Source organism: Streptomyces sp. NPDC092952 (assembly GCF_044754785.1).
Taxonomy (GTDB): domain Bacteria; phylum Actinomycetota; class Actinomycetes; order Streptomycetales; family Streptomycetaceae; genus Streptomyces.
The window spans coordinates 989-57,468 of the sequence record NZ_JBIVPT010000007.1 but is presented as its reverse complement, the minus strand read 5'-3'; the positions used below and the strand labels follow the sequence as shown (position 1 = coordinate 57,468).

Sequence of the window (56,480 nt, the reverse complement as noted above, 5' to 3'; positions counted from 1 at the left end):
GCGGGTTGCCGTCGGTGCAGTGACCGGCGGTCAGGAAGTAGTAGGTGCTGCCGCTGCGGACGTTGAAGCCGAGGGAGCAGCGCCAGCTGGGGGCGTAGATCGCGTCGCCGCCGGAGATCAGCTTTCTGATCTTGCCGGACGTGCGCTCGATCTTCAGGGCGCCCGCGTTGGCTCCGGCGATCTCCTTGATCCGCGCGATGTCGGCCTTGGAGACCGTGCTGTCGGCGGTGACCACGAGCTTCTTGGTCGCCGGGTCGACGCTCCAGGCGGTGCCCGCCACGTCGGCGCCGAGCACGGCGTCGCTCGCGGCGGAGAGCTGCTGGGCGCTGAAGGTGGTGGGGGAATCGGCCTGGGCGCTGGGGACGGCCAGGGCGGCGACGGCGACGAGGCCCGCCGCGATGGCGACGGCCCTGGTGCGTCCGGCGGTGGATCCGAGGGGGGCGGTGCGCTTGATCCTCACTTTTCATCCTCCCGAGGGGAAGTCGGGGGTCCGCCTGTGGGGTGGTCGGACCCGTGAGGCGCAGTCGTCGGCACGGCGGGAACCCGCGCTGCGGTCCTGCCGTGCTCCTGACAAGCGCTGCGAGGGAGTATTCAAGGCGTCAACTTGTCACGCAAGAGGGCCCGTTGGCCCCGGGTCGCCCTTCGGACGGCGAACGGCCCCCGCCGCGCAGGTGGCGCCGGGGGCCGTCGTTCCGGATTCCCGTGACGAGCGGTCAGCCGTCGATGCGGTTGCGCTCACCGGCCTCGACGGCGAGGGAGAGGGTGTTGCCGGGCGGCGGGAAGGGGCAGATGAAGTGGTCCGCGAAGGCGCACGGCGGCAGCAGCGCGCGGTTGAGGTCGACCGTCACGCTGCCGTCCCCGGCGGGCGCCGCGGGCCGCAGGAAGCGGAAGCGGTAGCTGCTGTTCCCGCTGGTGGCGTCGGCGAAGACGGCCCAGAGCGAGCCGTCCGGCTCGACCGCGACCCGCAGTGTGTGCTCCGCGCCGTCCGCCTCGAAGGCGATCTCCCCGGCGAGCCCGAGACCGCGCTCCACCCCGTCGGCGTTCTCGACCCGGACCGTGCGGGCGTCCTCGTACGGGCGGAAGGTGCCCGTGAGCACCCAGCGCGGGTCGTACGGGGTGGCCTCGATGGCCCGGAAGGCGCGCCGCGCGGGGGCGTCCGGGTCGAAGTCGCGTACCGCCCAGAGCCCTTCCCGGCTCAGTACGACCAGCCGGCGGTGGCCGTGGGCGACGCGGGAGGTCTCGATCGGGCCCCGGTCGGCGGTGAGGCGGACCCGGCCGGCGAAGGGGTCGCCGTCGACGGTCAGCCCGTCCTCGGCCGAGGCGCTGAGCAGGACCGCCCCGTCGTCCTCCCGCCACTGTCCGGGTACCCCGGGGATGCTGCCCTCCGGGTGGTCGGAGAGCCAGTGGGTGCCGGTGAGGGAGAGCGGTCCGTAGGGGCCGGCGACCGTGGCGGTGCGCTCCTCGTGCCAGTGCTTCCAGTCCTGTGCCGCCTGCGCGGCTCCGTGCGGCTGCGGTGCGTCCGTGCTCATGGGGTCAACCCTTCCACACCGGCTCGGCGAGTCGCAGGTGCGACCGCAGCGTGGAGCCGGTGTACGCGGTGCGGAACGCCCCGCGCTCCCGCAGGAGCGGGACGACCCGGTCGACGAATCCGTCCAGGCCGCCGGGGGTGAGGTGGGGTACGAGGATGAATCCGTCGGCGGCCCCGGCGGAGACGAACCGGATGAGCTGCTCGGCGACGGTGCGGGGGCTGCCGACGAAGGACTGACGGCTCGTCGTCTCGATGACGGTCTGCCGGATCGACAGCCCCTTCTCCTCGGCCAGCGCCCGCCAGCGCGCCGCGACGACGAGCGGGTCGCCGTGCCTGACCCTGCCCCGGGCGAGCGCCGCCGCGGGGTCCGGTTCGATGTCCGGCAGCGGCCCGTCGGGGTCGTAGGCGGAGAGGTCGCGGCCCCAGACCTGTTCCAGGGCCAGCACCGCGTTCTGCGGGGAGACCTGGAGGCGGCGGATCTCGGCCGCCTCCTCCTGGGCGTCGGCGTCGCTGTCGCCGACCACGAAGGTGACCCCGGGCATGATCTTCAGCTCGTCCGGCGCCCGGCCGTACTTCGCCAGCCGTGCCTTGACGTCGGCGTAGAAGGCGCGGCCCTCCTCCAGGGTGCCGTGGCGGGTGAAGACGACGTCGGCGGCGGAGGCGGCGAACTCCCGGCCCTCCGGGGAGTCCCCTGCCTGGATCACGACCGGGTGGCCCTGCGGGGAGCGGGGGACGGTGAACTCGCCCTCGACGGCGAAGTGCCGTCCGTGGTGGCGGAAGGGGCGCGGGGTGCCCTCGGGGGTCCAGCTGTCCCACAGCTCCCGGGCGGTGGCCACGAACTCGGCGGCCCGGCCGTAGCGGTCGGCCGGGTCGAGGTAGCCGCCGCGCCGGAAGTTCTCGCCGGTGAAGGCGTCCGGCGAGGTGACGACGTTCCAGGCGGCCCGGCCCTCGCTGAGGTGGTCGAGGGTGGCGAGGCGGCGGGCCAGTTCGTAGGGCTCGTTGAAGGTGGCGTTGAGGGTGGCGGCGAGGCCGATCCGGTCGGTGACGGCCGCCAGCGCGCAGAGCACGGTGAGGGAGTCGGGGCGGCCGACCACGTCCAGGTCGTGGACGCGTCCCTTGTGCTCGCGCAGCCGCAGCCCCTCGGCGAGGAAGAAGAAGTCGAACGTGCCCCGTTCCGCGGTGCGGGCCAGGTGCTCGAAGGAGGCGAAGTCGATCTGGCTCCCGGCGCGGGGGTCCGACCAGACGGTGGTGTTGTTGACGCCCGGGAAGTGGGCGGCGAGATGCATCTGCGGGGGCGCGGTGGTCATGCCCGGTCTCCTCGGGTGGCGTACCGGTTGGCGGGGCGGGCCAGCCCGAGGTGCTCGCGCAGGGTGCCGCCGGGGTAGAAGGTGCGGAAGAGGCCGCGGTGCTGGAGCAGGGCCACGGTTCCGTTGACGATCCGTTCGAGGTCGCGGCCGGGGGTGATGGGGGTGAGGTGGAAGCCGTCGGCCGCTTCGGCGCGGTGCCACCGGGTGATCAGTTCGGCGAGGTCCACCGGGCCGCCCCGGTAGTACGAGCCGCCCGCGGCCAGCGGCGGGCCGCTCGCCAGACCGGGCTCCGGGGCGCTCTCTGCGTCACCCAGGTCGACGGTGAGCGCGACCAGGACCCGGAGCGTTCCGGGGTCGCGTCCGTACGCGGCGGCGCGGCGGCGCAGTTCGGCGCGGGCCTCGGCCGCCCGTTCGGGGGTGGTGGCCCGGACCAGGGCCACGTCGGCGTGGCGGGCCGCGGTCCCGCGGGCCGGGCCGCCCGTCGCGTCCATCACAATCACCGGACGGCCCTGCGGGGGCCGGGGGACGATCGCCGGGCCCCGGACGGAGAAGAACTCGCCCGCGAAGTCGATGTGGTGGACCTTGTCCCGGTCGATGAAGCGTCCGGTGGCGACGTCCCGGATCTCGGCGCCGTCCTCCCAGCTGTCCCAGAGCCGGGCGCCGGCGTCGGCGCACTCCCCCGCCTCGCGCCACAGCTCCTCGGCGGGTGGAGCCGGGCGGCGGCCGAACAGCCGGGCCTCGGCCTCCGTCGCCGACACGTCCGCCTGCCAGCCGGCCCGGCCCCGGCTCACCCAGTCCAGGGTGGCCACGGCGGACGACACGTGGAAGGGCTCGGTGTGGGTGGTGGTGACGGTGGGCACCAGTCCGATCCGGCGGGTGGCGGGGGCGACCCGGGCGAGTACGGCGAGCGCGTCGGGTCCCGGCCGGGCGAAGGAGTCGCCGAGCGTGACGAAGTCGAGGGCGCCGCGCTCGGCGAGCCGGGCGAGGCCGGTGTGGTGCCCCGGGTCGTAGCGGGGCGGGCCGCCGATCTCGGCGGCGAGGTGCAGGGGCGCGGTCGGGGGCATGGGCGTACCTCTCGGGGTCGGTGGGAGCGGCGGCCCGGGGCGTTTCGGGCCCCCGGGCCACGGGGTGGCGTGGCTCGCCTCAGGCGAGGTCCCTCAGGAAGGTGAGTGCCGCGCGGGCGGTCGCGTCGTTCTGCCGGAAGGCCGGTCCGCCGGTGCGCGGCCGGGTGAACACCGCGCCGGTGCGGGCGCTGGTGTACGGGCCGAGGGCGAAGCGGCGCCGGTGCGGCCGGCCGTCGCTCCACAGCACGTGGCCGGTGTCGGGGTCGACCGCGAGCAGTCCGCCGGCGGTGACGGCGGCCCCCTCCGCGTACAGCTCCTGGAGCAGTGGGCTGCGGGTGCGTTCCAGGGCGGGGCCGGGCAGCCGGGCCTCGATCAGGGTGCGGGCCGCCGTCCGAGGGCCGGGGACGGTGGTGGAGCCCGCCAGGAAGAGGCCGCGCCGTTCGTCGGTGTCGACGGTCGTCCCGGCGCCGAGGAACCGTACGATTCCGGCCCGGGAGAGCGCGAGGAGCTGGTGCAGCCGGGGCCCGGGCGGGCCCGAGGCGAGGAAGCCGAAGAATCCGTGCCACCAGTCCCCGACGTCGCCGAGGCGGGTCAGCTGCCCGTGGACGGAGAGCAGTCCGAGGAAGACCGCGAGGTCCGGGCTGTGCGCGGGGTCGTGACGGCGCGCCAGGTCGGCGGTGACGTAGCCGCGCATCGCCTTCTGGAGGGCCTCGTGGGACGGGTGGCGCACACCGCGCAGCGGGCGGTCGATCGCGTCGAGGTCGAGCCGGTCCGCGGGGTCGGGGACGGCGGCGGCGACGAGTGCGGCCAGTTCGGCCCCGCCCGGTTCGGCGGCGGCGTACCGCTCCTCGAAGTCCGCCCGGCGGCCCGTGGTGCGTTCGGGGTGGGCGGTGAAGAGCCGGTGGTAGTGGGCGTGCCCGAGCTCTTTGTCGATATGTGGCCACACGTCGCGCCGGAAGTCGAGCGGCTTGTCCGCCTTCAGCAGCGCCTCGATCCGGTCCGGGCCGAAGAAGCGCGGCAGCGGCGGCTTCTCGCCGTGCCAGCCGTACCCGAGCTTGGAGTGGTACGGGACGCCCCGCCGCGATCCGACGTACAGCACCGGCTCCCGGCCGGACGGCAGGTACGCGCCGTCCGCATGGCGTCCGCCGCGCCCTTCGGTGAGCAGCACCATCAGGTCGACGAAGGCGAGCCCGAAGCCGCGGACGAGGACCGGTTCGCCGGCGGGCACCGCGTCCAGATCGGTGTCGGCGGTGAAGTCGGGCGGCAGGTGGAGGAGCCCGTGCCGCCGCGCGAAATCGGCCAACTCCACATGCTCCGGCTCGGGTTCGGCCTCCAGGTGGCCGACGGCGAGGACGACGGCGTCGGCGAGGAGCGGGGTGCCGTGCCCGGCCAGCCAGACCCGCTGGCGCCCCTCGCGCGAACCGGAGACCCGGACCGCGCTGCCCCGGTGCCAGTGGACGGTGACGCGCTGCGGGAGGGCGGCCACGGCCCGCTCGTACACCCAGCGCAGATAGGCGCCCTGCACCCGACGGCCCGGGAAGCCGTCGTCCGCCAGGGTGCCGATCCCGTCGCGGAGGCCGGTGTCGGCCCGCGCCCCCTCCGGGAGCGCCGCGCGGCCGCTCCGGACCTCGGCGGCCCAGGTGTTCAGCGCGGGCCCGGGGCGGACCGGCCCCGCCATGCGGACCGTGTCGTCGGTGAACATGGTGACGTCCTCGGCCCGGGAGTTCATCCAGAGCAGCGGCGACTGGCCGTGCCGCCAGATCCGTCCGCCGCCGGGCGGGTGCGGGTCGACGAGGTGGATGGTCAGCGGGTGGTCGCCGTACAGGTCGGGGGCGTTGGCGGCGATGCGCTCGATCAGTCCGGTACCGCTCGGTCCGGCGCCTATGACGACGAGTGCCGGTGTCCCGCTCACCGGGCACCGGCCGGGAGGCGGGCGGGACGGGTGGGGGCAGGGGTGTGCGCGGGCATGGGGAGGCTCCGTGGATGCAGAGATCGGACACGGGGTGCCTTCGGCCGTCACACAACGCGGACCGGGCCCCTCAGCGCCGGTCCGGCTCCGAGAAAAGCGCCGACGACGGGGTGTTGTCAACGCCCGTCCACACTGTGGTCCCCTCGTCCGGGCGTGGTTGACGGCTCATCGGATGCCTGTTCCACTGGGTCCATGCATGCGCAGCAGTGGCTGGTCAAGCGCTCCCACATCGACCTCGGTCGTGTGTGGTCCGCCTCCTGTTGAGCCGACCCCCTGCGCCTTCGCGCCTCCTGGCCCCGGACCTCGTACGGCGTCCGGGTGCCGCTCCCCCCGTGCCTTCGGCACACGACGCAGCTCTCCCCTCCCCTCGCCGCGCCATGCCGCACCGTCCGGTCCGGTTCCGTCAACCGCAGTCGCAGCCACAATCGCAGCAGTCGCATCCGTCACAGCACTCACCGCAGTTGCAGCAGCAGTCGCATCCTTCGCAGCAGTCCCCGCAGTCGCATTGACTGCACAGGCCCTCGCGGCGCCGGCGGGTCCACGGGTCCTCGAACGTGCCGCAGCACATCTGGCAGGTGCAGGCCAGCCCCGCCCAGACCAGGCATCCGGCGACCAGGCCGCGCCGGTCGCGCGGCGGCTCCGGCGGGGGCTGCGGCGGGTTCACGGGCGCGCCGGGCGCGTACGGGTTGCCCGGCGGCGGCCCGAAGGAACCGTCCGGCCGGCCTCCCACCGGCGCGCCGCTCCCGTCCAGGAGTACGCCGCCCGCCCGGTGCGAGCACGCCTCGGTGCCGAAGGCCCGGTCCACCGACCGGCGCAGCTCGTGCGCGAGCAGGACGTGGACCAGCTTTCCGTCGGTGAACTCGGCGTCGCGCAGCGCCAGGCGCACCCCGTGCACGGCGTCGTCGCAGAGCCGTCGTACCTCGGCGCGCGAGGTGCCGGTCGCGGTGAGCGGGTTCCAGGCGCCGGACGCGGCGTCGGCCGACTGGTCCTCCACGGCGTCCAGCAGATGGGCCAGGCGTCCGAAGAGGCGCCCCGCCTCGGCGAGCGGGACGGCGTTGCCCGGCCTCCCGGCGAGTACCGCGGTGTGGGCGAAGGCGGCCGCAGTGGCGGTCTCGGTGGGTTCGGTGACGGTGAGCAGCGGGGTGCCGGGGCCGGCGGCCAGCTCGATGCCGGTCTGCCGGTCGACGGCGTCCACCAGCAGCGCCGTGTCGAAGCCGAGCCGGGCGCCGGCGCGCGCACCGGCGCGGTCCCAGCCCGCGGCGACCCGGCGGGCGGCGGCCGCGACCGGACGGCGCCTCAGCAGGCCGTCCCCGTCCGCGACATGGTCCCGGACCTTCGCCGAGGCGAGGACCAGGGAGACGGCTGCGGCCAGCCGGGCCCCCTCGCCCCGGGCCACCGGGGCGGTGCGCATGGCGCGCAGCGGGCAGGGGCCCGCCGTACGCCGCCAGCCGGTGGTGCGCTCGGACTGGGCCTCCGTCAGGACGGAGACGATCAGCCCGTCGTAGTTCGTCACGATCCGGGCGAACTGGCCGTGGTCGGAGCGGAGTGCGAGGCAGAGCCCGCAGAGGTGTGCCATCCACTCGGTCCTGAGCCCTTCGGACAAGCGGTGGGTACAGGGCCTGACGATTCCGAACACGACGTTCCCCCGAGAGTCGTTCACCTGTGCGCCGGGCTCGTGCGGCCGGGCGACAGGCATCGTATTCGAGCGTTCCCCCACCCGTACGCCCCCGGCATCACCCGTCCGGCCCGAAGCATCATATTTTCTTTCCTTCGGACTCCTGATGCGGGAGAAACCCTGACGAATCGACAGATCTTCTGCACCAGTACCGTCACGAAACCCCTGCGCGCCGACTATCCACTTGGCGCACGATCCGCATCATGGACGACCATAGGGAGACGAAAGAGATGCGGAACATCACGGAACCGCGGTGAGAGGAGGCGTCCATGGGATCGGTGCGCAAGGCAAGTGCCTGGCTGGGCCTCGTGGAGGACAACGACGAGCGGTACTACGACGACGAGTACGCCGAGGGCGAGCGGACCGGGACCGGTCCGGCCTGGGTGACGGACCCCCGGGTCCAGGTCGCGGCGGAGGCCGCCGAGGAGACGGACCGCCGGATCGCCACCGTCACCCCGGACAGCTTCCGGGACGCGCGGGCCATCGGTGAGCTGTTCCGGGACGGCGTTCCCGTGATCGTCAACCTCACGACCATGGACCCCACGGACGCGAAGCGGGTCGTCGACTTCGCCGCCGGACTGATCTTCGGGCTGCGCGGTTCGATCGAGCGCGTGGCCACCCGGGTCTTCCTGCTGACCCCGGCGGACACCCAGATCGTCACCGAGACCGCCGGCCGCCGGGCCGACGGCTTCTTCAACCAGAGCTGAGCAGGGTGCTCGCCGGACGGCCCGGGGCGGACGGGGCGCCGCCTCCTACCGGAAGGCGTCCAGGCCGGTGAGCGCCTTGCCCAGCACCAGCTGGTGCATCTCCACGGTCCCCTCGTACGTGAGCACCGACTCCAGATTCGTCGCGTGGCGCATCACGGGGTACTCCAGCGAGATCCCGTTGGCGCCGAGGACCGTGCGCGCGGTACGGCAGATCTCGATCGCCTCCCGCACGTTGTTGAGCTTCCCGAAGCTGACCTGCTCCGGGCGGAGCCTTCCCGCGTCCATCCGCCGCCCCAGGTGGTGGGCGAGGAGGATGCCCTTGTGCAGTTCCACGGCCATGTCCGCGAGCTTGGCCTGGGTGAGCTGGAAGCCCCCGATCGGCCGGCCGAACTGCTCCCTGGTGCGCGCGTAGTCCACCGCCGCCTCGAAGCTGGCGCGGGCCGCGCCCATGGCGCCCCAGACGATTCCGTACCGGGCGTGGCTGAGGCAGCTGAGCGGACCCCGCAGACCGGTGACGCCCGGGAGCACCGCGTCGGCGGGCAGCCGCACCCCGTCGAGGACCAGCTCGCTGGTGACCGAGGCGCGCAGGGACCACTTGTGCTTGATCTCCGGCGCCGAGAAGCCCGGGGTGCCGGTCGGTACGGCGAAGCCGCGGATCCCCTCGTCGGTCTGCGCCCAGACCACCGCGACCCCGGCGACCGAGCCGTTGGTGATCCACATCTTGCGGCCGTCGAGCACCCAGTCCCCGCCGTCGCGCCGGGCGCGGGTCCGCATCCCGGCCGGGTCGGAGCCGTGGTCCGGCTCGGTGAGCCCGAAGCAGCCGATGATCTCGCCGGCGGCCATGCCCGGCAGCCAGCGCTGCCGCTGCTCCTCGGAGCCGTAGCGGTGGATGGCGTACATGGCGAGCGAGCCCTGCACGGAGACCAGGGAGCGGATCCCCGAGTCGGCGGCCTCCAGCTCCAGGCAGGCCAGCCCGTACTGGACGGCGGTGGCGCCCGCGCAGCCGTACCCCTGGAGGGACATCCCGAGCGCGCCGAGCGAGCCCAGTTCGCGGGCCAGCTCGCGGATGCCGGGCAGTTCGCCGTTCTCGTACCACTCGGCGATGTGCGGCAGGACCCGGTCGGCGGCCCAGCCCCGGACGGTGTCGCGGATCGCGAGGTCCTCCGCGCCGAGCAGATCGGCGATGCCGAGCGGGTCGGCAGGGTCGAAGGGGGGGAGCTTCGAGGGCTCGGTGGTGGACATGTGACTGCCTCCGGCGGCTCGCGCGACGCTAAAACTAGCAGTGGTAGTTACGAACTCGCCCCGACGTTACGGCTCAGTGCGCCGCCCGTCCAGGGCCGGTCGCCCCGGCGGGTCGGCCCCGGCCGGGGCGCGGCAGGGAGCGCTGGGGGCGGTCGGTCCCGGGGCTCTCGCACGGGGTTTCGCGCCCCTCGCACGCCGCCTTCGCGCCGGCCGCCTCCTCCGCCTCCCCGGGCACCGGCGGGGAGTCCATCCGCCTCGGCAGCCGCAGCGCGGCGAACGCCCCGGCCAGCAGCAGGGCGGCGCTGACCAGCAGCGTGACATGGAGTCCCGTGACGAAGGAGGCCCGGGCGGTGGAGCGCAGCACCGTGCCCAGCGGCCCGCCCAGCCGGTCCGCCACCTGGTAGGCCTCGCCCAGCGAGTGGGCGGCCGCACCCCGGGCCCCGGCCGGGACACCGTCGTCGGCGAGCTTCGAGAGACCGGGCGCGTAGGCGGCGTTCATGACACTGCCGAGCAGGGCTATCCCCATCCCCGCGCCCAACTGGTACGAGGTCTCGCCGATCGCCGCCGCTCCGCCCGCCCGGTCGGCGGGGGCCTCGCTGAGCATGGACTCGTACGCCCCGAAGAGGGTGGTCTGGAGCCCGAAGCCGAGGAAGACGAAGGCCACCGCGAGCAGGAGCGGCCGGTCGTGCTGGCCCATCGCGGTCAGCACCAGCACCGAGACGGCGGTGATCACGAAGCCCCAGCCGACCATCCGGCGCGGCCCGACGAGACGCAGGGTGTACGAGCCGGTGGCGCCCGCGGCCATCGCGGCGAAGGTGAGCGGCAGCAGCCGCAGGCCGGTCTCCAGCGGGCTCAGGCCGAGGACGAGCTGGAGGTACTGCACGGCTATGAGTTCCAGGCCGACCAGGGCCAGCATGGCGAGGACGATGCAGCCCACCGCGGTGGAGAAGGCGGGCCGGGTGAACAGCCCGATGTCGATGAGCGGGTTCGCGCGCCGCTTCTGACGGCGTACGAACACGACGAGCAGCACCGCACCGGCCAGCAGCGGGACGAGCGCGGCCAGGGTCAGCGCCCCCTCGCCGGTGCCCACCCGCTTCACCCCGAGGACCACCCCGAGCACCCCGGCCGCCGCCATCAGCGCGCCGAGCACGTCCCAGGGGCCGTCGTGGCTGCCGCGCGACTCGGGCAGGAGCAGCCGTCCGACCGGCAGGACCAGCGCCATCAGCGGAACGTTGATCAGGAAGACCGAGCCCCACCAGAAGTGCTCGACGAGGAAGCCCCCGACGACGGGGCCGGCGGCGGCGCCCACCGCCGCGACCGCGCTCCAGACGCCGATCGCCACCGCCCGTTCGCGCCGGTCGGGGAAGACCTGACGGAGGATCGACAGCGTAGCGGGCATGATCATCGCGCCGCCGACCCCGAGCAGGGCGCGCGCCGCGATGAGGACGCCGGGGCTGTCCGCCATCGCGGCGAGCGCGGAGGCGGCCCCGAAGAGGGCGTAGCCGAGCAGCAGCACCCGGCGGCGGCCGACCCGGTCGCCGAGGGTGCCGAAGAGGACCAGGAGCGAGGCGCAGACCAGCGGATAGGCGTCGACGATCCAGAGCAGGGCGGCCGCGTTCGGCCGGAGGTCCTCGGTGACGGCGGGTACAGCGACGTGGAGCACGGTCGAGTCGAGCGCCACCAGCAGGAGGCTGAGGCAGAGGACGATGAGGACGACCCATCGATGGGCACCGTCGGCCGCCGGGCGCAGCCGGAATCGGGCTCTGGTCGTCCCGGACATGCATGTACCTCCAAAGGTCCCTCGCGCGCGGCGGGCCATCCGGGAGCGCGGCCGTTCGCCGCCCCTCACGGCCCGGCATCGGCGGGCGAGTGATCCGTCAGCGTACGCGAGTTCGGACCCCCCACACGTGGCCCATCTCATACCCGTTCCGGCCCGGAGATGTGGCATGGGCCACGCCGGGACCTGCGCGGACACCCCCGGCGCCCGGCACAGGACGGTACTCGGCCGCCCGCGCGGAGCGTCCGCCGGGCCCGCACCGGGAGCGGCGGGTGACCGGACCGGCACGTTCCGTTCCACCGTCCCGAAGGGCCGGATAAATTCATACCGGCACCTCCTGCGCTTTTCTGCACGCGGCCAAACACCCTTCCGAAATGCGTGCGAAATCAATAGCGCGCTCTCCCGCCGGGAGGCGTTTGCGGGTCAGGAATAAAGACCCCGCTGAGACATACTCCACATCACATCGTCATCACGAAGAGACCGGAACGCCCTGGTCCTGCACTAACTCGCTGTAACGTCGATTGGGTGCGTACCGACATCTTTGCCCGGCTGGACCGGGAGCCGGAGCCGCCGAAGATAGAGCCGCCGCGGATGAGCCGTCACCGCATCGCACTCTTCGGCGGGACGTTGGCGTTCTATATCGCCATCGTCGTGGCCGTGCTGGTCTCGTCCTGGCTGGTGACCCTGGACTGGAAGGTCATGCTGTTCCGGCCGTACCAGCAGTGGCCGGAGATCCACGCGTTCCTCGACTACTACGTCGTGCTCGGCCAGCGCGGGCCCACCGCCACGATGGTGGCCTGCTGGCTCGGCTGGCGCTCCTGGCGGCAGCACACGCTGCGGCCGCTGCTGACGCTGGCCGCCGCGCTGCTGCTGCTCAATGTGACGGTCGGCGCGGTCAAGATCGGCCTGGGGCGCCTCGGTCCGCACTACGCGACCCAGATCGGCTCCGCCGAGCTCTTCGCCGGCGGCGACATATTTCCCTCCGGGCACACCGCGAACGCGGTGGTGACCTGGGGAATCCTCGCCTATCTGGCCACCACGCCGAGGGCCCGGCGGTATCTCTCGGCGATGTCGGCCATCGTCTCGCTCGGCGTCGGCCTCACCACCGTCTATCTCGGTACGCACTGGCTGAGCGACGTCCTGCTGGGCTGGGCCGCCGGGCTGCTGATCATGCTGGGGCTGCCCTGGGTGGAGCCGCTGATCACCCGGGCCGAGGCCTGGATCTTCAACCAGCGCGAGCTCCTGGGGCTGGGCCGCCCCGCCCCCGTCCCGTCCCCCGCAGGAGCGCCGGTCACGGCCGGCGGCCCCCGGACCGTGGCGCTGCCGCAGCAGGACGGCGGCGAGATCCCCGTACGGAGCCTGGCGCCGGAGCCGGTGGCCGCGGGCGGACGTCCGCGGGCGCACGCACCGCATCTGGCGCGCTCGGAACGGCCTCCGGTCACCCCGGCGGGCAGCCGCCGCCCGCCGCACGCGGACCGCACACCGCGCGGCGGCACCACCCCGGCCCGGCCGGTGGCCGGCGGCTGAGCCCCGCCACCCGGGGCCGGTACGCTCCCCCGGGCAACGAGAAGGCCCCGACTCCGGTCGGGGCCTTCCTCATGTGCCGGGGCGAACGCCGCTCAGCCGAGCCAGCAGCGGGTGACGACGGCGCCGTCGACCTCGAAGTTGATCCGTCCGCTGCGGAACTCCATCGTGACGACCGTCCCCGGCGGCAGGGATCTGACGGTGGTCCAGCCACGGCTGCGGGCGCGCCGCTCGGCGGCGTCGGCGGCGAGGCCGACGTACTGCCCGGGGGCGTCGTCGGGCTGGGCGGGCGGGGTCGGTATGGGTGCCATGCCCTTCACCGTAGGCCGGTTCGGCCGGTGGCGGTAGCCGGAGCCTCCCCCGCCGACCGGCATCCCCGCATCCCTCGCCGGTCACGCTTGTGTCACAGGATCACGACACGTGTGCCGTACGGATCACCCCGCCCGGACACGCTCCCCGGACATCGGACACACAGTAATCACACAAGCCGGAGAACGATCACCTGCAGGGCCGGAAATCGGATCGGAATACCCGGTGTCCGGCTCCGGGAATTTCCGGCCCGAACGGCCTTCGTAAAGGAGCGGGTCGCCGGGAATTCACGCTTCCTTATGGCACCCTTATCCTCTGGTCACAATATTTCGTACCGAAGCGGCGGCCGGGGGCGCGCTCAGTCCAGGGCCCGGGAGAGCCGGTCCCGGAGCTCCCGGATCGCGCCCCGCAGCTCCGGGGGTTCGACCACCTCGAAGTCGAAGCCCGTCATCATCGCGTGGATGATCAGGACCTCCACGCCGTGCGCCCCGGTGTGCAGCAGGCAGGTGTCGGCGTCGACCGCCTCCAGCACTCCGGCCGAGGGCGAGATCCGCTCGGCCGCGCGGTCGATCCCCGCCTTCAGCCGGATCACCGCGCGGTCCGGGTACGCCCCGATGGAGACACCCTTCGAGACGTAGGCGGCCAGGTCCTCGGCGGGGCCCTCGCGGGGGACGAACCTCGGGCCGTGCGGCGGGGTGGGGGTGATCCGGTCCACCCGGAACGTACGCCAGTCGGCCCGGTCCAGGTCCCAGGCGACGAGGTACCAGCGCCGCTCGGTGCAGACCAGCCGGTGCGGCTCGACGGCGCGCCGGGAGACGGAGCCGGAGTGGTCGCGGTACGCGAAGCGCAGCCGTTCGGCGTCCCGGCAGGCCCCGGCGAGTTCGGTGAGCACGCCCGCGTCGGCGACCGGGCCGGCGGGCCCGCGCAGCATCGGCACGGTGAAGGTGTTCAGCGCGTTCACCCGGCGCCTCAGCCGGTCCGGCAGCACCTGTTCGAGCTTGCCCAGGGCCCGTACGGAGGTCTCGCCGATGCCCTCGACGCCGTGGCCCGCCGCGGTGCGCAGACCGACCGCGACGGCGACGGCCTCCTCGTCGTCCAGGAGCAGCGGCGGCAGCCGGGCACCGGCGCCGAGCTGGTAGCCGCCGCCGGTGCCCGGGCTGGCGTGCACCGGGTAGCCCAGTTCGCGCAGCTTGTCGACGTCGCGCCGGACGGTTCTCGGGGTGACCCCGAGGCGTTCGGCGAGATCGGGCCCGGACCATTCGCGGTGGGCCTGGAGCAGTGAGAGCAGACGCAGCAGTCGTGCCGAGGTCTCCAGCATGGGGCGAGTCTGCCAGGGCTTGCGGACAGGTGGTGTCCGCAAGCCCGGTCCCGCACGGGGTGGGCTCAGCCGGCCGGCTCCGGTTCGAGCCGTACGCAGAGGTCGTTGTCGGTGGTGTAGCAGGGGGTGGCCCGGACGCCCGGGCCCGCGCTGCGGCCGGGATAGACGTGGATCTTCTTGCGGTCCCAGATGTCGTCGAGGATGCGGGAGATCCGTACACCCCCGTCCGGGCCGCCCTCCGCCGTCCCGGGGAGCAGCCAGAGCGTCCAGAGCTGCGGGGCGGTGACGGGGCCGTCGGCCAGCCGGTCCAGCGGGAGCGTGAAGGCGAAGGCGCCGTCCTCGTCACCGGGGGCGGCCGGCACCCTCAGCACCCGTCCCCCGGCCCCGGGCTGCCGGGCCTCGACATGGGCGCCGTCCTCCGGCCGCGCCCCGTGCAGCCGGCCCCGGACGGTCATCGCGGCCCCGTCGAGGGTCACCGCCCCGGCCTCGGCGTGCGGTGCGCGCAGCCAGCAGCGGACCGCGAGCCGGCCGTCGAGCGTCGGGTACGGGATGCGGACCGCGACGCGCCCGGCCCCCGGGGCGGGGTCGACGAGCCGGCGCAGGTCCCGGACACCGGGCTCGACGGCCACCGCCCCGTCGTCGCCCGCGTCCGGTTCCCGCAGGTGGACGTCCCAGCGGCCCTCGGCGTACTCCGCGTCCGCGGGCAGCACGGCACGCAGCCGCCCGTCGTCCAGCGGGTCGAGCGGCAGCCGTACGGTGCGGGCGTCCGGCCCCTTGGCGCCGCGCAGCCGGAGCAGCAGTTCGGACGCGGTGCCGTGCCCGGCGCCGCGGGTGTCGAGGTCGAAGGTGATCCGGCCGTCGGACGTCACGGCGCAGTCGGCCCGGGGGGCTCGTCGCCCGGTGGTGGCGGTCATGCGGTCTTCCCCTTGCGAATCACGGCGGCCGCCTTGTAGCGCAGTGCGTACGCCCCGTCGAGTACGGTGCCCCGGGCGCGGTGCAGGGTGGTGCTCAGCGCGCCGTGCGAGCGGTCGCGCGGACCGCGCGAGGCGAGTTCGGTGAAGAGCCGTTCGTGGCGTTCGGCGATCGTCGCCGGGTCGAACCGCCGCGAGGCCGTCAGCGCGGCACGCCCCGCGCGGTGGCGCGCCTCGTCGTCCTGGATCAGGCCGAGCAGGGCGTCGGTGACCGCGGCCCGGTCCCCCACGGGCACCAGGCGGCCGTCGGTGCCGTCGTCGATGATCTCGCGGGGGCCGTGCGGGCAGTCGGTGGCGACGACCGGCAGTCCGCAGCGCATCGCCTCGACGATGGTCATCCCGAAGGACTCGCGGTCCGAGGTCACGGCGGCGATCGACCCCTTGGGCCATTCGGCCTCCAGCGGGTTGACCGGGCCCATCAGGAGCACGTGCTCGTGCAGGCCGAGTTCGGCGACGAGATCGAGCAGGGTGCGCCGTTCGTCGCCGGTGGCGTCGCCGGCTCCGTAGATGCGCAGCCGCCAGTCCGGGCGGACGGCGACCACGTCGGCGAAGGCCCGCACGAGCAGGTCGTACCGCTTGACCTTGTGCAGCCGGCCCGCGGCGATCACCCACTTGCGGTCGCCGTCGGCGGGGGCGACGGCCGGTGCGGGCACGCTGTTGGGGATGGCCTCGATCCGTACGCCGGGCAGTCTGAACCCGGCCCGGTAGGCGCGGGCGTCGGCCTCGGTGACGGTGGTGATCGCGTCGAGCAGGGCGTACCGGTGCCCGATCTCGCGGCGGAGCCGGTAGCCGTGGCTGTCGAGGGTGAGGTGCTCCTGGCCGATCAGGACCGGGCCGCGGCGGGCCTGCCGGGTGATGTGCACGTTGAGCCCCGGCCGGGTGCCGACCACGACGTCCGCCTCCAGGGACCGCAGATGCTCCGCGATCCGTGCGTCGCTGAGCCTGCTGTACTGCCGGTACCGGCTGTCACCGCGCGGGAAGACGGCCGCCGGGCGGGCGTAGTCGGCGGCGTCGCCGTCGTACGCGGGGCTCTTCTTCCGGAGATCGACGAGGTGGCTCATGCGCACCCCCTCGGGAGCCCCCAGCGCCGGCACGTCACGGTGGCGGAAGACCGAGACGATCTCGACGTCGTGGTGCCCGGCCAGTTCCCCGGCGAGGTTGAACGTCGTACGGATCGTGCCCCCGACCCCGTAGGCGTTGTGGAGCAGGAAGGAAATGTGCATATAGCGCGATATCTCCCGGTTCGGCTGATCAGCTGCGGGCTGCACTGGGCAGGACGGCACGGGCCGACGGACGGTTCACTCCAGGAGTGACGAGATCCGGCCAAATATAGACTCGTCAACTTTCCGGCTATGTCGCCGTATTGGGGCCCGAGCGCGTCGGCGAGTCGACCACACCGGCTGCGCCGCGCTCCTACCGAACCTGCACAGACAGGGATCAAACACCCTTCCGGAGCCGGATATTCACTCTCCGCACCGGCTGGTTCGATTACGTTCCCTTTACCGCGTGACCCCGGCCGTGGATCTCCCGTTGTCATATCCATGAGCCGGGAACCGCCCGGCGCACGCACCGAGTTCGAGGAGCCACCCGTGCCGCGCATGCTCGACGTCAGCGAGGACGTACGCGCCGAGATCGGCGATACCGAAGCCGACCGGCTGCTGGCCGGGGACAGCGCCCCGGGCAGCTACGACTGCACCTCCTGCCGCACCCCCGGCAACTCCGAGCAGGAGCGCACCAGCACCGTGCTCTTCGTCGGCGACGAGACGGCGGTCCTCGCCTTCGCCCATGCGACGTGCATCCCCTCGCAGGTCGTCCAGGTCGCCGAGGACCAGCTGCAGGGCGCGGTGCGCAGCATCACCGGCGACGAGCACGGCGGCGCGGCGCTCCCGCAGAACATCCCCGGCGGGCAGGCCGTACTCGGCATCACCAGCGGCCTCGTCCTGATCGACGGCGACCTCCACCCGGCCCTCGTCGTCGAGCCGACCGGCGCGATCGCCCGGCCGGGCACGGACGGCAGCCAGGGCGACGAGTTCCTCCAGCTGCTGGTGGAGCAGGGTTTCCACTCGGTCCACCGGATGGAGGAGAGGCCCGCCGCGCTGCCCGGCTGGTCGATCCTGCTCGCCATGGGCCAGTTGCACGCCGTGCTCCAGCCGGGCACGGACGGCGGCGCCCCGGTCGCGTGGTGGCAGGCCCATACGCCGCTCCAGGTCACCGAGGGCTGGCGCACGGCGGCGGGCAAGTCGCAGACCGTGCTGGTCTACGCCGCCCCCGCCGGGACGATCGGCCAGCAGCCCCGCGAGGACCTGATGCGCGACGCGCTGGACAAGGCCGCGGCGGAGGGACTGCTGGTCGCCGCCGCGATGCCGCTGGCCGGGACCTGATCGTGTCGGGCGAGCTTCCGCGCCGTCGGCGCCGCACCGCGATTTCTCCGCCGGGCCCGCATCCGACGGAGAGCGACATCGTTGGCAGATACGTGCACTCATACGACTCCTCCCACCAGCGCCCGACCCCGATTCCTGCCATGCGGCCCTCGCAGGACCCTTCGGGTGGTCCGTCCCAGACCCCGATCTACGACGCGCTGTACACCGAGTACCGGCGGTCGTTCCGGGCTCTGCCGGGGGATCGGAGCGGTGAGGAGAACCTCGGCTTCATGGCCTTCGGCCTCGGGCTCTTCGGCAGCCGTCTCCCGGCGAGCGGCCACTCCGGTCACTCCGCCGGGTTCTCCACCGGGCTCGCCGTGACCGGCGGGATCGGCGGGGCCGGGATCGGCGGCGGCGGCGGTCCCGGTGCGCAGAGCGGCGGCCCCGGCGCCTGGCAGCGGGTGGGGCGGCATTCCGGACGCGCCCGTCCGGCGGCCCTGCCGCCGGGTTCGCGGTCCACCTGATCCCCCGGGCCCCGGCCCGCTGTCATGACGGAGCCCCGGGCCCGCCTCTCGTACGAGGCGGGCCCGGGGCTCCGTCATGGGCCCGGAGATCCCGGGCCGGGGCGCTACTTCTTGCGGCCGCGCTTCTCGCGGACCCGCACGGAGATGTGGATCGGGGTGCCCTCGAAGCCGAACTCCTCGCGCAGCCGACGCTCGACGAACCGGCGGTAGCCGTGCTCCAGGAAGCCGGAGGAGAACAGGACGAACCGCGGCGGCTTGGTGCCCGCCTGGGTGCCGAAGAGGATCCGGGGCTGCTTGCCGCCGCGGACGGGGTGCGGGTGGGACGCGACGATCTCACCGAGGAAGGCGTTGAGCCGGCCGGTGGGGATACGGGTCTCCCAGCTGGCGAGCGCGGTCTCGATCGCCGGGACGAGCTTCTCCATGTGGCGGCCGGTGGAGGCGGAGACGTTGACCCGCGGGGCCCACGCGACCTGCGCCAGCTCCGTCTCGATCTCGCGCTCCAGGTAGTAGCGGCGCTCCTCGTCGAGCTTGTCCCACTTGTTGTAGGCGATGACCAGGGCGCGCCCGGCCTCCACGGCCATGGTGATGATGCGCTGGTCCTGGACGCTGACCGTCTCGGAGGAGTCGATCAGGACGACGGCGACCTCGGCCTTCTCCACGGCGGCGGCGGTGCGCAGCGAGGCGTAGTAGTCGGCACCCTCCTGGAGGTGGACGCGGCGGCGGATACCGGCCGTGTCGATGAACTTCCAGGTGATGCCGCCGAGCTCGATCAGCTCGTCGACCGGGTCGCGGGTGGTGCCCGCGAGCTCGTTGACGACGACGCGGTCCTCGTTGGCCACCTTGTTCAGCAGCGAGGACTTGCCGACGTTGGGGCGGCCGATGAGCGCGATCCGGCGCGGGCCGCCGACCACGTTGCCGAAGCGCTGCGCCGGGGCCTCCGGGAGCGCTTCGAGCACGGCGTCGAGCAGGTCGCCGGTGCCGCGGCCGTGCAGCGAGGAGACCGGGTGCGGCTCGCCGAGACCCAGCGACCAGAGCGCCGTGGCGTCGGCCTCGCCGCTCTGCCCGTCCACCTTGTTGGCGCAGAGCACGACCGGCTTGCCGGCCCGGCGGAGCAGCTTGACGACGGCCTCGTCGGTGTCGGTCGCGCCGACGGTCGAGTCGACCACGAAGACGACCGCGTCGGACGCCTCGATCGCGTACTCGGCCTGGGCGGCGACGGAGGCGTCGATGCCCAGCACGTCCTGCTCCCAGCCGCCGGTGTCGACGACCTTGAAGCGGCGGCCCGCCCACTCCGCCTCGTAGGTGACGCGGTCGCGGGTGACACCGGGCTTGTCCTCGACGACGGCCTCGCGGCGGCCGATGATCCGGTTCACCAGTGTCGACTTGCCGACATTGGGGCGGCCGACGACGGCGAGGACGGGCAGCGGCCCGTGTCCGGCCTCGTCGATGGCACCCTCGACCTCTTCGAGGTCGAAGCCCTCCTCCGCGGCGAGCTCCATGAACTCCGCGTACTCGGCGTCGCCAAGTGCTCCGTGCTCATGGTCCGAGCCGTCGGAGTGAATCTGGTCGTTCATGAAGTCCGTTCCTCTTTGCATCATCGATGGGCCGCGAACAGGCGGCCCACTACTCAAGTCTTACTTAACGCCCGGTGAAGCGCCTGGCCTCGTCCAGGTGGGCGGTCAGCCGCCCCTGGATCCGTACCGTCGCCTCGTCCAGCGCCTTGCGCGTACGCCGCCCGCTGCCGTCCCCGGCCTCGAAGGCGTCCCCGAAGACGACGTCGACCCGGCTGCGCAGCGGCGGCAACGCCGATATCAACCGTCCGCGCCGCTCGGTGCTTCCCAGGACGGCCACGGGCACGATCGGCGCCCCGCTGCGCACCGCGAAGTACGCCAGCCCGGCCCGCAGGGAGGCGAAGTCGCCCTCGCCCCTGGTGCCCTCGGGGAAGATCCCGAGGACCCCGCCGCCCTCCAGCACGCCGAGGGCGTCGGTGACGGCGGTGCGGTCGACGGTCGTACGGTCCACCTTCAGCTGGCCGATCCCACGCAGGAACGGGTCCAGCGGACCGACGAACGCCTCCTTCTTGATCAGGAAGTGGACGGGCCTGGGCGCGGTGCCCATCAGCATCGGACCGTCGATGTTGTGCGCGTGGTTCACCGCGAGTATGACGGGTCCGGAGGCCGGGACCCGCCACGCGCCGAGCACGCGGGGCTTCCAGAGCCCGTACATCAGCCCGATGCCGATGCCGCGCCCGACCGCCGCGCCGCGCGGCGAGGGGGACGACGAGCCCTGGGCGGCTCCGGTCACCGGGAGGCCCGCTTCTCCTCGACGAGGGTGACGACGCACTCGATGACCTGCTGGAGGCTCAGCTCGGTGGTGTCCACCTCCACGGCGTCGCCCGCCTTGGCCAGCGGGGAGGTCTTGCGGCCGGAGTCGGCCGCGTCCCGCTTGATCAGGGCCTCCTTGGTGGCGGCCAGGTCGGAGCCCTTGACCTCGGCACTGCGCCGGGCGGCGCGGGCCTCCGGGGAGGCGGTGAGGAAGATCTTCAGGTCGGCGTCGGGCAGCACGGTCGTACCGATGTCCCGGCCCTCCACGACGATGCCCCGCTCGGCCGCGGCGGCGATGGTGCGCTGGAGCTCGGTGATCCGGGTGCGCACCTCGGGGACGGCGCTGACGGCGCTGACCCTGGAGGTGACCTCCTGGGTGCGGATCGGGCCCGAGGCGTCCTCGCCGTCGACGGTGATCGTGGGGGCGGCGGGGTCCGTGCCGGAGACGATGACCGGCTTGGCGGCCGCGGTCGCCACCTCCGCCGCGTCCTGCACGTCGATGCCGTTGTTCAGCATCCACCAGGTGATCGCCCGGTACTGGGCGCCGGTGTCCAGGTAGCTCAGGCCGAGCTGTGCGGCGACGGCCTTGGACGTGCTCGACTTGCCGGTGCCGGAGGGCCCGTCGATGGCGACGATCACTGCGGCCGGGGCCGTACGGGTTTCCACGGTGGTGGACACCTTCCTGAGTACACGGGGTGGGCGGGACGAGGGCGTGTGCGAACCCCGCCCCGAACAAGGTTACCGAGTGTCGGGGCGGGCCCGGTCACCCCTGTGGACAACCGGCGCCCCGGCCCCGGCGCCCCGGGCCTACTGCCGTATCGACCAGCCGCGCTCGCACAGCGCGGCGCTCAGCCCGGGGGCCGCGCTCGGCTCGACCATCAGCTGCACCAGACCGGCCTGCTGCCCGGTGGCGTGCTCGATCCGCACGTCCTCGACGTTGACCCCGGCCCGCCCGGCGTCGGCGAAGATCCCGGCCAGCTCGCCCGGCCGGTCGCTGATGAGCACGGAGACCGTCTCGTAGGCGGTGGGAGCGGTGCCGTGCTTGCCGGGCACCCTGACCCGGCCCGCGTTGCCGCGCCGAAGGACGTCCTCGATGCCCTCGGTGCCCGCGCGGCGGCGGTCGTCGTCGGCGGACTCCAGGCCGCGCAGCGCCCGTACCGTCTCCTCCAGGTCGGCGGCGACCCCGGCCAGCACGTCGGCGACCGGGCCGGGGTTGGCGGCGAGGATCTCCACCCACATCCGGGGGTCCGAGGCGGCGATCCGGGTGACGTCCCTGATGCCCTGCCCGCAGAGGCGTACGGCGGTCTCGTCGGCCTCCTCCAGCCGGGCGGCGACCATCGACGAGATCAGCTGCGGGGTGTGGGAGACGAGGGCGACGGCCCGGTCGTGCGCGTCGGCGTCCATCACGACCGGGACGGCGCGGCAGAGCGCGACCAGCTCCAGGGCCAGGTTGAGCACCTCGGTGTCGGTGTCCCGGGTCGGTGTGAGGACCCAGGGCCGCCCCTCGAACAGATCCGCGCTCGCGGCGAGCGGGCCCGACCGCTCCTTGCCCGCCATGGGGTGCGTGCCGATGTAGTGCGTGAGGTCGAGGCCGAGGGCCTCCAGCTCGCGCCGCGGGCCGCCCTTCACGCTGGCGACGTCCAGGTAGCCGCGGGCCACGCCCTCCCGTACGGCGTCGGCGAGCACCGGGGCCACATGGGCGGGCGGCACGGCGACGATCGCCAGGTCCACCCGCTCCTGGGGCGCCTCGCCCGTGCCCGCGCCCAGCGCGGCCGCGGTGCGGACCGAGCCGGGGTCGTGGTCGCGGAGGTGGACCTGGATGCCGCGCCCGGCGAGGGCGAGGGCCGCGGACGTGCCGACAAGGCCCGTTCCGATGACGACGGCGGTTCTCACTGGGCGATGTCCTTGCGGGTGCGGTGGTGTTACCCGTCAGCCTAAGGGCTGGCCGTAATCCCCGGCGCAAGCCGTTTCCGCTCCCGTACGCTCCCCGGCATGATCACTCCCGGCCCCGAGGCCCTCGTACGCGACCACACGGTCTACTCCTGTGTGATGGGCTCGCGCGCCTTCGGGCTGGCCACCGAGGGGAGCGACACCGACCGGCGCGGGGTGTTCCTCGCGCCGACCCCGCTGTTCTGGCGCTTCGAGAAGCCGCCGACCCATGTCGAGGGCCCTGCCCCGGAGCAGTTCTCCTGGGAGCTGGAGCGGTTCTGCGAGCTGGCGCTGCGGGCCAATCCCAATGTGCTGGAGTGCCTGCACTCGCCGCTGGTGGATCATGCCGACGCGGTGGGCCGGGAGCTGCTCGCCCTGCGCGGCGCCTTCCTCTCCAGGCAGGCCCACCAGACCTTCGTGCGCTACGCCGCCGGCCAGCGCCGGAAGCTGGAGGCCGACGTACGGCGGTACGGGGCGCCGCGCTGGAAGCACGCCATGCATCTGCTGCGCCTGCTGGCCTCCTGCCTGGACCTGCTGCGCACCGGGGCGCTCACGATCGAGGTGGGCGCGGCCCGCGAGGAGCTGCTGGCGGTGAAGCGGGGCGAGGTGCCGTGGGCGGAGGTGGAACACCGGATGAACCGCCTCACCGAGCGGAACGACGAGGCGGTCCGGGACTCCCCGCTCCCGCCCGAGCCGGACCGGGCCCGGGTGGAGGACTTCCTGGTCCGCACCCGCCGGGCCTCGGCGTCCTGGCCCGACGGGTGCTAGGGGGTGTCTGATAAATGAGTGCGGGTGAAGGAGCGGGGTCCGGTGCGTGCGATCGCAAGGCGCCGGGGCGACTGCGTGGCGGAGCCACGTGGGCGGTTCGGCAACGCCGCGAGCGTGCGTGCCGGACCCCGCGACGCCGCAGGCATTTGTCAGACACCCCCTAGGACCTGTCTTCAAGGTGCCGTCGTCCGGCCGGAGGCCGGGCCGCACGGCAGACGGCAGTTTGAAGACAGGGCCTGGCTAAGGGCTGTCCTGGCCTCCCAGCCTCGCCCGCACCACGAGATCGTGGAGGGCATCGAACCCGCCCGCGGTCTCCGGGAGCCGTGAGGCGACCCGGGCCCGGTCCAGCACCTCGTGCAGCGCCTCGACGTCCCGGGCCGCCCGGACACCGACCGCCTCCTCCGCTCCCCCGTGCTCGGCCGCTGCCTTCGCCTCGATCAGACCGGGCAGGTAGGACGGGGCCTCCGCGACCTCCCCGAGGAGGGTCGGCAGGTGGGCCAGCACCTCGCCGCGGCGCATCAGATGGATCCCGGTGAGCAGGGCCCGGAACGTGTAGAGCAGCGGTTTCAGTTCGCCGGTCTTCTCGAAGAGCCGCCACTGGGTGCCCGCGAAGCCCCGGTAGTGGTGGGCGTGGTGGCGGGTGAGCACGCCCGGTGCCAGGGCCGCCAGCTCCGCGTGGGTCCCGCCCGTGTGCACGACCAGCGGCGAGAGCAACTGCTCCAGCACATAGCCGTTCGGCTTCAGCATCAGCCGGACGAACTTCCGCAGGTCGTGGGTGACGAGATCCATCTCGACGCCGTCCGCGTCCCACATCCGCGAGCACGTCTCCTCGGCGTCGCGCAGCCCCACGAGGTCCGCCGCGGGCAGGAGATGGACCCCCCGGAGGTCCACGTCCGAGTCCGCGGAGGGGAACCCGTACAGATGCGCCCCCGAGACCGTGGCGAACAGCAAAGGGTGGCGCTCCCCGGCGACGACCGGGGCGAGATCCGTGACCGGCAGTCCGGCCGCCCCGAGGTCACCGTCGAGACGTTCGTTCTTCGTACGCATGGCTCAAGCGTCCCAGAGCGCCCCCAGGGCCAGCAGGTCGCTCCGGTACTCGATCCGCTCCGCCCACTCCTTGGGCCAGGCCGCCGCTCCCAGGTGGGCCCCGGCGAAGGCGCCGGTCAGGCAGGCCAGGGAGTCCGAGTCGCCCCGGGTGCAGGCGGCGCGGCGGAGGGCGGTGACGGGGTCCTCGGGGAAGAGGAGGAAGCAGTGCAGGGCGGTGGCCAGGGCCTCCTCGGCGATCCAGCCGTCGCCGGTCCGCTCGCACGGGTCGGTCTCCGGGGACGGGTCGCGCAGCGCGTCCTGGACGCGGGCGAGGGCGGTCAGGCATTCGTCCCAGCCGCGCCGGATGTACCGCTCGGGCGAGGGGTCGCCCGCGTACCGCCAGAGGTCGCCGAGCCAGCGGCTGAGGTACCGGCCGCTGTTCTCGTACGCGTAGGAGCGCAGCTGTCCGAGCAGGCCCGCCGGGTCGGCGCCCCGCGCCAGCAGGTGCACGGCGCGGGCGGTCAGGTCGGAGGCGGCGAGCGCGGTCGGGTGGCCGTGGGTGAGGGCGGCCTGCAACTGGGCCGCTCCGGAACGCTGTTCGTCGCTCAGGCCGGGTACGAGGCCGACCGGGGCGACCCGCATGTTGGCGCCGCAGCCCTTGGAGCCGGTCTGGCTGGCCTCCTGCCAGAGCCGGTCGCTGTCGAGCAGCCGGCAGGCGGTCATGCAGGTGCGGCCGGGGGCACGGTTGTTGTCGGGCGAGTGGTACCAGTCGACGAACTCCTCGCGCACCGGGCGGACCAGCCGCGGACCGGTGAGCAGGCCCCGGTCCATGGCGGTGCGGATGCCGCGCGCCAGGGCCAGCGTCATCTGGGTGTCGTCGGTGACGAAGGCCGGCTCCGGCAGCCGCATGGTGGGCCAGGGCCCGCACTTCGCGAGGATCGACGGCACGTTGTTGAACTCGGTCGGGAAGCCCAGCGCGTCGCCGAGCGCCAGCCCGGTGAGCGCGCCGGTGGCGGCCTGCTTGGTGGTGGTCCTGGTCACGGTCACGTGTCTCTTCCTTCCGGTCTCAGCAGCGGCGGGTGCAGCGCGGTGGCGGCACCCGCCCGGTAGAGCGCGGCCGGCTTTCCCCGTCCGCCGGTGCGGCGCGGGGCCCCTTCCACGGCCTGGACGAAGCCGGGCGTGGTGAGGACCTTGCGCCGGAAGTTGGGCCGGTCCAGCTCGACGCCCCAGACCGTCTCGTACACCTGCTGGAGTTCCCCCAGGGTGAATTCGGGCGGGCAGAAGGCGGTGGCCAGACAGCTGTATTCGAGCCGGGCGCCGATCCGTTCGTGGGCGTCGGCGAGGATGCGGTCGTGGTCGAAGGCGAGCGGGCCGGCGTCGGCGGCCTCCCACCACCGGGCGCTGGCCGCGTCCCCGCCGCCGCGCGGTTCGGGCAGGTCGGGCACGAGGGCTGCGTAGGCGACCGAGACGACCCGCATCCTGGGGTCGCGGTCCGGTTCGCTGTAGGTGCGCAGCTGCTCCAGGTGGAAGGCGCTGACGGCCCCCTCCGTCAGCCCGGTCTCCTCGGCGAGCTCCCGGCGGGCGGCCGTCCCGGCGGACTCGCGGGGCAGGACGAAGCCGCCGGGCAGGGCCCAGTGCCCCTGGTACGGCTCCTCGCCGCGTTCGACGAGCAGGACGTGCAGCCGGCCGCCCCGGACGGTGAAGACGGCGAGGTCGACGGTGACCGCGAAGGGCTCGAAGGCGCGCGGGTCGTAGCCCTCGGGGGCGCGGGCGTTCACCGGTTCTCCGGCAGGGGCGGGGCGAACCGCCAGCTGTCGGCGAGCAGCGCGTCGACGGCGGCGACCGCGGTGGCCAGGCGTTCCTCGCGGGTCCCGGTGAGTTCGACGAACCGCCTTCCGGTACGGGTGAGTTCGGCCCGGAAGCGGTCGGTCATCCAGGGGCGCAGCTCCTCGCCGTCGCGCAGCCCGTCGTCCTCGAAGGCGACGCCCTCGTGGTCGGTGAGCAGCCACAGGTGGTGGGCGATCCGGTCGGCGGTGCGCTCGACGAGCGGGTTGCGGCCGCCGACGTAGCGCTCGTGCCAGACGGTGGTGGCGAAGGAGTCGGTGTCGCAGATGAGGACCGGGGAGCCGGTCCGCGCGGCGGCCTCCTCCCGGGCGTTCTGGACCTCGGCGATCAGCGGGAAGTCATCGGTGGTGAAGACGACGTCCTCCCACTGGGCGCCGGGGTGGCGGGAGCGGAGCGCGGCCAGCTTCCGTTCGCTGAACTCCCGCCCGTACTCGTCGACGCGGGCGGTCCGCGCCCAGACTCCGCCGCGGGCGCGGTAGTGCCGGGTGAGGTCGCGGGCCATGGTCGTGGTGCCGGTGGACTCGGCGCCGAGCACGACGACCCGGCGGGTGAGGGCGGCCCGGACCGGCGCCTCCAGGAAGTCCCAGCAGCCGACCGGGTCCTGGCGGACGGCGGTGCCGGAGACCGGGAAGCGGGTGCGGTCCGGGTCGACGCAGACGGATGCGGCGCCGAACCGGCGGCCCAGCTCGTCCCCGTACGGCTCCGAGGTGAAGACGGCGTCCACCGGTTCGGGGACGGCCCCGGTGAAGACGGCCATGTGCGCGTCCCAGATCGCCGGGTCGTGGACGTCCATCCGGATGTCGTCGACGGCGCCGACGACCGTCACGTCCGGGTGCGCCTCGCGCATCCAGGCCACCCGGTCGGCGAGCGGCACGGATTCGACGGAGGCGGCGCAGACCAGCACGGTCAGCCGGTCGCAGCGGTCCCGCGCGGTGCGGACCAGGTGGTGGTGGCCGGCGTGCGGCGGGTAGAACTTGCCGAGGACCAGCCCGTGCCCGAAGCGCCTCATGCCGCCGCCCCCACGGGCTCGCGCCGCTCCCCGGCCGGGTCGCGGCGCCAGTTGCGCAGGCCGATCAGGCAGAGCGTCAGGAAGCCGCAGTACAGCAGCGAGGTCAGATAGAGCTCCTTGTACGCGTAGAGCGGGATGTACACCACGTCGGCGGCGATCCAGAGCCACCAGGACTCGACGAGCTTGCGGCACTGCCCGTACGTCGCCGTCAGGGAGAGCGCGGTCGTCAGGGCGTCCCAGAAGGGCACGGTCGAGTCGGTGGCGCGGTCGAGCAGGACGGTGAGGGCGAGGGTCCCCACCGCCCCCGCCACGAGCAGCCAGGCCCACTCGGTGCGCGTGGTGCGGCGCACCGGCAGGTCGGGTGAGCCCGGTCCACCCCCGTGGGTCCAGGTCCACCAGCCGTAGGCGGCGAGGGCGATGAAGACGATCTGGAGTCCGGCGTCCGCGTACAGGCCGGACTGGGTGAAGAGCAGGATGAAGAAGACGTTGTTGGCGATGCCGATCGGCCAGTTGGCGAGGTGCTGGCGGGCCACGAGCCATACGCAGAGCGCCCCGCTGCCGAAGCCGAGCACCTCGGTCCAGCTGACCGGGGTGCCGAGCACCGTTACCAGGGGTTGCTGCAGGGGATCGAGGTACTCCGCGAGACTCACGCCCGCCTCCTTCTTAATAGTCATACTGACTATAAAGCGGGGAGGGGGCGGGGAAAAGACCCGCGGCCGGTCCCTGTCCCGGATTTCGGGGACAGGGACCGGCCGCGGGTCGTGGGGCGGACGGCCGGGCGGTCGTTACAGACCGACCTCGCGCATCAGCATGCCGACCTCGGTGTTGGTGAGGCGGCGCAGCCAGCCGGACTTCTGGTCGCCCAGCGGGATCGGCCCGAAGGAGGTGCGGACGAGCCGCTCGACCGGGAAGCCCGCCTCGGCGAGCATCCGGCGGACGATGTGCTTGCGGCCCTCGTGGAGGGTGACCTCGACCAGGTAGTTCTTCCCGGTGTTCTCGACGACCCGGAAGTGGTCGGCGCGGGCGTACCCGTCCTCCAGCTGGATGCCGTCCTTGAGCCGCTTGCCCAGGTCACGCGGGAGCGGGCCCTGGATGGCGGCCAGGTAGGTCTTCTTGACCCCGTACTTGGGGTGGGTGAGGCGGTGGGCCAGCTCGCCGTGGTTGGTGAGCAGGATGATGCCCTCGGTCTCGGTGTCCAGCCGGCCGACGTGGAAGAGCCGCGTCTCACGGTTGGTGACGTAGTCGCCGAGGCACTGGCGGCCGTCCGGGTCCTCCATCGAGGAGACGACCCCGGCCGGCTTGTTCAGCGCGAAGAACAGGTAGGACTGGGCGGCGACGGTCAGGCCGTCGACCTTGATCTCGTCCTTGTGCACGTCGACGCGCATGCCCTGCTCGACCACGATCTCGCCGTTGACCTCGACGCGGGCCTGCTCGATCAGCTCCTCGCACGCCCGGCGCGAGCCCATGCCGGCGCGGGCGAGGACCTTCTGCAGCCGCTCGCCCTCCTGCTCGGCGCCGGGGTGCGTCCGGGGCGTCTTGATCTCGGGCTTGTTCGCGTACCGGTCCCGGTTGCGCTGCTCGATCTTGGCGTCGAGCTCGCGCGGGCGGGACGGGGCGCCCTGGCGGCGCCGGTCACCGCCGCCGCTGCGGCCGCCACCCGACTGCGGGGTGCGCGGGCCGCCCTTGGCGCCGCCCCGGGCCGCGGCGCCGCGGCCCTTGCGGGGGCCGTCGCCGCCCTGCTCGCCGGAGCCCACGTCGTAGCGGCGCTCCTCGGGGCGGGGGCGGCGGGGACGCTGCTCCTGCCTGCCGTCGCGCCCGGCGCCCGCGCCGCGGGGGTTCCGGCCGCCGCCGGCGCCGCTGCCGCTCCGGCCGCCGCTGTTGCCGCTTCCGCTGTTCCTGCCACTGCTTCGCATCAAAATTCCGTCTTGTCGTCTGCGTGGGTATCCGGGGTGTCCGGTGCGTCCGGATCGAACGACGGCACACCCTCTAGCGTCTCAGCCTCGATCGCGTCCGCCTCGGGGAGGAAGGGCGCGAGCTCCGGGAGCTCATCCAGGCCACGCAGGCCCATCCGCTCCAGAAAGTAGTTCGTCGTCCTGTACAGGATCGCACCTGTTTCGGGTTCCGTGCCCGCCTCCTGCACCAGACCCCGCTGGAGCAGGGTCCGCATGACCCCGTCGCAGTTCACGCCGCGGACCGCGGAGACCCGGGAACGGCTGACCGGCTGGCGGTACGCGACCACCGCGAGGGTCTCCAGCGCCGCCTGGGTCAGCCTGGCCTGCTGGCCGTCCAGGACGAAGCGCTCCACGGCCGCCGCGTACGCGGGCCGCGTGTAGAAGCGCCAGCCGCCCGCGACCAGCCGCAGCTCGAAACCCCGGCGCTGCACGGTGTAGTCGTCGGCCAGCTCGCGCAGCGCGTCGGCGACGGCCCGGCGGGGCCGCTCCAGCACCTTGGCGAGGTGCTCCTCGGTGGCGGGCTCGTCGACGACCATGAGGACGGCCTCCAGCGCGGGCTTGAGGTCGAGCTCGGCGACGGCGGGGTCGCCCGTCTCCTGCTGGTTCATGCCTTCCCGTCCTCCTCCTCGGCGTCGCGCGCCTCGCTGTCGAACTCGTCCGTGACCACGGGCCCGGCTCCCTCTCCCCCGGCCCAGCGCACCAGCAGCTCGCCGAGCGCCTCGGGCTGGTCGAGCGCGACGGCCTTCTCCCGGTACAGCTCCAGCAGCGCGAGGAACCGGGCGACGACGGTGAGGGTGTCCGGGGCGTCCTCGGTGAGCGCGCGGAAGCTGGCCTCGCCCGCCTCGCGCAGCCGCGCCACCACGATGCCGGCCTGCTCCCGCACGCTGACCAGCGGTGCGTGGATGTGGTCGACGTACACCTGGGGCGGGGCCTTCGGCTGCATCGCCTTCACGGCCAGCTCGGCGAACCGCCGCACCCCGATGCCGATCACCACCTCGGGCAGCAGCTCCGCGTGGTGCGGCTCCAGCCCGACGGTGCGCGGGAAGCGCCGCTCCTCCGAGGCCAGCCGCTCGCTGAGGATGTCCGCGATGCGTTTGTACGCGCGGTACTGGAGCAGCCGGGCGAAGAGCAGGTCCCGGGCTTCGAGCAGCGCGAGGTCCGCCTCGTCCTCCACCTCGGCGGCGGGCAGCAGCCGGGCGGCCTTCAGGTCGAGCAGGGTCGCGGCGACGACCAGGAACTCGGTGGTCTGGTCGAGGTCCCAGTCCGGGCCCATCGCGCGGATGTGCGCCATGAACTCGTCGGTGACCTTCGAGAGCGCGACCTCGGTCACGTCCAGCTTGTGCTTGGCGATGAGCTGGAGGAGCAGGTCGAACGGCCCCTCGAAGTTCGCCAGCCGGACGGTGAACCGCCCGTCGGCACCGTCCGGGCCGGACGCGGGCGCGGGCGCCTCGGGGGGTTCGGCCGCCTCGGGGGGTTCAGGGTCCGCAGGCGCCTCAGACACCCCGGGCGCCCCGGGCATCTCTGGCGCCTCTTGTTCCTGCTGCGCCTCGGAGGTCTCGCGGATCTCCTCATCGTCCCGTTCCGGCACCGCCGCGGGGCCCGGACCGCGCCCCAGGGGGCGGCGGCGGGCGCGGGCGGATTCGTCGGTCGTCGGCATGAGGGTCCAGGGGCGGGGGGATGCGGGCGGCGGGCCGTGGCCCGTACGGGAGGGGGCCGCACCGCTCGTCCGGCGGCCGCCCCTTCGGGCAGGCTACCGGCGCCGTGCCCGTCAGCGGCCGCGCAGCCGCCGTACGAGAATGCTCGCGTCGCCCCGCGACTCCAGGTCGGCCAGGACCACCGCGACCGCCTCGCGGACGATCCGCCCGCGGTCGACGGCCAGCCCGTGCTCCCCGCGCAGCACCAGGCGGGCGTGTTCGAGGTCCATCAGTTCCTCGGCCGAGACATAGACCGTGATCTTCTCGTCGTGCCGCTCGCGGCCGCTGGGGCGGCGGTTCGAACCGCGCCCGCCCGCGCTCCCGCGCCGCTGCTGCTGGACGGCGGCGGGGGCCGCCTCCTGGGCGGCGGGCGCCGGGGCCTGCCGCTGGGCGCCGCGTCCGGCCGCCGCGGTCCGGTCTCCGTCACCGCCCCGGCTGCGCGGCTCCCCCGCGTCGGCGTCGGCCGCGGAGTGCTCCTCGCGCGCGGCACCTCCGGCGGCCCGGTCCGGTTCCGTCCCGGCGCCGTCCACCGCGGCGTCGCCCTCACCGGCCGGAGCGGGCACCCGGGTCTCGCTGTTCGCCTTGCGCCGCCGTTCCACGGGCGAGGATGCCTGGAGCCCCATCCCCCCGGTGGTACGGAACAGTTCGTCGGCCCCGGGCAGACTCACTCGGCGTGACACCGGGCGAGCACCTCCCTGGCGAGCTGGCGGTAGGCGGCGGCACCGACCGAGTTGGAGGCGTAGGTGGTGATGGGCTCACCGGCGACGGTGGTCTCCGGGAAACGCACGGTGCGCCCGATGACCGTGTGGTAGACGTGGTCGTCGAACGCCTCGACGACGCGCGCGAGGACCTCGCGGCTGTGCACCGTACGGGAGTCGTACATGGTGGCGAGGATGCCGTCGAGCTCCAGATCGGGGTTGAGGCGCTCCTGGACCTTCTCGATGGTCTCGGTGAGCAGCGCCACCCCGCGCAGGGCGAAGAACTCGCATTCGAGCGGCACTATGACCTTGTGGGCCGCCGTCAGGGCGTTCACCGTGAGCAGGCCCAGCGACGGCTGACAGTCGATCACGATGTAGTCGTAGTCGGCCAGCAGCGGCTTCAGGGCGCGCTGGAGCGTGGACTCCCGGGCCACCTCGCTCACCAGCTGCACCTCGGCGGCCGAGAGGTCGATGTTGCTCGGCAGCAGGTCCATGTTGGGGACCGCGGTCTTCAGCAGGACCTCGTCGGCCGACATGCCCCGCTCCATGAGCAGGTTGTAGACCGTGAGGTCGAGCTCCATCGGGTTGACGCCCAGTCCGACCGAGAGGGCTCCCTGCGGGTCGAAGTCGACGAGCAGGACGCGCCGTCCGTACTCGGCGAGCGCGGCACCCAGGTTGATGGTCGACGTGGTCTTGCCGACGCCGCCCTTCTGGTTGCACATCGCGATGATCTTCGCGGGACCGTGATCGGTCAGCGGGCCCGGGATCGGGAAGTAGGGCAGGGGGCGGCCGGTCGGGCCGATCCGCTCGCGGCGCTGCCGGGCGGCGTCGGGCGCGAGGGTGGCCGCGTACTCCGGATCGGGCTCGTACTCGGCGTCGGGGTCGTAGAAGTGCCCCTGGGGCTCGTCGAAGTCGGCGAAGTGGGCGGTGTCCCGGCCACTCTCGTTGCCGGCCATGGCGTTCACGTGTAGGCCGTCCATCATCTGGGGGGCTGTCGTCATGTGCTGTTGGGTGGCGAAGGTGCGGACAGCGACGGAGCCGACAGCCTCCAGCCCGTTCGGGCTCTGGCTCCGCGCGGACATGCCTGGACGGACACCCCCGGGAGTAAATGTCGACTCATTCACAAGTCGTCTTACCTCCTTGGATGTGACCAGGAAACTTATCGATAGGTCAGCGTGGCACCATGCCGACGATTGGCGACTCTATGGCGTGTCACCGCTCCGCAGCAACACAATCCGCCGGACCCGGCCCGATGTGTCGGCAATCGAACACCCCGCTGTCAAGGGCGTGCGACCACTGGGGTGCACGTTTCCCGGGTGTACGAATCGGTCGAAGGCTCACGTTCGAGACGAGTCGCACGCCGACCCGACCGGGCCCGGACATGCCTCCGGCCGGACCTTGCTCGGCAAGGTCCGGCCGGACACGTGAGGTTGACGAACGAGGTTGACCCGTCAGCCGAGGAGCGAGCTCAGCTCGACGTGCTCCAGGCCGTGCGCCTCGGCCACCTCGCGGTAGACGACCTGCCCGTCATGGGTGTTGAGGCCCTTGGCGAGCGCGGCGTCGCGGCGCAGCGCCTCGACCCAGCCGCGGTTGGCCAGCTCCACGATGTACGGGAGCGTGGCGTTGGTGAGGGCGTAGGTGGAGGTGTTCGGCACCGCGCCCGGCATGTTCGCGACGCAGTAGAAGACCGAGTTGTGGACCTTGAAGGTCGGGTCGGTGTGCGTCGTCGGGTGCGAGTCCTCGAAGCAGCCGCCCTGGTCGATCGCGATGTCGACAAGGACACTTCCGGGCTTCATCTTGGCGACGAGCTCGTTGGTGACCAGCTTCGGGGCCTTGGCACCGGGGATGAGCACGGCACCGACGACGAGGTCGGCCTCGATGACGGCCTTCTCCAGCTCGAAGGCGTTGGAGACGACGGTCTGCACCTTGGTGCCGAAGACCTTGTCCGCCTCGCGGAGCTTGTTGATGTCCTTGTCGAGCAGCGTGACGTGGAAGCCGAGGCCCACGGCGATCTGCGTGGCGTTCCAGCCGGAGACGCCGCCGCCGATGACGACGGCCTTGCCGGCCGCCGTGCCCGGGACGCCGCCCGGCAGCACGCCGCGGCCGCCGGCCGAGCGCATCAGGTGGTAGGCGCCGACCTGCGGGGCGAGGCGGCCCGCGACCTCGGACATCGGGGCGAGCAGCGGGAGGGCGCGGGTGGCGGTCTCGACCGTCTCGTAGGCGATGGCCGTGGTGCCCGACGCGAGGAGGGCGTCCGTGCACTCGCGGGAGGCGGCGAGGTGCAGGTAGGTGAAGAGCGTCTGGTCCTTGCGGAGGCGGTGGTACTCCTCGGCGATCGGCTCCTTGACCTTGAGGACCAGATCGGCGGCGGCCCAGACCTCGTCGGCGGTGGAGAGGATCTCGGCTCCGGCGGCGGTGTACTCCGCGTCCGTGATCGAGGAGCCGAGACCGGCGTCCTTCTCGACGACGACCTGGTGGCCGTTGCGGACGAGCTCGTTCACACCGGCAGGCGTGATCGCCACGCGGAACTCGTTGTTCTTGACTTCGCGGGGGATGCCGACCTTCACGTCGATCACGGTCCTTGACTCAGAGGGTTATCCGGACATAGCAATACATACCCGGATAGACACTACGTAAATGGAGACACCGCGAACACACGCGGCACGACCATTCTAATGAAGGGTTTCTCAGTGTCTAGCCTTACAAAGCATTATTTTTCTGTCGGGGCACTGCGGATTTCGTAGGTCACACCCTTCTGATTCAGCAGTCTGTCCGCCACACCCCGGTGCAGCCCGGCCGCCGCCGGGTCGCCGAGCCGGTCGAGGGTGTCGGCCAGCCGGAGCTCCAGCGCCGCCTGGAGCCGTACGTCCTCGGCCCGTCGGGCCCATTCGACGGCCTCCTGGCAGGTGCGCAGCGACTCCTGCGGCCGCCCCGCGTACTCCTGCACCCGGGCCACCTCGCTGAGCGCCCGCGCCTGGCCCGGTACGTCCCCGAGCCTGCGGTAGCCGGCCGCCGCGGCGCGCCAGTTCCGCAGCGCCTCGCCGTACCGCCCGGCGTAGGTGTGCACGGCGCCGAGCCGCCCGTACAGCCGCGCCTCCTCGGCCCGCTCCCCCTGGCCGAGCCGGTGCGCCAGCGCCCGGCCGTACCAGTCGGAGGCCCGCTGGAAGTCCCCGAGCTCCGCGTAGGCGCCGGCTACGGATTCCATCGCGCGGCCGGTGGCGTACAGGTCCTTCGCGGCCCGTCCGGCGTCCAGCGCGGCCCGGTAGCGGGCCAGCGCCTCCCGGGTGCGGCCGTTGCCGGCGTCGAGGTCGGCGAGGTTGAGCAGCGCGGCGGCCTGTTCGCGGGCCAGCCCGCGCCGCTCGGCGACCGCCAGCACCAGGCCGTGCAGTCCGTACAGCTCGGGGGCGGCGGACTCGGTGCCCTCGTGCACCGCCAGCGCCCGCACCAGGGCCGAGACCAGCCTCCGCGCCAGCGTGTCGAGCTCGCCGTCCTCGACGGCCGCGCGGGCCGCGGCGAGCAGGGCCGGCCGACGGGCCCGCAGCCACGCGGCGGCGGCCTCCGGCCCGGGGAACCGCAGCGACCTGGGCAGCCCGGCGAGCCTGCGGCGGACCGGGGAGCCCTCGGGCTCGGTGACCGCCCGGCAGGACTGGAGCAGCCGTACGGTCCGCTCCAGCATCCGGGCCCTGGCCAGCTGGATCTCCGCCGGCCGGTCCCGCTCCGCCAGCAGTTCCCGCAGCAGCGGCGCGAGGCAGCCGGGCACCTCGTACTGCGGCCGCCCGGCCCCGTCACCGTGCAGCAGTCCGAGGGAGACGAAGTCGTCGAGGGTCCGCTGCGCGGCCGATACGGAGCAGCCGGCCAGCGCGGACGCGGTGTGGGCGTCGACGAGCCCGGCGGGCGCGAGGGCGAGCAGCCGCAGTATCCGGGCGGACACCGGCGGCAGCGCGTCGTGGACCAGCCGGAAGGCGCGGGCCAGCGGGCGGGGTCCGGCGGACGGCTCGGTGGTGTCCGCCGACTCGCGCAGCCGCCGGGTGGCGTCGGCGACCGAGGCCATCGGGTGCGCGGCGAGCCAGCCGCCGACCAGCACCAGGGCGGCCGGCAGTCCGCCGCACTCCTCCGCGAGGGTCTCGGCGGTCCGGGGGTCGACGGTGATGCGCACCTCGCCGATGAGCCGGGCCAGCAGCCGGACGGCCGGGCCCGCCTCCAGACCGCCGATGGTGCAGGGCCGGACGCCCGGGATGCCGGTCAGCGGGCCCCCGGAGGTCGCGACGACCAGGCAGTCCGGGTTGTCCGGCAGCAGCGGGTCGACCTGTTCGGCGTCCACCGCGTCGTCCAGGACCAGCACGGCACGCCGCCCGGCCAGCTCGTCGCGGACCATCCCGGCCAGCTCGTCCCCGTCCGCGCCGGGCGGGCCGGTCACGCCGAACCGGTCGAGGAGTTCGCGGGCGGTGCGCTCGGTGGGGACCGGGGTGCCGCCGGGTTCGGTGAGCCGGACGCGGAACGGCCCGTCGGGGTGGCCGCCCTCGGCGAGCAGCGTCCGGACCAGTTCGTCGGCGAGCGCGGTACGGCCGGATCCGGGACGCCCGGCGATCAGCAGGACCCGGGCGCGGGCGGCCCGGCGGCCGGCCAGGGTGTCCAGACCCGCGTGCCCGACATCGGCGCGCAGGGCCTTCAACTCCCGTTCCCGGCCGAGGAATCGGGGTGGGGCGGCACCGGACGGCTCCTCGGCTCCCGGCGCCTCGACCGGGCCGCTGGTGTCCACCGCCTGATCCGTCACGGGCCACGCTCCACTTCGCTGCACGCGTCGCCCGCCGGGACTCCGGTCAGGGCGTTCCGAGCGTAGTTCAGGCGCGCGGGCGTTCCCGGCGGAGCGTGCCGCAGGCATCCCCCGATCGGATCAACGGCTTGTCCGATCGAAGGACCGTGCGGGCCCGTCGGGCGGGTGGCCCGTCAGACCGTGAACGGGCGGGCCGGCCAGGGCGCCTCGGCCGGCCGCAGCGAATCGATCCCGTCACCGGCGAGCACCGCCGCCAGCGAGAGGACGCCCACCACCAGGCAGCTGTTGTGCAGCTCCCCCGCGAGCACCCCCCGGACCAGCTCCTGGAGCGGCACCCGGGCCAGCTCCATGTCGGCCTCCTCCTCGGAGACCTCGAAGCGCTCCCCGTCCGCCTCGGAGAGGCCGCGGGCCAGGAAGATCCGTACGGCTTCGTCGCAGCCGCCCGGCGTGGTGAAGACGTCGGTCAGCACCCGCCAGTCCTCGGCCTTGACGTACGCCTCCTCGTACAGCTCGCGCTGGGCGGCGTGCAGCGGGTTCTCGCCGGGGACGTCGAGCAGTCCGGCGGGGATCTCCCAGAGCTTGTGGCGCACCGGGTGGCGGTACTGGCGCAGCACGACGACCCGGCCGTCCGCGTCGAGCGCGAGCACGGCGACCGAACCGGGGTGGACCTGGTAGTCGCGGCGTACGACGGTGCCGTCCGGCATCACCACCTCGTCGGTGCGGACGCTGGTCTTGTTGCCGGTGAAGGGCGTCTCGGTCGCGGTGACCTGCCACTCCTCGGGCGTGTCCTGGAAACCCATCTGCGTCCTCCCACGAAAACCACGGAAACCGGGGTACGGCGTCCTTCGCGGATCCGTACCCCGGTCAACGTTAATGCCTGTGCGGCCCCGGACTACTTGCCCGGGGTGGCACCGGTCTTGCGCTCGACGGCCGCCTTGACCAGGCCCGCGAAGAGCGGGTGCGGGCGGGTCGGACGGGAGCGGAGCTCCGGGTGCGCCTGGGTGGCGACCAGGTAGGGGTGGATCTCGCGGGGGTACTCGACGTACTCGACGAGCTTGTTGTCCGGCGAAGTGCCGGAGAAGACCAGTCCGGCCTTCTTCTCCAGCTCGGCCCGGTAGGCGTTGTTGACCTCGTAGCGGTGGCGGTGGCGCTCCTCCACGTACGGCTGGTCCTCGTACGCCTCGCGGACCACCGAGCCCTCGGCGAGCTTCGCCGGGTACAGGCCGAGCCGCATGGTGCCGCCCAGGTCGCCGGCGCCCTCGACGTACGCCAGCTGCTCCTCCATCGTCGAGATGACGGGGTGCGCGGTGGCGGCGTCGAACTCGGTGGAGTTGGCGTCGGGGATCTCCGCGAGGTTGCGCGCGGCCTCGATGACCACGCACTGGAGGCCCAGGCAGAGGCCGAGCAGCGGCAGCTTGTTCTCGCGGGCGTAGCGGATGGCGCCGATCTTGCCGTCGACACCCCGGTCGCCGAAGCCGCCGGGGACGCAGATCGCGTCGACGTCGCCGAGCTGCTTCGCGGCGCCCGCCGCGGTCTTGCAGTCGTCGGAGGCGACCCACTTGACCTTGCCCCGGGCCCGGTTCGCGAAGCCGCCGGCCCGGATGGCCTCGGTGACCGAGAGGTAGGCGTCCGGCAGGTCGATGTACTTGCCGACGAGCGCGACGGTGACCTCGTGGTCGGGGTTGTGGACCCGGTCCAGCAGGTCGTCCCAGGTCGTCCAGTCGACGTCGCGGAACGGCAGGTCGAGCTTGCGCACGACGTAGGCGTCCAGGCCCTCGGTGTGCAGCACCTTCGGGATGTCGTAGATCGACTTGGCGTCCACGCAGGCCACCACGGCGGCCTCGTCGACGTCGCACATCAGGGAGATCTTGCGCTTGATGGCGGTCGGCACGTCGCGGTCGGCGCGCAGCACGATGGCGTCGGGCTGGATGCCGATGTTGCGCAGCGCGGCGACGGAGTGCTGGGTGGGCTTGGTCTTCAGCTCGCCGGACGGGCCGATGTAGGGCAGCAGCGAGATGTGGACGACGAAGACGTTGTCCCGGCCGACCTCGTGGCGGACCTGGCGGACGGTCTCCAGGAACGGCAGCGACTCGATGTCCCCGACCGTGCCGCCGACCTCGGTGATCACGACGTCGACGTCGTCGGTGGCCATGCGGCGGATGCGGTGCTTGATCTCGTTGGTGATGTGCGGGATGACCTGCACGGTGTCGCCGAGGTACTCGCCGCGCCGCTCCTTGGCGATCACCTGGGAGTAGACCTGGCCGGTGGTGACGTTGGCCGAGCCGTCGAGGTCGACGTCGAGGAAGCGCTCGTAGTGGCCGATGTCCAGGTCGGTCTCGGCGCCGTCGTTGGTGACGAACACCTCACCGTGCTGGAACGGGTTCATCGTGCCCGGGTCGACGTTGAGGTAGGGGTCGAGCTTCTGCATGGTGACCCGGAGGCCACGCGCCTTGAGCAGGGCACCGAGGCTGGAGGCAGTCAGACCCTTGCCGAGGGATGAGGCGACACCCCCGGTGACGAAGATGTGCTTGGTCGTCGTGGATGTGGGCTGCATAGCCAAAGGGGGCTCCCGTGGTCGCGATCGTGAGGTGCGTACCGGCTGTGCCGTCCGGAGACTCCGGAGGTGCCGTCGCTGCGGTTCGGGGGCCTCGTCTGCGGTTGCGGACGACCACCGGTCCACGGGCTACCAGGGTAACAGCGCCGAGTGGGACCCGCTTCCGGCGGCGTCCCGACCGCCACCACGCATGATCACCGCGGGTGTCCGTACACACACCCGTTCGGAGCTGTCCGGTTGTCAAGACCGTCGCGCGGATCAACGGAGTGCGTCGTATCCTGCTCGGACCACTCGCCCCGGGCGAGGTGAAGCGTTCGCAGGTTTTCCCGTACCAACGCCTTGCGACGACACTCTGTTTCCCGTTTTCCCCTTCTTTCGCAGCAATGCCCTACGGGGCTCCATGGCCGTTCGACTGGAGATTGCACGTGGCCGGGCGCATCGAGGATTACGCACTCATCGGAGACATGCAGACGGCCGCGCTGGTCTGCCGGGACGGCACGATGGACTGGCTGTGCCTTCCCCGCTTCGATTCGCACGCCGTCTTCGCGGGGCTGCTCGGCACCGAGGAGCACGGCTTCTGGCGCCTCGGCCCGGTGCCCGCGGACGGGACGGGACCGCAGGCCGCGGACCGCCGCCGCTACCGCGGGGACTCCCTGATCCTGGAATCGGAGTGGGACACCCCGCGCGGCACGGTCAGGGTGACCGATTTCATGCCGCCGCGCGACGGGGCCCCGCAGGTGATCCGGATCGTGGAGGGGGTCAGCGGCCGGGTGCCGATGCGCTCGGAGCTGCGGATGCGGTTCAGCTACGGCCGGGTCACCCCGTGGGTGCACAAGGTCGACGGGCGCACGGTCGCCGTCGCGGGCCCGGACTCCGTCTGGCTGGACACCTCCGCCGAGACGTACGGCGAGAACCTCACGACGTACTCCGACTTCACGGTGGCGCCGGGCGACCGGGTGGCGTTCACGATCAGCTGGCAGCCCTCGCACCACGGGCCGCCGGGCCTTCCGGACCCGGACGGTTCGCTGGACGCGACCGCCGAGTTCTGGCGCGAGTGGGTCGACCAGTGCACGTACCACGGGCCCTACCGCGAGGCGGTGGTCCGCTCCCTGATCACGCTCAAGGCCCTGACGTACGCGCCGACCGGCGGCATCGTCGCCGCCCCCACCACCTCCCTGCCGGAGGACATCGGCGGCTCCCGGAACTGGGACTACCGCTACACCTGGCTGCGCGACGCCGCGATCACCCTCTCCTCGCTGCTGCGCACCGGCTACCGCGAGGAGGCCCGCGCCTGGCGCGAGTGGCTGCTGCGGGCCGTCGCCGGCGACCCGGAGAACCTCCAGATCATGTACGGCATCGCGGGCGAGCGCGAGCTGGGCGAGGCCGAGCTGGACTGGCTGCCCGGCTACGAGAACTCCGCCCCGGTCCGGGTCGGCAACGGCGCGGCGGGCCAGCTCCAGCTGGATGTGTACGGCGAGGTCACCGAGGCCCTGCACCTGGCCCACATGACCGGCCTGACCCGCAACGACTACGCGACGGGGCTCCAGCTCAAGCTGATCGAGTACCTGGAGAAGCACTGGGACGAGCCGGACGAGGGAATCTGGGAGGTGCGCGGACCGCGCCGCCACTTCGTCCACTCGAAGGTGATGGCCTGGGTCGCCGTCGACCGGACGATCAAGCTCATCGAGTCCGGGGACGCGGAGGGCCCGGTGGAGCGGCTGCGCGAGCTGCGCGACGAGATCCACCGCGACGTCTGCGAGCGGGGCTACGACCCGGAGCGCAACACCTTCACCCAGTCCTACGGCTCACGGGAGCTGGACGCCTCGCTGCTGCTGATCCCGCAGATGGGCTTCCTGCCGCCGGACGACAAGCGGGTGATCGGCACGATCGAGGCGATCCAGCGGGAGCTGTCCACCGAGGACGGCTTCGTGCTGCGCTATCCGACGTCCGGCGAGGACGCCGGGGTGGACGGTCTGGAGGGCGACGAGGGCGCCTTCCTGGCCTGCTCGTTCTGGCTGGCGGACGATCTGGCGATGATCGGCCGGGTCGACGAGGCCCGCCAGCTCTTCGAGCGGCTGCTGTCGCTCCGCAACGACCTGGGCCTGCTCGCGGAGGAGTGGGACTCCCGGCTCCAGCGCCAGGTGGGCAACTTCCCGCAGGCGTTCAGCCATGTGCCGCTGATCGACACGGCGCTCCGGCTGACCGCGAGCGGGGCGTACGTCGGCTGACCGGCCCGGCGCGGTCCCGTCCGCCCGTGCCGGATTCCGCGCGGGATGTCGTGGCCGCACCCGGTACGGCGGGTGGGCGGGGTGCGTGCCTCCGGCCCGCGCGGTTTCCCCTGTTCGTGCACCGGACCGTCCCGGTCGTCCCCGGCGCGGGCGACCGGGACGGTCCGGTGTTCGGCGGCCGGTCGGGCCGCTGCTCCGGACGCCGGGGCGGACCCCGCCCGTCCCCCGACCGGGCACCGTATGCGCCGGTCGTTCTCCGGGCTCCCCGCACGGCGGACGAATCCGGTTGCGGCGGGACCGGCCGACCCGGTGGGCTACCCGCATGAGCGATGCCGCCGAGCAGGCGCGAAGGGCGTGGCCGGGAAGAGGGCGCGAGGCCACGGCGCGTCCGTCCGCGGGGCGGAGGTCGGCGGTGCTCCTGGCCCTGATGCTGGCCGCCTTCACCCTGAACACCGCGGAGAACCTGCCTGTCGGACTCCTGGAACTCATCTCCGGGAGCCTCCGGGTGTCGGTGCCGGCGGTCGGCCTCCTGGTCACCGGTTACGGCGTGACGGTGGCCGTCGCGTCATTGCCGCTCGCCCACGCCGTGCGGGCCGTGCCCCGGCGCCATGTGCTCACCTGGCTCCTGGCCGCGCTGGTCGTGTCCAGTCTGGTGGCGGCGCTGGCGACCTCCTACTGGGTGCTCCTCCTCGCGCGGCTGCTGACCGCGCTCGCCCAGGCGTTGTTCTGGGCGGTGATGGCCCCGGTCGCGGTGGGCCTGTTCACCCCCGAGGTCCGTGGCCGCGTGGTCGGAGCGCTGTCCGTCGCCGGGTCGCTCGCCCTCGTGCTCGGTGTCCCCGCGGGGACCTGGCTGGGCCGGCGGAGCGACTGGCAGGTGCCCGTCGCCGTGCTCGCGGCTCTGGGACTCGTCTCGCTGGTGACCATCGCCGTTCTGCTGCCCACCTCCCGTCCGGAGGAGGAGCACGCCGCCTACGGAACCAGTCCCGACGTCCGCCGGTTCGGGACCGTACTGGTGGCCGGCACCCTGTCCGCCACCGGGGCCTTCACGGGATACACGTACATCGTCACGTTCCTGGGCGACGTGAGCGGGTTCTCCTCAAGCGCGGTCAACGTCCTTCTCGTCACTTTCGGAGTCGCGTGCCTGGCCGGAGTGAGCGTCACCGGGGCACTGCTGGACCGCTTCCCCCGAACCACCCTGGCCACCGCCGTCGCCACCCAGGCGGTGGGCATGCTCGGTCTCTACGCGGTCGGCGCCGAGCCGGTGGCGGCGGTGGTGTTCCTGGCGCTGACGGGTGGTGCGCTCGGGCCGGTGTTCATGACCACCCAGAACGCCATGCTGCGGTGCGCGCCGGGCCGCACGGACATCGCACTCGCGGCCAACTCCGGCCTGTACAACCTCGGCATCGCGGCGGGCGCCGCGCTCGGCGGACTGATCCTGCCGCTCGCCGGAGCGCGGGGCACCTTCCTCGTCGGCGGGCTGCTGGCGGCAGGGGCGTGCGCGGTGCTGCTCGGCGAGCGACTGCTGCGGGCCCCCGGGCCGGAGTCCGCCGGTTAGCGGGCCGGTCTCACTGCGCGGGCGCGGGCCCGTCCGCCCCGGTCGCCACGGGGTGCGGCCCCGAGGCCATCCCCCACTCGCTCCACGAACCGTCGTACACCGCCTGCCCTCGGTACCCGGCGAGTTCCGCCGCCAGGGCCAGCACGCAGGCGGTGACCCCCGATCCGCAGCTGAGGACCAACCGCTCGCGCTCCCCGGCGCGGGCGGTGAGCGCGGCGCGCAGCTCGTCCGCCGGGCGCATCCGCCCGTCGTGCTGGAGGGTGTCGAAGGGCAGGTTGGCAGCCCCCGGCATGTGTCCGGCGCGCAGCCCCGGCCGGGGCTCGGCGACGGTGCCGGCGTACCGCTCCGGCGACCGGGCGTCGAGGACCACCGCGGCGGGATCGGTCAGGGCCCGCGCCACCTCGTCAGCGGTGACAAACATCCCGGCGCGCGGTCGTGCGGTGAAGTCACCGGGAGCCGCCGGGGGCGCGGGAGGGGCGCTCTCCAGGGGCAGTCCGGCCGCGGTCCAGGCGGGCAGGCCGCCGTCGAGCACCGCGACCCGGTCGAGGCCCATCGCCCGCAGCATCCACCAGGCCCGGGCGCTGGAGTAGATCCCGGCGCCGTCGTACACGACGACGGTGTCCGCGTCGTTCACGCCGAGGGCGCGCAGCTCCCGGGTGAACCGGTCGGCGCCGGGCATCGTGTGGGGCAGCGGTACGGAGGGGTCGGAGAGGGCTCCGTCGATGTCGAAGACCCGTGCGCCGGGAATGCGCCGCTCCCCGCCCCGATGCGCCCCGACCGAGGCGTCGAGGACCACCGGCCCGTCCGGTGCGCCGATCCGCGCCGCCAGCCAGTCGGCCCCGACCAGCGGGCCGGACGGTTCCCGGGACACGTCGCCCACCATTGCTCCAAGGTCGTCTCTGCGGATACGGGGCCGCCCGGACCGCGCGGCGTCCACAAGATCGCAGCGGCGCTCGCCCCGTGTCAACGCAGGCCCGCACCGGCTCCCCCGGCGGCGCCTTGGGCGCCGAGTGCCGGTACCGTCCTGAATCGGGGCGAAAATCAAGGTGAGAACCAGGGCGGACGCCCATCGGATCAAGTGGAAGTACGAGGCCTGAGCAAGTGGAGACCCAAGGCGGAATCACCGTGCAGCGAGCCCTGGAGCTGCCGGGGCTGCGGGGCGGGCTCCCGGAGGTGGTGGCGGGCTCGGAGCGGCTGAACCGTACGGTCCGCTGGGTGCACGCGGGCGAGGTCCCGAACATCGCCTCGCTGCTCAAGGGCGGTGAGCTGCTGCTCACCACGGGGCTCGGGCTCGGCACCCGTCCGGCCGAGCAGCGCGCCTTCGTCCGCAGGCTCGCCGACCGGCAGATCGCCGCCCTGGTGGTGGAGCTCGGTCCGCGCTTCAGCCGGCTGCCGTCCTCGATAGTGGACGCCGCCCGGGCCGCGGGGCTGCCGCTGGTGCAGCTGCACCGCGAGGTCCCGTTCGTCGCGGTGACGGAGGAGATCCACACCGAGATCGTCAACGGCCACTACGCCCTGCTGCGGCAGGCCGAGGACGTGCACCGGCGGTGCACCCAGGCGCTGCTCGGCGGTGGCGGGGTGCCCCAGGTCCTCGGCATCCTGGCGGACTTCGCGGCCAACCCGGTCTTCCTGGAGACGGCGGACGGGCAGCTGCTGTACGCGGCGGGGCCCGGCACCGGCCCGGTCGGCGCCGATCCGCTCCAGGTGTGGGACGGGATGCGCGGCGGGCGGGCGGCCCGCGAGGCGCCGCCGACCGGTTCGGTGCTGGTGGACGTGCCGGGTGGCGGGCCCGGCACCGGTGCGGTGCGGGCCAGGCTGGTGCTGCTGGCGGTGTCCGGGCCGCTGCTGCCGGTGCACCGGATGGCCGCGGAGCGGGCGGCGGGCATCCTCGCCGTCGTCCTGATGCAGGCCCGCCAGGAGGAGGAGCTCGCCGCCCGGGGCCGGGGGGACTTCCTCTCCGATCTCGCCGAGGGCCGGATCACGCCGGAGGACGCGCCCGCCCAGGCCCGGGTCCTGGGCTTCAAGCCGGGTGCGTTGCCGCTGCTGCCGGTCGTGATGCGGCTGGCCCCGGAGCTGTCGGCGTCCGGGAACTGGGCGTCGCTGGCCCGCGCGGTGCTGGAGGAACTGTCGTCGGTGGGTGTGCCGGTGCTGCTGGGGGTGCGGCCGGTGGAGGGCCGGGTGCCGGTGCTGCTGGGACTGCGGTCCGAGTCGGAGCGCACGGCGGTCGCGGACCGGGTCGCGACGGCGCTGCGGGCCGGGGTGGAGCGGGCCGGTCTCGAACGGGCCGGGGCACGGCCCCCGGTCGTGGTGGTGGGGGTGGCGGGCGGCTGGGCGACGGCCGGGGCGAGCCTGCGGCACGCCGCCGAGACGGCGACGGCCGCGTACGGCCTCGACGACCGGCCCTGGTACGACGCCCGGCGTCTCGACATCGACCTGCTGCTGTGGCGGCTGCGCGACCACCCGGACCTGGCCGCGTTCGTGGACCGGGCGATCGGGCCGCTGCGGGACCACGACCGGACCTCGCGCCCCGCGCTGCTGCCGACGCTGGAGACGTATCTGGCGCACGCGGGCCGCAAGGCGGAGACGGCGCGGGAGCTGCATCTGAACCGGCAGACCCTGTACAACCGGCTGGCCCGGATCGGGGAGCTGCTCGGCACCGATCTGGACGACCCGCAGGCGGTGCTGGCGCTGAGCCTGGCGCTCCGGGCCCGCCGGCACACCGAGTAGCCGGGAGGCTCAGCGCGCCCGTACCGCCACCGCCAGCGGCTGGGTCAACTCGTCGTACACGCTGAGGACTTGGGCGATGGTGTCGTCCTCGGTGGGCCAGCCGGCGGCCTGCGCGAGCCCGGTGGCGGCCATCTCCGCGCGCCGCAGCGGATCGCCGAGCAGCCGGGCCACCGTCCGCCCGAGCGCCTCCGCGTTGCCGTACGGCACGAGCTCCGCCGCGTCGCCCACCAGGTCGGGCACGCCGCCGACCGCGGTGGCGACCAGCGGGACGCCGAGCCTGAGCGCCTCCTGCGCCTGCACCGAGCGCTCCTCCCAACTGCTGGGCAGCACGGCCAGATCCGCCGCGGCGAGCAGCTCGGCGCGGTCCTCGCGGTCGCCGACGAGCCGGACGGGCAGCTCCTCGTCCCGGATCCGGCGCTGGAGCGCGGACCGCTCCCGCCCCTCGCCCACGACGACCAGGAGCGGCCCGGGGTCGAGGTCCCGCCACATCCGGGCGGCGTCGAGCAGGGTGCCGTAGCCGTGATGCGGTACGAGGCTTCCGCAGGTGACGATCAACGGCCTTCCCACCACGCCGAGTTCGGCCCTGGCCTTGTCCGGCCGGGCCCCGTCCGGCAGCCGGGGCGCGGGGGCGGAGACCGGTGCGAGCCGGGCGTCCCGCGCCCCTCTCCGGCGCGCCCGGTCGACCAGGTCCGACGTGGTGCCGAGGACGACCGCGGCCGCCCGCGCGGCCCGTCGCTCCATCATCCGGACCAGCCGGCGGCGGGCCCCGTCGACATGGGCGCGGGCGTGCCAGGTGACGACGAGGGGGACGCTCCGCCCGCCGAGCGCGAGGGCGGCGCGCACGGCGGCGTGCGGCCCGTGCGCGTGGACGAGGTCCGCGCTCGCGCAGGCGCTGCGCAGGGCGGCGACGGAGACGGGGTCGCCGCGCCGGGGTACGGGGGTGAACCGGGCGCCCGTGCCGGAGTAGTCGTAGGCGTGGTCCAGTTCGGCGGGGGCGCAGACGGTGACGTGCACGCCCCGTGCCACGAGCCCGGCGGTCAGCGAGCCGACGTGGGCGTTGCTGCCCGCGCTGCCGCCGCCCAGGACTTGGACCGTACGCAGCTGTGACACGTTGAATGGCTCCCGGGGCTCCCGAGTCGGTGGTGAGGGCACCGCCAAGGATGCCAGTCCGTACGGGCGTTCCGGCACAGTCGGGCGGCTGTCATGGCCCTTACCTCGACTTCCGGACACCGCCTGCCACCCGCACGGGTGAGAAAACGGCGCGATGTTGCCCGTCCGCCGCCCTCAGCGGTCCGCGACCGCCCGGACGAGGTCCCCGATCCGGTCCCCGTACGCCGCCGCCGCGACCAGTGCGGCTCCGTGCGCGAGGAGTCCGGCCCGGCCCCGGCCCGCGACGATCGCGATCCCGAGCCCGGCGCCCAGGGCATGCGCCCCGGTGTCCCCGAGCATGGTGCGCTCCCTCAGGTCGTCGGCGAGGAGCGCGGCGACGGCGCCGACCGGGGCGGCGGCGAGCCCGCCCGGCAGACCGGGGGCGCCGAGGGCGAGGACGGTTGCGGCGGCCGCCGCCGGCCGTATGTCCGTCAGATTGACCAGGTGCGCGGTTCCGGCGATCACCACCGCGCCGAGCACCCGGTCGACGGGCCGCTCCTTCAGCAGGGACGCGGCGACGAGCCCGGCGGCACCGATGCCGAGGAGCTTCACCGCGCCGGTGGTCAGTTCGCCGTCCCGGAGCGCGCCGAGGTGGGCGCGGAAGCCGCTGCGCGGGTCGCCCGCACCGGCGAGGTCGTCGTGGGCTCCGCAGCCGCCGGCCGCCAGCACCGCGAGGACGGCGGCGCACCGGGTACGGGGCGGCAGCGGAAGGACCGCCGCACCGGCCGCGGTCCCGAGCACGGCGGCCGGGCCCGCGCAGAGGTCGACGGCGCGGCCCGCGTGGTTGACGCGCCGTCCGAACGGGCGCGGCCGGGACCGCAGGATCCGGTACGCCCCGCCCGCCACCGTCGCGGCGACGGCACCGGCCGCCACGGTCCTCCTGAACATCGCTCCCATGCGCGCCAGCCTACGGGGACGGCCCGCCGGAACCGTCCGGCGGGCCGTCCCGCGACGACGAGCGGGTGTCAGCCGTCCGAGCGGGCCGCGGCGAGCAGTTCCTCCGCGTGGGCGCGCGCCGTCTGGGAGTCCTCCTGGCCCGCGAGCATCCGGGACAGCTCCCGCACCCGGTCCTCGCCCTCCAGGACCGTGACCCCGCTGCTGGTCACCGCCCCGTCGACGGTCTTCTCGACCAGCAACTGCCGGTCCGCGAAGGCCGCCACCTGCGGAAGGTGGGTGACGACGACGACCTGGGCGGACCGGGCGAGCTTCGCGAGCCGCCGCCCGACCTCGACCGCGGCCTTGCCGCCGACGCCCGCGTCGACCTCGTCGAAGAGGTACGTGGGTACGGGGTCGGCGCCCGCGAAGACCACCTCGACGGCGAGCATCACCCGGGACAGCTCACCGCCCGAGGCCCCCTTGGCGATCGGCCGCGGCTGGGCGCCGGGGTGCGGGGCCAGCAGCAGCTCCACCTCGTCGGCGCCGGACGGCCCGTAGACCACGCTCCGCCCGTCGATGTCGATGCCGGACGCCTCGTCGGCCGCCTCGGTCTGCCGGATCGCGAAGGAGACCCGGGCGTGCGGCATCGCCAGGGAGGCCAGCTCCTCGGTCACCGCCTCGGCGAAGAGCGCCGCCGCCCGGTTGCGTGCGTCGGTCAGCTCCTGCCCGAGGGCGGAGAGTTCGGCCCGCAGCGCGTCGCGCTCGGCGGTCAGCTCGCCGATCCGGTCGTCGTCGCCCTCCAGCTCGGTGAGGCGGGTGGCGCCCTCCTGGGCCCAGGCGAGCACGGCGCCGATGTCCTCGCCGTACTTACGGGTGAGCACGGTGAGCGCGGCGCGGCGCTCCTCCACGGCGGCGAGCCGTCGCGGGTCGGCGTCCAACTGGTCGGCGTATCCGGCCAGTTCGCCCGCGACGTCGGAGAGCAGGATCGAGATCTCGCCGATCCGGTCGGCGAGCGCGGCCAGTGCCGGGTCGTGGGCGCGCACCGCGTCCAGCGCCCGTCCGGCGGCCGCGACGACCGTCGTCGCGTCGACGCCCTCCGGGTCCTCCGGGTCGCCCGCGAGTGCCGTGTGCGCCAGGGACGCGGCGGAGGCGAGCGCCTCCGCGTGGCCGAGCCGCTCGGCCTCGGCGGCCAGTTCGCCGTCCTCACCGGCCAGCGGTTCGACGGCGGCGATCTCGCCCAGCCCGAAGCGGAGCAGATCGGCTTCCTGGGCGCGCTCGCGGGCGCGCGTGGTCAGCTCCTCCAGCTCCGTGGCGACGGCCCGCAGCCGCTGGTAGGCCGCCGCGTACACGGCGTGCGGCCGGGCGACGCCGTCGCCCGCGTAACGGTCGAGCGCCTGCCGCTGCCGGGCCGGCTTGAGCAGGCCCTGCTGGTCGGTCTGGCCGTGCACGGCGACGAGTTCGTCGGCGAGTTCGGAGAGCACCCCGACCGGCACGGACCGGCCGCCGAGATGCGCCCGGGAGCGTCCCTCGGCGGAGACGGTACGGCTGATCAGCAGCGCGCCGTCCTCGATCTCGCCCCCGGCCTCCTCCGCCCGCAGGGCGACGGCGTCCCCCTCGGACACCGTGATCCGCCCCTCCACGACGGCGGCCTTGGCCCCGATCCGTACCAGGGCCGGGTCCGCGCGCCCGCCGAGCAGCAGCCCGAGGCTGGTGACGACCATGGTCTTGCCCGCGCCGGTCTCACCCGTCACGGCGGTGAAACCGGGTGACAGCTCCACCACCGCGTCGTCGATGACTCCGAGCGACCGTATCCGCATCTCCTCCAACACGGACACGACCTTACGAGGTCCGAAGGCCGATGTGCGACGTACCCCGCTCCACGGCTCACTCTCCCGGGTATGCGCACCGCTCTTCGCGACACCTCCGGGGGAACGTCCGCCGGTCAGTGCGGGGCGCCGCGCCACCCCGAGACCGGCAGCGCGAACTTCGCGACCAGCCGGTCCGTGAACGAGGCGTGGTGCAGCCGCGCGAGGCGTACGGGCACCGCGCCGCGCCGCACCTCGACCCGCGCCCCGGCGGGCAGCTCCACGGTCCTGCGGCCGTCGCACCAGAGCACCCCGTGCGGGGTGTGCTGCTGGACCTCCACGGCGAGCACCGAGTCCGGTGAGGTCACCAGCGGCTTGGCGAACAGCGCGTGGGCGCTGATCGGCACCATCAGCAGCGCCTCGACCTCGGGCCAGACGACGGGCCCGCCCGCCGAGAAGGCGTACGCGGTCGATCCGGTCGGCGTCGCGCAGACGATCCCGTCGCAGCCGAAGCCGGTCACGGGGCGGCCGTCGATCTCCAGGACGACCTCCAGCATCCGCTCGGGCGACACCTTCTGCACGGCCGCCTCGTTGAGCGCCCAGTCGGTGTGGACGACGTCGCCGTTGGTGCGCACCACGACGTCGAGCGTCATGCGCTCCTCGACCTGGTAGGAGCGGGTGACGACCCGGTCGACGACCTTGTCCAGGTCGTCGCGCTCGGCCTCGGCGAGGAACCCGACCCGGCCGAGGTTGACGCCGAGCATCGGCACCCCGGAGGCGCGGGAGAACTCCGCGCCGCGCAGCAGCGTCCCGTCCCCGCCGAGCACGATCAGCAGCTCACAGCCGTCCACCGCCCCGGGCGTGGTGTCCGTGACCGTCTCGACGGACGGCGGCAGCGGCAGGTCCGCCGCCTCGGTGGCCAGCACCCGTACGCCCAGACCGCTGCGGAGCAGTCCCTGTACGACCAGTTCGGCACTGCGGATCGCGGCCGGGCGGCCGGTGTGCGCGAGAAGGAACACGGTCCGGGCCGCGTCCGTCGTCATTCGTGCCGCATTCGTCGTCAACGAGGCCCCTCCGCCACTGCACGGTCGACATCCGCGGGATCCAGTTCAGGTGCCCCGGCCCGCAGCCACAGAAAGTACTCGACGTTCCCCGACGGGCCGGGCAGCGGGCTGGCCGTCACCCCCCGCACTCCGAGGCCCAGTTCCCAGGCCCGGCGCGCGACCTCGCGGACCGCCTCGGCCCGCAGTTCGGGGCTGCGCACCACGCCGCCGCTGCCGAGCCGCTCCTTGCCCACCTCGAACTGCGGCTTGACCATCAGGACCAGGTCGGCGCCGGGGGCGGCGCAGCGCGCCAGGGCGGGCAGGACCAGCCCCAGCGGGATGAACGACAGGTCCCCGACCACCAGGTCCACCGGCTGCCCGTCGATCGCCTCCAGCGTCAACTCCCGCACGTTGGTGCGGTCCTTGACGGTGACGCGGTCGTCGGACTGGAGCGACCAGGCGAGCTGCCCGTAGCCGACGTCCACGGCGACGACATGGCCGATGCCCGCCCTGAGCAGTACGTCGGTGAAGCCGCCGGTCGACGCCCCGGCGTCCAGGGCCCGGCGCCCCTCGACGGCCAGGCCGAGGGGGACGAAGGCGGCGAGGGCGCCCGCGAGCTTGTGCCCGCCGCGCGAGACGTACTCGGGGTCGCTGTCGTCCTTGGTCACGACGACGGCGGCACTGGTCTCGACCTGGGTGGCGGGTTTGGTCGCGGTGTTCCCGCCGACGGTGACCCGCCCGGCGGCGATCAGCTGGCTGGCGTGCTCACGCGAGCGCGCGAGTTTGCGGCGTACCAGTTCGGCGTCGAGACGGCGGCGTGCCACTCCGGCCACGTTCGGTTCAGCTCCTGTTGTCGTGCGGGGGCACCGGTGCGGGTACCGGTGCGGGCGTGGGCGCGTTGTCCAGCGCGGTCAAGGTCTCGCGCAGCCCACGGTGTACATCCTCGTACACCTCGATGTGTCCGTCCGCCGGAAGGTGGTCGGCGTCGGCGAGACGCTCCAGGCCCGCGTCCACCCCGGCGTGGCCGGTGGGGGTGCGGGGGACGCCCAGGGGCGCCGGTGCGGCGGGGTCGGTCACGGCCGCCGTCGCCGGTTCCGCCGCCTCCCGCGTCTCCCCCGCCCCCGGGATCTCCCGCGTCGAGTCGTTCATGCGGGAAACGCTACCCCGAAGGGCTGGGGTACCGTCGATCACGATGGCGACCATGGCGGAGTGCCGCAGCGCACTCGACAGACTTTCCGACCGCCTCGCGGAGGCCGACGGCGCCGTACGCGGCGCGGCCGCCGTCGACCGTTCGCTGAGCTGCCACATCAAGGACCTCGACGTCACGTTCACCGGCCGACTGACCGATGGCCGGATCCAGGTGCTGGACACGGTCGAGGGGCCGCCCCGCGAGAAGGCGGCGATCCGGCTCGCGATGTCCGGCGGCGACCTGGTGGCCATGGTCGACGGCGAGCTGGACTTCGCCCGCGCCTGGGCCTCGGGCCGGGTCCGCCTGGAGGCGGGGTTCCGCGATCTCCTGCGGCTGAGGTCACTGCTGTAGGCGGGGCGACGGTCCGCCGGTCGGGACGTCGGCCCGGCGCGGTCCGCGCGCGGCCGGCACCACCAGCGGGGTCCCGGTCTCCGGGTCGTCGATCACCTGGCAGCGCAGCCCGAAGACCCGCTCCACCAGGCCCGCGGTGACGATCTCGCCGGGCGGTCCCTCGGCGATCACCCGGCCGTCCCGCATCGCGACGAGGTGGGTGGCGTACCGCGCGGCGTGGTTCAGGTCGTGCAGGACGGCGACCAGGGTGCGCCCCTGCGTCTCGTGCAGGTCGGCACAGAGGTCGAGGACATCGATCTGGTGCTGGATGTCGAGGTACGTGGTCGGCTCGTCGAGCAGCAGCAGCGGTGTCTGCTGGGCGAGCGCCATGGCGATCCAGACGCGCTGGCGCTGTCCGCCGGACAACGCGTCGACATGGCGGTCGGCGAGCGCGTCGACGCCGGTGGCCGCCATCGACTCCGCGACGACGCGTTCGTCCTCCGGCGACCACTGGCGCAGCAGCCCCTGGTGGGGATACCGGCCGCGCCCGACGAGATCGGCGACGGTGATCCCGTCCGGCGCGACGGAGGACTGCGGGAGCAGCCCCAGCGTCCGGGCGACCTTCTTCGCGGGCAGTCGGTGGATCGCCCGCCCGTCCAGCAGCACCCGGCCGCTCTCCGGCCTCAGCATCCGCGCGAGCGCGCGCAGCAGGGTCGACTTGCCGCAGGCATTGGGGCCGACGATCACCGTGAACGAACGGTCGGGGATCTCCACCGAGAGATCCTCCGCGACGACCCTGCCGTCGTAGCCGAGGGTCACCGCGTCCGCGGCGAGGCGCTGCATGGTCGTACTCCCGGAGTCGGAGGGGACGGGTGCGGAACGGCGGCACACCGACCAGAACAAAGTTAGGTTAGGTTAACCTATCTTCTTCTGTGGTTGTGGGCCTGCTCCCGCTGCCGCGGACCGGCCTCCCGCCCCTAAAGCCCCAGCCGGGCGACCGCCTTGCCCGCGTCCAGCCCGCAGGAGCCCTCCCCCGCGTACGACCAGGCCGCCCCGCAGAGCGCCCGCAGCCCGTCCAGCGCGTCCCCGTCCCCGTCCAGCGCCAGCCCGTCGCCGCGCACCGAGGCCGTCCAGCCCCCGCACACGAACCCGCCGCCGCGCTCCGCCACCTCGGGCTGCCCGGTCAGCAGTCCCCTCAGGTCGGCGTCCACGTAGGTCGGCCGGTGCTCCGGCACGGCGGCCAGCAGCCGCGCCGCGTCCGTCACTCCGGTGAGCACCAGCAGGGAGTCCACGCCTCCGTTGAACGCGCCCTCGATGTCCGTGTCGAGCCGGTCGCCGACCACCAGCGGGCGTTCGGCGCCGGTCCGCAGCACCGTCTCCCGGTGCATCGGCGGCAGCGGCTTCCCGGCCACCTGCGGCTCGGCACCGGTCGCGATCCGTACGACCTCGACCGCGGCGCCGTTGCCCGGTGCGATGCCCCGGGCGCTCGGGATCGTCAGGTCGGTGTTGGACGCGAACCACGGCACCCCGCGCGCGACCGCGTACGCGGCCTCGGCGAACCGCCCCCAGGCCATGTCCGGGCCGCCGTACCCCTGGGCCACCGCGGCCGGGTCGTCGTCCGCCGACTCCACCGGCACCAGACCGCGCTCCCGCACCGCGGACCGCAGCCCCTCGCCGCCCACCACCAGCACCCGGGCACCGGGGGGCAGCTGATCGGCCATCAACCGGGCCACCGCCTGCGCCGAGGTGATCACGTCACCGGGCTCCGCGGGGACACCGAGCGCGGTCAGATGGCCGGCCACCGCGTCCGGTGTGCGCAGGGCGTTGTTGGTGACGTACGCCAGGTGCATCCCCCCGTTCCGCGCCACCGCCAGCGCGTCGACGGCGTGGACGATCGCCCGGTCGCCCGCGTAGACCACCCCGTCGAGATCGAGCAGCGCCGTGTCGTACGCCCTGCTCAGCGCCGTACCGCTGCCACTGGGTCGGGTTCTGCCCGTGTGACTCATTCCTTGTGCTCCTCGCTCACCGCTTCTGCTCAGATCATCGCGCATCCCCGTCCCGCACTTACCATGCACGGATGAACACATCAGGTCCGGCCGGCCAGGGACTGCGTCTGATTCCGTTCCGTGGGCTGCGGTACGTTCCCGAGCAGGTCGGCAGTCTCGCCGCGGTGACCTCACCCCCGTACGACGTGGTGGTGCGGCCCGACGGACTCCATCATCTGGAGTCGGCCGATCCGCACAACATCGTCCGGCTGATCCTGCCCCAGGCGGACACGGCCGCGGCCCGTCACGAACAGGCGGCGCGGACCCTGAAGCTCTGGCTCGCCGAGGGCGTCCTCGCACCGGACCACGAGCCCGCTCTGTACGTGTACGAGCAGCGCAACGGCGATCTGCTGCAACGGGGGGTCATCGGGGCGCTGGCGCTCTCCGCCCCGGCCGAGGGCGTCGTCCTGCCGCACGAGGACGTGATGGCCCATGTCGTGGAGGACCGGGCCGACCTGATGCGCACCACCGCGGCACACCTCGAACCGCTGCTGCTCAGCTACCGGGGCGACGGCCGGGAGGCGGGGGCGGCCGCCGTCATCGAGCGGGCGACGGACCGCCCCCCGCTGCTCACCACCACGACCGAGGACGGGTTCCGGCACCGGCTCTGGGCGGTCACCGACCCCGTCGAGCAGGCGGAGATCGGCACCGATCTCGCCCACCACCAGGCGCTGATCGCCGACGGGCACCATCGCTGGGCCACCTACCTCCGCCTCCAGCGGGAGCACACGGTGCCCGGCCCCTGGGACTTCGGCCTGGTCCTGCTCGTCGACACGGCCCGCTATCCGCTCCGGGTACGCGCCATCCACCGGCTGCTGCACCGGCTCCCGGTCGACGCTGCGCTGGCCGCCCTGGACGGTCTCTTCCGGGTACGCGAGGTGCCCGGCCCGCTCCCCGACGCGCTGGAGGAGCTCGCCGGGGCGTCCGCCGGGGGCAACGCTTTCCTGCTCGCCGGCGACGGCGGCTTCCATCTCGTCGACCGCCCCGATCCCGGTCTGCTGGCCCGCACAATTCCCGCCGACCGCCCGCCCGCCTGGCGGGGCCTGGACGCGACGGTCCTGCACGCGGCCCTGCTCGACCACATCTGGGAGATACCGGACGCCCCGGAGCACATCGCCTACATCCATGACACCGCCGCCGCCGTGGAGCAGGCCGAACGGCGGGGCGGCACGGCGGTCCTGATGCATCCGGTACGCGAGGAGGTGGTCCGGGATCTCGCCCGGCAGGGGGTCACCATGCCTCGCAAGTCGACGTCGTTCGGCCCGAAGCCGGCCACCGGGCTGGTCCTGCGCAGTCTCGACCTCGATCTGGACTGAGCCGGAACGGAGAAACGAGAGAGGGCGGCACCCCGGGTCCCGGGGTGCCGCCCTCTCTTCTTGGTCTCACGCCTCGGGCGTACGGTCCTTGTCGCTGTCCGTGGCGGTCTCCGGCTCCGGGCTCACGGCGTCGCCGTTGCCGTCGGTCCCGTTCTCGTTCTCGTCGGCCCCGTTCTCGTCGGCCTCTTCCTCGTCGAGGGCGTCGACGAACTCGACACCGTCCATCTCGGCGAGCCGGTCCGACGCGTCGGTGGAGCCGTCCTTGTCCGCCTCCAGCGCCTTCCCGAACCACTCCCGGGCCTCGTTCTCACGACCGGCGGCCAGCAGCGCGTCGGCGTACGCGTAGCGCAACCTGGCCGTCCAGGGGTGCACGGCGCTCGACGCGAGCTCGGAGCTCTGGAGCGTGACGATGGCGGCGTCGAGCTGGTCCATGTCCCGCCGGGCACCGGCGGCGACCAGGCGCATCTCCACCTGCCCGGCCTTGTCCAGCTTCTGCACCTCGGGCTCACCGGCCATCGCCAGCGCCCGCTCGGGCCGCCCGAGCCCGCGCTCGCAGTCCGCCATGACGGGCCACAGTTCCACGGAACCGGTCATCCGCTTGGCGGCCCGGAACTCCGCCAGCGCCTCCGAGTACTTCTGCGTGGCGTACGCGGCGAAGCCGGCCGCCTCCCGCACAGCGGCCACCCGCGAGGCCAGCCGGAGCGCGATCCGCGAGTACGCGTATGCCTGCTCGGGGTCCTCGTCGATCAGTCGGGCCACCATGACGAGGTTGCGCGAGACGTCCTCGGCCAGGGTCTTCGGCAGGCTCATCAGCTCCTGCCGCACGTCCTTGTCGATCTCGTCGCCGGTGACGTCCTCGGGAATCGGCAGCCGCTTGACCGGCTCGCGGTCCCGGTCGTCACGACGGTCGTAGCCGCCGCGGTCGTCGCGTCCGCGGTAGCCACCGCCCCGACCACCCCGGTCGTCCCGCTGCCCGCGGTACCCGCCGCCGCGGTTGTCGTCCCGGCGGTTGTCGTCACGACGGAAGCCGCCGCCACGGTTGTCGTCCCGGCGGTTGTCGTCACGGCGGTAGCTGCCACGGTCGTCGTCGCGACGCGGACCACGCGGCCGGTCGTCGTCGCGGCGGGGTCCACGGAACCCACCGCGCTCATCATCCCGACGCGGCCCACGATCACGGTCACGGTCGTCACGACGGAACCCACCACCGTAACCACCGCCACGGCTGTCATCACGCCGGCTGTCGTCACGACGGAACCCACCGCCACGGTTGTCGCCACTGCGGTTGTCATCTCGGCGGAACCCACCACCACGACTATCGCCACCGCGGTTGTCGTCACGGCGGAAGCCGCCGCCACGGTTGTCGTCCCGG

50 protein-coding genes and 1 pseudogene (1 of these 51 cut by a window edge) are annotated in these 56,480 nt (G+C 73.6%); 10 read left to right on the top strand and 41 right to left on the bottom strand.

The genetic code is table 11. The features are described from left to right. From ACIQGQ_RS18710 to ACIQGQ_RS18685, 6 genes are all read right to left on the bottom strand, one after another. Positions 1-460 carry the 5' portion of a S1 family peptidase gene (locus tag ACIQGQ_RS18710; RefSeq protein WP_402397052.1) on the bottom strand. Its footprint begins 440 nt before the window's first position, so 460 of the gene's 900 nt are visible here — the first part of the coding sequence; the start codon lies at positions 458-460; the stop codon falls past the left edge of the window. 253 nt (positions 461-713) lie between these two features. After that, on the bottom strand, positions 714-1,529 hold the full coding sequence (locus tag ACIQGQ_RS18705; protein WP_402397049.1) for a DUF1684 domain-containing protein: 816 nt from the start codon (positions 1,527-1,529) through the stop codon (positions 714-716). 4 nt (positions 1,530-1,533) lie between these two features. Continuing rightward, positions 1,534-2,814 carry an NtaA/DmoA family FMN-dependent monooxygenase gene (locus tag ACIQGQ_RS18700; RefSeq protein WP_402397694.1) on the bottom strand — a complete coding sequence of 427 codons (1,281 nt, stop codon included), beginning with the start codon at positions 2,812-2,814 and terminating at the stop codon, positions 1,534-1,536. Positions 2,815-2,831: 17 nt separating this feature from the next. Continuing rightward, a complete protein-coding gene (locus tag ACIQGQ_RS18695) occupies positions 2,832-3,899 on the bottom strand; it encodes an LLM class flavin-dependent oxidoreductase (RefSeq protein ID WP_402397046.1) in 1,068 nt (355 codons plus the stop codon). Positions 3,900-3,978: 79 nt separating this feature from the next. Beyond that, on the bottom strand, positions 3,979-5,811 hold the full coding sequence (locus ACIQGQ_RS18690) for an FAD/NAD(P)-binding protein (protein WP_402397043.1): 1,833 nt from the start codon (positions 5,809-5,811) through the stop codon (positions 3,979-3,981). A gap of 460 nt (positions 5,812-6,271) precedes the next feature. After that, positions 6,272-7,504, bottom strand: a complete 1,233-nt coding sequence (locus ACIQGQ_RS18685; protein WP_402397040.1) for a DUF5685 family protein — start codon at positions 7,502-7,504, stop codon at positions 6,272-6,274. 308 nt (positions 7,505-7,812) lie between these two features. Between ACIQGQ_RS18685 and ACIQGQ_RS18680 the strand changes: the two genes are divergently transcribed. Then, positions 7,813-8,250, top strand: a complete 438-nt coding sequence (locus ACIQGQ_RS18680; protein WP_402397037.1) for a cell division protein SepF — start codon at positions 7,813-7,815, stop codon at positions 8,248-8,250. Between the two features lie 45 nt (positions 8,251-8,295). Here ACIQGQ_RS18680 and ACIQGQ_RS18675 read toward each other — a convergent pair whose 3' ends face one another. Together ACIQGQ_RS18675 and ACIQGQ_RS18670 are read right to left on the bottom strand one after the other, a co-directional pair. Further along, a complete protein-coding gene (locus tag ACIQGQ_RS18675) occupies positions 8,296-9,492 on the bottom strand; it encodes an acyl-CoA dehydrogenase family protein (protein WP_402397034.1) in 1,197 nt (398 codons plus the stop codon). 73 nt (positions 9,493-9,565) lie between these two features. Next, positions 9,566-11,272 (bottom strand): MFS transporter, encoded by a 1,707-nt coding sequence (locus tag ACIQGQ_RS18670; protein ID WP_402397031.1) that lies wholly within the window; start codon positions 11,270-11,272, stop codon positions 9,566-9,568. A gap of 522 nt (positions 11,273-11,794) precedes the next feature. On the opposite strand from ACIQGQ_RS18670, the gene ACIQGQ_RS18665 reads away from it, so the two are divergent. After that, positions 11,795-12,796 (top strand): phosphatase PAP2 family protein, encoded by a 1,002-nt coding sequence (locus tag ACIQGQ_RS18665; protein WP_402397028.1) that lies wholly within the window; start codon positions 11,795-11,797, stop codon positions 12,794-12,796. Between the two features lie 92 nt (positions 12,797-12,888). Here ACIQGQ_RS18665 and ACIQGQ_RS18660 read toward each other — a convergent pair whose 3' ends face one another. The 4 genes from ACIQGQ_RS18660 to ACIQGQ_RS18645 all read right to left on the bottom strand — a co-directional run bounded on the left by ACIQGQ_RS18660 (position 12,889) and on the right by ACIQGQ_RS18645 (position 16,614). Further along, positions 12,889-13,104: an I78 family peptidase inhibitor gene (locus ACIQGQ_RS18660; RefSeq protein WP_352279318.1), complete on the bottom strand. Its 216-nt coding sequence runs from the start codon at positions 13,102-13,104 to the stop codon at positions 12,889-12,891. 356 nt (positions 13,105-13,460) lie between these two features. Continuing rightward, entirely contained in the window at positions 13,461-14,420 is a 960-nt protein-coding gene (locus ACIQGQ_RS18655; protein ID WP_402397025.1) for a helix-turn-helix transcriptional regulator, read from the bottom strand. 65 nt (positions 14,421-14,485) lie between these two features. Continuing rightward, complete coding sequence (locus ACIQGQ_RS18650; protein WP_402397022.1) at positions 14,486-15,334, bottom strand: transferase; 849 nt, start codon at positions 15,332-15,334, stop codon at positions 14,486-14,488. After that, a complete protein-coding gene (locus tag ACIQGQ_RS18645; RefSeq protein WP_402397019.1) occupies positions 15,331-16,614 on the bottom strand; it encodes a glycosyltransferase family 4 protein in 1,284 nt (427 codons plus the stop codon). Before ACIQGQ_RS18645 ends, ACIQGQ_RS18650 begins: the two co-directional genes overlap by 4 nt. 375 nt (positions 16,615-16,989) lie before the next feature. On the opposite strand from ACIQGQ_RS18645, the gene ACIQGQ_RS18640 reads away from it, so the two are divergent. Both ACIQGQ_RS18640 and ACIQGQ_RS18635 read left to right on the top strand, forming a co-directional pair. Continuing rightward, on the top strand, positions 16,990-17,772 hold the full coding sequence (locus ACIQGQ_RS18640) for a hypothetical protein (RefSeq protein WP_402397692.1): 783 nt from the start codon (positions 16,990-16,992) through the stop codon (positions 17,770-17,772). Between the two features lie 140 nt (positions 17,773-17,912). Then, the gene (locus ACIQGQ_RS18635) at positions 17,913-18,275 is read left to right on the top strand and encodes a hypothetical protein (protein WP_402397016.1); all 363 of its coding nucleotides are present in this window, start codon (positions 17,913-17,915) and stop codon (positions 18,273-18,275) included. Between the two features lie 104 nt (positions 18,276-18,379). Here the strand turns inward: ACIQGQ_RS18635 and der are convergent, their stop codons facing one another. The 4 genes from der to ACIQGQ_RS18615 form a co-directional block, all read right to left on the bottom strand. Beyond that, a complete protein-coding gene (der, locus tag ACIQGQ_RS18630) occupies positions 18,380-19,849 on the bottom strand; it encodes a ribosome biogenesis GTPase Der (RefSeq protein ID WP_366300205.1) in 1,470 nt (489 codons plus the stop codon). A 64-nt stretch (positions 19,850-19,913) separates the two neighbouring features. After that, positions 19,914-20,501: a lysophospholipid acyltransferase family protein gene (locus ACIQGQ_RS18625; protein ID WP_402397689.1), complete on the bottom strand. Its 588-nt coding sequence runs from the start codon at positions 20,499-20,501 to the stop codon at positions 19,914-19,916. 74 nt (positions 20,502-20,575) lie between these two features. Next, entirely contained in the window at positions 20,576-21,277 is a 702-nt protein-coding gene (gene cmk / locus ACIQGQ_RS18620) for a (d)CMP kinase (RefSeq protein ID WP_366300207.1), read from the bottom strand. Between the two features lie 129 nt (positions 21,278-21,406). Further along, the gene (locus ACIQGQ_RS18615) at positions 21,407-22,492 is read right to left on the bottom strand and encodes a prephenate dehydrogenase (RefSeq protein ID WP_402397011.1); all 1,086 of its coding nucleotides are present in this window, start codon (positions 22,490-22,492) and stop codon (positions 21,407-21,409) included. A 99-nt stretch (positions 22,493-22,591) separates the two neighbouring features. Between ACIQGQ_RS18615 and ACIQGQ_RS18610 the strand changes: the two genes are divergently transcribed. After that, positions 22,592-23,296 (top strand): DNA polymerase beta superfamily protein, encoded by a 705-nt coding sequence (locus ACIQGQ_RS18610; protein ID WP_402397008.1) that lies wholly within the window; start codon positions 22,592-22,594, stop codon positions 23,294-23,296. Between the two features lie 240 nt (positions 23,297-23,536). Here the strand turns inward: ACIQGQ_RS18610 and ACIQGQ_RS18605 are convergent, their stop codons facing one another. The 14 genes from ACIQGQ_RS18605 to ACIQGQ_RS18540 form a co-directional block, all read right to left on the bottom strand. Beyond that, positions 23,537-24,343 (bottom strand): DNA polymerase beta superfamily protein, encoded by an 807-nt coding sequence (locus tag ACIQGQ_RS18605; protein WP_402397005.1) that lies wholly within the window; start codon positions 24,341-24,343, stop codon positions 23,537-23,539. Positions 24,344-24,346: 3 nt separating this feature from the next. Beyond that, positions 24,347-25,363 carry an ADP-ribosylglycohydrolase family protein gene (locus tag ACIQGQ_RS18600; RefSeq protein ID WP_402397687.1) on the bottom strand — a complete coding sequence of 339 codons (1,017 nt, stop codon included), beginning with the start codon at positions 25,361-25,363 and terminating at the stop codon, positions 24,347-24,349. 2 nt (positions 25,364-25,365) lie between these two features. Continuing rightward, the gene (locus ACIQGQ_RS18595; protein ID WP_402397002.1) at positions 25,366-26,100 is read right to left on the bottom strand and encodes an NUDIX hydrolase; all 735 of its coding nucleotides are present in this window, start codon (positions 26,098-26,100) and stop codon (positions 25,366-25,368) included. Beyond that, entirely contained in the window at positions 26,097-27,176 is a 1,080-nt protein-coding gene (locus ACIQGQ_RS18590) for an AAA family ATPase (protein ID WP_402396999.1), read from the bottom strand. Before ACIQGQ_RS18590 ends, ACIQGQ_RS18595 begins: the two co-directional genes overlap by 4 nt. Then, positions 27,173-27,826 (bottom strand): nicotinamide riboside transporter PnuC, encoded by a 654-nt coding sequence (gene pnuC, locus ACIQGQ_RS18585; RefSeq protein WP_402396996.1) that lies wholly within the window; start codon positions 27,824-27,826, stop codon positions 27,173-27,175. The genes ACIQGQ_RS18590 and pnuC overlap by 4 nt, the downstream gene beginning before the upstream one ends. A gap of 135 nt (positions 27,827-27,961) precedes the next feature. Then, positions 27,962-29,089 (bottom strand): pseudouridine synthase, encoded by a 1,128-nt coding sequence (locus tag ACIQGQ_RS18580; protein ID WP_402396993.1) that lies wholly within the window; start codon positions 29,087-29,089, stop codon positions 27,962-27,964. Then, positions 29,089-29,736 (bottom strand): SMC-Scp complex subunit ScpB, encoded by a 648-nt coding sequence (gene scpB, locus ACIQGQ_RS18575; protein ID WP_352280559.1) that lies wholly within the window; start codon positions 29,734-29,736, stop codon positions 29,089-29,091. The genes ACIQGQ_RS18580 and scpB overlap by 1 nt, the downstream gene beginning before the upstream one ends. Beyond that, positions 29,733-30,785 carry a segregation and condensation protein A gene (locus tag ACIQGQ_RS18570; protein WP_402396989.1) on the bottom strand — a complete coding sequence of 351 codons (1,053 nt, stop codon included), beginning with the start codon at positions 30,783-30,785 and terminating at the stop codon, positions 29,733-29,735. Before ACIQGQ_RS18570 ends, scpB begins: the two co-directional genes overlap by 4 nt. 111 nt (positions 30,786-30,896) lie before the next feature. Continuing rightward, entirely contained in the window at positions 30,897-31,490 is a 594-nt protein-coding gene (locus ACIQGQ_RS18565) for a hypothetical protein (RefSeq protein ID WP_402397684.1), read from the bottom strand. Continuing rightward, positions 31,487-32,602, bottom strand: coding sequence for a ParA family protein (locus tag ACIQGQ_RS18560; RefSeq protein WP_352280561.1), 1,116 nt, complete (start codon positions 32,600-32,602; stop codon positions 31,487-31,489). The genes ACIQGQ_RS18565 and ACIQGQ_RS18560 overlap by 4 nt, the downstream gene beginning before the upstream one ends. Positions 32,603-32,971: 369 nt before the next feature. Continuing rightward, entirely contained in the window at positions 32,972-34,087 is a 1,116-nt protein-coding gene (gene ald / locus ACIQGQ_RS18555) for an alanine dehydrogenase (protein ID WP_402397682.1), read from the bottom strand. Positions 34,088-34,230: 143 nt separating this feature from the next. Then, positions 34,231-36,294, bottom strand: a complete 2,064-nt coding sequence (locus ACIQGQ_RS18550; RefSeq protein ID WP_402396985.1) for a tetratricopeptide repeat protein — start codon at positions 36,292-36,294, stop codon at positions 34,231-34,233. 173 nt (positions 36,295-36,467) lie between these two features. Beyond that, positions 36,468-37,094: an NUDIX domain-containing protein gene (locus ACIQGQ_RS18545; protein WP_402396982.1), complete on the bottom strand. Its 627-nt coding sequence runs from the start codon at positions 37,092-37,094 to the stop codon at positions 36,468-36,470. Positions 37,095-37,186: 92 nt separating this feature from the next. Continuing rightward, positions 37,187-38,848: a CTP synthase gene (locus ACIQGQ_RS18540; protein WP_402396979.1), complete on the bottom strand. Its 1,662-nt coding sequence runs from the start codon at positions 38,846-38,848 to the stop codon at positions 37,187-37,189. A gap of 425 nt (positions 38,849-39,273) precedes the next feature. Here ACIQGQ_RS18540 and ACIQGQ_RS18535 point away from each other — a divergent pair, with 425 nt between their 5' ends. Both ACIQGQ_RS18535 and ACIQGQ_RS18530 read left to right on the top strand, forming a co-directional pair. Continuing rightward, the gene (locus ACIQGQ_RS18535; protein WP_366300230.1) at positions 39,274-41,076 is read left to right on the top strand and encodes a glycoside hydrolase family 15 protein; all 1,803 of its coding nucleotides are present in this window, start codon (positions 39,274-39,276) and stop codon (positions 41,074-41,076) included. A gap of 427 nt (positions 41,077-41,503) precedes the next feature. Further along, positions 41,504-42,631 carry an MFS transporter gene (locus ACIQGQ_RS18530; protein ID WP_402397679.1) on the top strand — a complete coding sequence of 376 codons (1,128 nt, stop codon included), beginning with the start codon at positions 41,504-41,506 and terminating at the stop codon, positions 42,629-42,631. Between the two features lie 10 nt (positions 42,632-42,641). On the opposite strand, the gene ACIQGQ_RS18525 is transcribed toward ACIQGQ_RS18530, so the two are convergent. Continuing rightward, positions 42,642-43,514 (bottom strand): sulfurtransferase, encoded by an 873-nt coding sequence (locus ACIQGQ_RS18525; protein WP_402396975.1) that lies wholly within the window; start codon positions 43,512-43,514, stop codon positions 42,642-42,644. A gap of 218 nt (positions 43,515-43,732) precedes the next feature. Here ACIQGQ_RS18525 and ACIQGQ_RS18520 point away from each other — a divergent pair, with 218 nt between their 5' ends. Beyond that, positions 43,733-45,358 (top strand): PucR family transcriptional regulator, encoded by a 1,626-nt coding sequence (locus ACIQGQ_RS18520; protein WP_392279238.1) that lies wholly within the window; start codon positions 43,733-43,735, stop codon positions 45,356-45,358. A gap of 9 nt (positions 45,359-45,367) precedes the next feature. Here the strand turns inward: ACIQGQ_RS18520 and ACIQGQ_RS18515 are convergent, their stop codons facing one another. From ACIQGQ_RS18515 to ACIQGQ_RS18490, 6 genes are all read right to left on the bottom strand, one after another. After that, positions 45,368-46,468: a glycosyltransferase family 4 protein gene (locus ACIQGQ_RS18515; RefSeq protein ID WP_402396971.1), complete on the bottom strand. Its 1,101-nt coding sequence runs from the start codon at positions 46,466-46,468 to the stop codon at positions 45,368-45,370. A gap of 174 nt (positions 46,469-46,642) precedes the next feature. Then, entirely contained in the window at positions 46,643-47,395 is a 753-nt protein-coding gene (locus ACIQGQ_RS18510) for a hypothetical protein (RefSeq protein WP_402397676.1), read from the bottom strand. 77 nt (positions 47,396-47,472) lie between these two features. Continuing rightward, positions 47,473-49,218, bottom strand: a complete 1,746-nt coding sequence (gene recN, locus ACIQGQ_RS18505; protein WP_402396968.1) for a DNA repair protein RecN — start codon at positions 49,216-49,218, stop codon at positions 47,473-47,475. A gap of 107 nt (positions 49,219-49,325) precedes the next feature. Continuing rightward, positions 49,326-50,231, bottom strand: a complete 906-nt coding sequence (locus ACIQGQ_RS18500; RefSeq protein WP_402396965.1) for an NAD kinase — start codon at positions 50,229-50,231, stop codon at positions 49,326-49,328. Positions 50,232-50,248: 17 nt separating this feature from the next. Next, positions 50,249-51,064 carry a TlyA family RNA methyltransferase gene (locus tag ACIQGQ_RS18495; RefSeq protein ID WP_402396962.1) on the bottom strand — a complete coding sequence of 272 codons (816 nt, stop codon included), beginning with the start codon at positions 51,062-51,064 and terminating at the stop codon, positions 50,249-50,251. A 7-nt stretch (positions 51,065-51,071) separates the two neighbouring features. After that, positions 51,072-51,380: a hypothetical protein gene (locus ACIQGQ_RS18490; RefSeq protein ID WP_402396959.1), complete on the bottom strand. Its 309-nt coding sequence runs from the start codon at positions 51,378-51,380 to the stop codon at positions 51,072-51,074. A gap of 43 nt (positions 51,381-51,423) precedes the next feature. Here ACIQGQ_RS18490 and ACIQGQ_RS18485 point away from each other — a divergent pair, with 43 nt between their 5' ends. Next, positions 51,424-51,771 (top strand): SCP2 sterol-binding domain-containing protein, encoded by a 348-nt coding sequence (locus ACIQGQ_RS18485; RefSeq protein ID WP_402396956.1) that lies wholly within the window; start codon positions 51,424-51,426, stop codon positions 51,769-51,771. Here ACIQGQ_RS18485 and ACIQGQ_RS18480 read toward each other — a convergent pair. Then, positions 51,760-52,593, bottom strand: a complete 834-nt coding sequence (locus ACIQGQ_RS18480) for an ABC transporter ATP-binding protein (RefSeq protein WP_402396953.1) — start codon at positions 52,591-52,593, stop codon at positions 51,760-51,762. The two genes, ACIQGQ_RS18485 and ACIQGQ_RS18480, sit on opposite strands and share 12 nt — an antisense overlap. Before the next feature lie 134 nt (positions 52,594-52,727). After that, a complete protein-coding gene (locus tag ACIQGQ_RS18475) occupies positions 52,728-53,756 on the bottom strand; it encodes an HAD-IIA family hydrolase (RefSeq protein WP_402396950.1) in 1,029 nt (342 codons plus the stop codon). Positions 53,757-53,827: 71 nt separating this feature from the next. Between ACIQGQ_RS18475 and ACIQGQ_RS18470 the strand changes: the two genes are divergently transcribed. Then, on the top strand, positions 53,828-55,111 hold the full coding sequence (locus ACIQGQ_RS18470) for a DUF1015 domain-containing protein (RefSeq protein ID WP_402396947.1): 1,284 nt from the start codon (positions 53,828-53,830) through the stop codon (positions 55,109-55,111). 66 nt (positions 55,112-55,177) lie between these two features. Here ACIQGQ_RS18470 and ACIQGQ_RS18465 read toward each other — a convergent pair whose 3' ends face one another. Further along, a complete protein-coding gene (locus tag ACIQGQ_RS18465; protein ID WP_402396944.1) occupies positions 55,178-55,936 on the bottom strand; it encodes a hypothetical protein in 759 nt (252 codons plus the stop codon). After that, a pseudogene (locus ACIQGQ_RS18460) lies at positions 55,921-56,480 on the bottom strand (hypothetical protein); the annotation flags it as partial. The pseudogene ACIQGQ_RS18460 and the gene ACIQGQ_RS18465, both read right to left, overlap by 16 nt.

What these genes read in the sequence shown, in the direction of transcription:
- ACIQGQ_RS18705 (WP_402397049.1), bottom strand. Translation starts at nt 1,529, where the DNA reads ATGAGCACGGACGCACCGCAGCCGCACGGAGCCGCGCAGGCGGCACAG.
- ACIQGQ_RS18700 (WP_402397694.1), bottom strand. Translation starts at nt 2,814, where the DNA reads ATGCATCTCGCCGCCCACTTCCCGGGCGTCAACAACACCACCGTCTGG.
- ACIQGQ_RS18695 (WP_402397046.1), bottom strand. Translation starts at nt 3,899, where the DNA reads ATGCCCCCGACCGCGCCCCTGCACCTCGCCGCCGAGATCGGCGGCCCG.
- ACIQGQ_RS18680 (WP_402397037.1), top strand. Translation starts at nt 7,813, where the DNA reads ATGGGATCGGTGCGCAAGGCAAGTGCCTGGCTGGGCCTCGTGGAGGAC.
- ACIQGQ_RS18675 (WP_402397034.1), bottom strand. Translation starts at nt 9,492, where the DNA reads ATGTCCACCACCGAGCCCTCGAAGCTCCCCCCCTTCGACCCTGCCGAC.
- ACIQGQ_RS18670 (WP_402397031.1), bottom strand. Translation starts at nt 11,272, where the DNA reads ATGTCCGGGACGACCAGAGCCCGATTCCGGCTGCGCCCGGCGGCCGAC.
- ACIQGQ_RS18660 (WP_352279318.1), bottom strand. Translation starts at nt 13,104, where the DNA reads ATGGCACCCATACCGACCCCGCCCGCCCAGCCCGACGACGCCCCCGGG.
- ACIQGQ_RS18655 (WP_402397025.1), bottom strand. Translation starts at nt 14,420, where the DNA reads ATGCTGGAGACCTCGGCACGACTGCTGCGTCTGCTCTCACTGCTCCAG.
- ACIQGQ_RS18650 (WP_402397022.1), bottom strand. Translation starts at nt 15,334, where the DNA reads ATGACCGCCACCACCGGGCGACGAGCCCCCCGGGCCGACTGCGCCGTG.
- ACIQGQ_RS18645 (WP_402397019.1), bottom strand. Translation starts at nt 16,614, where the DNA reads ATGCACATTTCCTTCCTGCTCCACAACGCCTACGGGGTCGGGGGCACG.
- ACIQGQ_RS18640 (WP_402397692.1), top strand. Translation starts at nt 16,990, where the DNA reads ATGCTCGACGTCAGCGAGGACGTACGCGCCGAGATCGGCGATACCGAA.
- ACIQGQ_RS18635 (WP_402397016.1), top strand. Translation starts at nt 17,913, where the DNA reads ATGCGGCCCTCGCAGGACCCTTCGGGTGGTCCGTCCCAGACCCCGATC.
- der (WP_366300205.1), bottom strand. Translation starts at nt 19,849, where the DNA reads ATGAACGACCAGATTCACTCCGACGGCTCGGACCATGAGCACGGAGCA.
- ACIQGQ_RS18625 (WP_402397689.1), bottom strand. Translation starts at nt 20,501, where the DNA reads ATGTACGGGCTCTGGAAGCCCCGCGTGCTCGGCGCGTGGCGGGTCCCG.
- ACIQGQ_RS18610 (WP_402397008.1), top strand. Translation starts at nt 22,592, where the DNA reads ATGATCACTCCCGGCCCCGAGGCCCTCGTACGCGACCACACGGTCTAC.
- ACIQGQ_RS18605 (WP_402397005.1), bottom strand. Translation starts at nt 24,343, where the DNA reads ATGCGTACGAAGAACGAACGTCTCGACGGTGACCTCGGGGCGGCCGGA.
- ACIQGQ_RS18590 (WP_402396999.1), bottom strand. Translation starts at nt 27,176, where the DNA reads ATGAGGCGCTTCGGGCACGGGCTGGTCCTCGGCAAGTTCTACCCGCCG.
- ACIQGQ_RS18580 (WP_402396993.1), bottom strand. Translation starts at nt 29,089, where the DNA reads ATGCGAAGCAGTGGCAGGAACAGCGGAAGCGGCAACAGCGGCGGCCGG.
- scpB (WP_352280559.1), bottom strand. Translation starts at nt 29,736, where the DNA reads ATGAACCAGCAGGAGACGGGCGACCCCGCCGTCGCCGAGCTCGACCTC.
- ACIQGQ_RS18570 (WP_402396989.1), bottom strand. Translation starts at nt 30,785, where the DNA reads ATGCCGACGACCGACGAATCCGCCCGCGCCCGCCGCCGCCCCCTGGGG.
- ACIQGQ_RS18560 (WP_352280561.1), bottom strand. Translation starts at nt 32,602, where the DNA reads ATGTCCGCGCGGAGCCAGAGCCCGAACGGGCTGGAGGCTGTCGGCTCC.
- ACIQGQ_RS18545 (WP_402396982.1), bottom strand. Translation starts at nt 37,094, where the DNA reads ATGGGTTTCCAGGACACGCCCGAGGAGTGGCAGGTCACCGCGACCGAG.
- ACIQGQ_RS18540 (WP_402396979.1), bottom strand. Translation starts at nt 38,848, where the DNA reads ATGCAGCCCACATCCACGACGACCAAGCACATCTTCGTCACCGGGGGT.
- ACIQGQ_RS18530 (WP_402397679.1), top strand. Translation starts at nt 41,504, where the DNA reads ATGCTGGCCGCCTTCACCCTGAACACCGCGGAGAACCTGCCTGTCGGA.
- ACIQGQ_RS18525 (WP_402396975.1), bottom strand. Translation starts at nt 43,514, where the DNA reads ATGGTGGGCGACGTGTCCCGGGAACCGTCCGGCCCGCTGGTCGGGGCC.
- ACIQGQ_RS18510 (WP_402397676.1), bottom strand. Translation starts at nt 47,395, where the DNA reads ATGTTCAGGAGGACCGTGGCGGCCGGTGCCGTCGCCGCGACGGTGGCG.
- ACIQGQ_RS18500 (WP_402396965.1), bottom strand. Translation starts at nt 50,231, where the DNA reads ATGACGACGGACGCGGCCCGGACCGTGTTCCTTCTCGCGCACACCGGC.
- ACIQGQ_RS18490 (WP_402396959.1), bottom strand. Translation starts at nt 51,380, where the DNA reads ATGAACGACTCGACGCGGGAGATCCCGGGGGCGGGGGAGACGCGGGAG.
- ACIQGQ_RS18485 (WP_402396956.1), top strand. Translation starts at nt 51,424, where the DNA reads ATGGCGACCATGGCGGAGTGCCGCAGCGCACTCGACAGACTTTCCGAC.
- ACIQGQ_RS18480 (WP_402396953.1), bottom strand. Translation starts at nt 52,593, where the DNA reads ATGCAGCGCCTCGCCGCGGACGCGGTGACCCTCGGCTACGACGGCAGG.
- ACIQGQ_RS18475 (WP_402396950.1), bottom strand. Translation starts at nt 53,756, where the DNA reads ATGAGTCACACGGGCAGAACCCGACCCAGTGGCAGCGGTACGGCGCTG.
- ACIQGQ_RS18470 (WP_402396947.1), top strand. Translation starts at nt 53,828, where the DNA reads ATGAACACATCAGGTCCGGCCGGCCAGGGACTGCGTCTGATTCCGTTC.